We start from the raw sequence: 57,671 nt of genomic DNA, 5'->3' as shown, positions 1-57,671 counted from the left end.
AGTTACACAACTTGGAAATTTTCCTGGAGTTAGAACTAAAAGATTTGCAGAAGAGGAATGTGGAAGTTATTATAAAGCCTTTGATAAAATTAATGAAATGTTAAAAGATTTTGAACCACCTTATCCTATAAAAATGGTTACGGCTTTAGCTTTTTACAATCCAATTAAAAACCAAATTATTACGGTAAATGGTGAAATTAAAGGAACATTCTTTTATCCTCCCAAAGGTGATGAGATAGAGGGATACGGATATTTACCAATTTTCCTTCCAGAAAATAGCGATAAAACATTTGCTGAGCTTGAAGAAGATGGGGAAAATATAAGAGATTTTTATCGCAGTAAGATTTTTAAAGAATTAATAACTAAATTAGAGAATTTTTATATAAATGACTGAAGAAGAGATACAGGATTTAGTAATATATCGTGATGCATTAATTTTAGTGTTAAATAAACCTTACGGCATACCAGTTCATAAAGGTTCGGGAAACATTACAAGTTTAGAACCCTATTTTGAACATCTAAAATTTGGTCTTCCTAAATTGCCATCACTTGCACATAGATTAGACAAAGACACAACAGGTTGCTTAGTGTTAGGAAGGCATGCCCAACCCTTACGTGAACTTGGTAAACTTTTCGATCAAAATAAAATTTCTAAAACTTATCTAGCATTAGTTGTAGGACGTCTTCCGGAACAATCAGGAATAATCACAGCGCCGATCGCTCCGCTTTCAGATAAAAAACACCATTGGTGGGTAAAAATTGATTACGAAAAAGGTAAAGAATCAATTACTGAATACGAAGTAATTGCAAGCAATAATGATTTTACTTTTGTAAAATTAATGCCTAAAACTGGCAGGACTCATCAATTAAGAATTCATATGGCTCACTTAGGGCATCATATTTATGGTGATTGGATTTATGGTAATCCTGACTATAAAATTTCAGTTCCTCTACATTTACATGCTTCTCAAATTTCTATACCTCTTTATAAAAATAAACCCTCATTAAATATCAGCGCTGAACTACCTGAACATTTTAAAAATTCTTTAGACAAATTTTCGCTAAAGAATGATAATTAAAATAAATACAAAACAATTATCTAAATAAATAGTTTAAAAGCACAAAACTTATTAAGCAAAAAAACGATTTTTATTTTTTTATATTAGTTTTGTATTAAAAGGGTTGACTTGAATAAATATTTTATTTAATTATAATGTCATTCAACCCTAGGTGTATGAGGCTTTGTAAATGAAAAGGATTTCTACTGACAATTGGAGTTTAGCTACAAAAAATAATTTTAAATCCACAAAACTTAAGGTTGTGTCGTTATGTTCATTCGGTCATTTATTGGAACTTTACGACTACACTTTATTTGCTGTAATGATAAGCATTATTTCTACAAAATTCTTTCCCGCAGAAAACCCTAACGTATCAATAGTACTAGGATTTTTAAGCTTTGCAGTTTCGTTTATTTTTGCAGCTCTAGGGTCAATTTTTTGGGGATGGTATGGAGATAAATTCGGCAGAAGAAAAATGTTAAATTTTTCAATGTTAATTATGTCTATTCCTTCTTTAATTATTTCAATTCTTCCTACTTATGATCAAATAGGAATATTTGCACCTCTCATCTTAATTATGGCAAGAATTCTTCAAGGTATAAGCGCTAGTGGAGAAATAAAAGGCGCTAAAATTTATGCTATGGAAATCTCTGATAATTCTCAATTAGGTTTTATTTCTGGTCTCCTTACGGCAGCCGGGGGTATTGGTGTACTATTTGCAATGCTTATGGGGTATTTAGTCTCAATTTCAGATTATGAACATGCATGGCGCATACCATTTTTAATTGGTAGTATAATTGGTTATGTAGGTCTTAAAATTAAAAAAACTCATCATGATACCAATCCACCAATTGTCGAAGAGAAGAATATTCAGAAAAAAATACTCATTACTGATTTACCTAAAATTATTAAATCTTATAAAATGGAATCAGCATGCGTTTTTAGCCTTGGAGCTGTATTAGGAATATTGTCTTATACCTTACACGCTTTTATGAATCCCTTTTTAATTTCTCAAGGATTTAATACAACCGATGTTTATGCTCTTGGTATATTAGCTTTATTAAGTACAGCAAGTTCAAGTATTCTAGCGGGTCTTTATCACGATTATTTTAAAAAACCTTTTAATATCATGCAAACCAATCTTATCTCTATGATAATGCTGATAATTCCAAGTTTTATGCTTATTGAAAATAATCTCCCTTATTTAAATTATTTAGCGTTTATTATTTTAGGAGCATTACTTGGAGTAAATGCAACTATATGCAGTATCGTTATGTTTAAATCTTTCCCATATGAAGTACGCTGCCGAGGGGTAATGTTTTTATATGCTTTAAGTGTATCTATCTTTGGCGGATTTACTCCATTAACATTAAATTTTCTAGCTAAATACGATTTCGACTTGCCAGGAATTGCTATTACCTTTATGCTTCTAATCTTCTTGAGCTTATATAGTTTTTCCTCGCAAAAAATGGTAAAAAAGGATGCTACTTTGTCTTGATATAGGTAATAGTCAAATTTATGGCGGCTTTTATGATGACACAAAATTTATTCATGAGTTTCGCTTAAACTCAAAAATGGGATGGAGCGAAGACCATTTAGGTACATTAATTACAGCAATTTGCAAGGATCAAAAAATTGATCCTTCGCAAATTCAGGCTTTCTTATTATGTTCAGTAGTTCCTTCACTTGATGTTGTTATAAGAAGACTTGCAAAAAAATATTTTAATCTCGAACCTTTTGAAATAAAACCTCATATAAAAACTGGTTTAGTTTTAGATAAATTTAGAAACCCTAATGAAATTGGGGCCGACCTTATTGCAGGTGCAATTGGAGCGGTAAATATGTATCCTAATACTAACCTCCTTATAATAGATATGGGCACTGCAACTACCCTTGTAGCAATTAATAAAGCTCATGAATTTATTGGTGGGGTTATAATTCCAGGCCTTCAAACTCAGCTTAACGCACTAATTCAAGGAGCTGAAAAATTATCATCCGTTGAGCTTACAAAACCTACTAATTTTATTGGGCACACTACTACAGCTGCTATTCAATCAGGCATTCTTAACTGCCATTATGGTGGGATTAAATATTTAGTAGAAAATTCTGCAAAAGAAGTGTTTGGTAATGAGACTTATAAAGTTATTGGAACAGGCGGTTTAGTTAAATTAATTGCCGATGATAATTTATTTAATAATGTCGCGAGCGACTTATTACTAAAAGGCCTTATTATAGCGTATCAGATGAATGGCAACTAAATTATATAATCACATACATAATTATTTAAAAGAAAACTTTCAAATCTCTATTTTTGAGGTAATGAAGCTTGCGCTTTATGATAAAGATTTTGGGTACTATTCACGTAAACTACCATTTGGAAAAGAAGGAGATTTTATTACTGCTCCACTCGTTTCACAATTATTTGGTGAAATGATTGCAGCTAATTTTGCTAATTATTGTTTAGAAAATAATATAAATGATATTTGTATTATAGAATTGGGGCCTGGTGATGGAACTTTAATGGCTGATATTTTAAATGTTTTTAATAAAATTGCTAATTTAATTCAAAATTTTCAAATTATTTTAGTTGAAAATAGTGAGCCTTTAATTACTAAACAAAAAGAAAAGTTAAGTAAGTTTCAAGATATTGAAATTTCTTGGTGCAAAACAATTGAAGAAATCAAAACTAATAAACCAGTTTTTCTTATCGCTAATGAATTTTTTGATGCTTTACCAATTCACTCTCTTATAAAAATTAATAATGCATGGCATGAACAAGTTTTAAAACTTGAAAACAATAATCTTACTTTTTCATATAATCAAGAAATCGCTAAATTTAATAATTATTTAAATGATAATTATCCTCAAACTAAAGACGGTCATATAATTGAATATAATGAAATAGGTCTTGAAATAATAAAAAAACTTGATGCTTTAATAAGTGATAATAAAGGCATGGGAATAGTTATTGATTATGGATATATTATAAATCAAAAATATACTTCTACACTTCAGTCACTTAAAAAACATCAATTCGTTGATGTACTTGAAAATCTAGGTGAAGCAGATATTACAATTCATGTTGATTTTAATGAATTGCACCAAAATATAACTAAATGTAAGAAACTTCCTTTATTAACCCAAAGACAATTTTTAATTGGTTCAGGCATTCTTACCCGCGCTGAAATTTTATCAAACCAAAATCCTAATAAAACAGAGAATATTCATTCAGGTTTAGATAGGCTAATTTCTTACGATCAAATGGGAAGTTTATTTAAAGTACTTATGTTTTATTCCTAGCACCAAAAATAATTTATCTATGTTTTCCTGTAACTAATAATTCCATAGATTTTCTTCTTTCTAATTTGCTACCATCATGAATATAACTTGGTATTAGACTTCTATATTGCCCTAGATCAATACTTTTCCTTCTAGTATGATGAGATTCCTTACCTTTTTCTTCCTCTATTTTGCTAATTTTTTCTTGCGCGCGTGCTTCTTTAGCATCATATAAGTAAGGAGAGCTTTGAATATGATAAGCAAAGTAATCTACAGAATGTTTTGCGGCGGTACTTTTTACAGAAACTAAGTTATGCTCTGCATCGTCAATGAATCCCCATCTTTCAAATGGCTTTAAATTATTACTTTTTCTATATGCTAATAATTTTTCATAAAAATGGTCAAAGACTTCACCTTTTTTGTTTAAATCATGGCAAAATAAAATTCCTTCATAAAATAAAACTTCAATTTCATGATTTAAATGTTTCATTTCTTTACATAACACTTCATTGCTATGTAAATTTTTTGAATATTTTTGGCTATATATAAGGTTTTCTAATTTATCAAAATAAATTTTATGCTTAGTTAACTGTTTGTAAGTAACTTCAGCAATAGCAGGTTGTCTTGCAGTTAAACCTATAATTGTTGCTCCTTGTTCACGTGCATATGTAAAGAAAGTATGAATTGCGTCATCCACTAATTTAGTTTTAATAGTACTTTGTGAACGGATCCAATCAGGAGTTATTAGTATTTTAGCTTGTTGAAAAGTGCATCCAGTTTTTTTTACCATTTCATACATTTGTCTTCCAAAATCAACGCATGCACCATAGTGACTTGGGGAACTAAAAACTGTATCATCTATATCAACTAAAATTAATGTATTTTCGTCAATTTTAAAATTACTGTTTAAAATCTCTTCAAATTTTCTAATTCTTAAAATTTTCTTTTCATCGCTTGATAACATTAATGATTCTCCTTAGAAATTTATAATTCAAAATTTTCTATGTAATCCCCACCCTGATGTGTAAACCAAGTGAACTGTCTTTTAACGTAGTTACGAGTAATTTGTTGAGAGATTTTTATAACTTCTTCCTCCAACATTTCACCTTTAAGATATGCAATTATTTGAGGTAAACCATGAGCTTTTAAAATTGCTGTTGGTTTATAGTTTTGTGATAATACATATTTCGCTTCTTCAAGTACCCCGCTATTCCACATTTTTACAAATCTATCATTACATTTTTGATATAATTCTTCACGTGGTTTAATAATTTTAATTTTAAAAAATTTATCAATAGGAAAAAATATTTTTTTAGGTTGCGATTGAAAAAATGAAAGTGGCTTTCCACTTGCAACATATACTTCCATTGCTCTTAACATTCTTTGCGCATCATTTGGAAATATTTTATTTGCAAGTATTGGGTCTATTTTTTGTAATTCTTCATGAAATTTTGCATTCCCTAATTCCTCTAATTGCTTATGAACTTCAAGCTTTATTTCTAATGACACATCCGGAATTTCATTAATTCCATCACTTAACGCTTTTAAATACATGCCTGTTCCACCAACAATGATTGGTGTTTTATTGCGATAGATAATTTCATTAATCACAGGAATAACTTCTTTTAACCAAATTCCTACTGAATGATCATTATTTAAGGTTTTATATCCAAATAAAAAATGTGGAATTCCTTGTTTTTCTTCACTCGTTGGTTGAGCTGTTAAAATAGGGATTTCACTATAAACTTGCTGAGAATCTGCATTAATTATTTCAGCATTTATTTTTTTAGCTAAATTTATTGCGTAATCAGTTTTACCGCTTGTTGTAGGTCCACCTACAATAATTATTTTATCCTTTAATTGCATATAAAATTAACTGCTGAATTTATTACCTTTATTCCATTATTTGTAATCGTAAAGCCTTTATCCGAAGAAACAAGCAAACTTTGTTTTTCTAATATTTTTATTTTATCTTTATTTAGAAATTTATTCAAATCAGACTTTATTTTTGCTTGTATATTTTCAAAATATAATTCTTCTTTAATTCTCACACCCATCATCACCATTTCATAAACAATTTCTTGATCGGTAAGAATATTATTTTGCTGGATACCATTCCCTTTTTCAGTAACTTGCTTTAACCAAGCATTAGGTGAATGTAACATCATTAAAGCATGGATATTATTATTCTCAGTTATTCTACTATGAGCTCCTGGCCCTATACCTAAATAATCATAATATCGCCAATAACTTAAATTATGTATTGATTCCAAGCCTTTTTTAGCATGATTTGAAACTTCGTAAGCTGGTAAATTATGCTTATCCATTATTTCTTGTGTAACTTCGTAAAAATCATCTTGTAAGTCTGATGTAGGCATAACAAATTTTTTATTCATATAATCAGAATAAAATTTTGTACCCTTCTCAATAGTAAGTTGATAAATAGATAAATGATCTCGAACTAACGGCAATGCTTCATTAAGTTCTTTTTGCCAAAATTCAATAGTTTGCTTAGGCCTTGCATATATTAAATCAAAACTATATCTATCAAAAATCTTACTAGCTTCTTTAATTGCATTTATTGCATCATTTGAATTATGTTCACGTCCTAAGAATTTTAAATCTGCTTCGTTTAAAGCTTGCACTCCAATCGATACTCTATTAATTCCTGCAATTTTAAAATCTTTAAATTTGTTTGTTTCAAATGAAGTTGGGTTAGCTTCTAATGTAATTTCAGCATTTTTTGATAGCGTAGATATTTCGGCTAATTTATTTATAATTTTTTCAGGAATAAAAGGTGCCATTAAGGAAGGAGTACCACCTCCGAAAAAAATAGATATTATTTCTTTATTCTCTAAATAGGATTTAAAATATTCAATTTCTTTTAAATAAGCTTCTAACCATTGATTATGGTCATAGCTATGGGCAACATGACTATTAAAGTCACAATAAGGACATTTTGATTTACAAAATGGCCAATGGACATATACGGCTATTTTATTATTCATTTAAATGTTCAATTATTTATTAATTATAGAAGTAAACTTTAGAAATACTATAGCTTTTTTTAACGGAATATATATAATTCCGCAAGGATTATAATATAGAGGCTGAAATGACTAAAACAATTACTATTGCTTATGGGGATGGTATAGGCCCTGAAATTATGGAATCAACCTTAAATATTCTTAAAGAAGCAAGAGTATTTGTAAATTTAGAAACGGTTGAAGTGGGTGAAAACCTGTATAGAAAAGGATATAGTTCTGGTATATCAAATGATACTTGGGATTCTCTTGAAAGGTCAAAAGTCATTTTAAAAGCACCTATTACGACTCCACAAGGTGGGGGTTATAAAAGTTTAAATGTAACAATGCGTAAAACCCTAGGCCTTTATGCAAATGTACGTCCTAATATAGCTTTTGCTCCTTTTGTGGCTACACATCATCCTAATATGAATGTGGTAATTATAAGAGAAAATGAAGAAGATTTATATGCAGGAATTGAGCATAGACAAACACATAATATGTATCAAACATTAAAGTTAATTACACGTACAGGTAGTGAGAGATTAATACGTTATGCTTTTGAATACGCTGTAAAAAACAACCGTAAAAAAGTTACATGTTTTAGTAAAGATAATATTATGAAAATGACTGACGGTATTTTTCATAATGTGTTTGATGAAATAGCTAAAGAATATCCTGAAATTGAAACTAATCATATGATAATTGATATTGGCGCAGCACGACTTGCAACTAAACCAGAAAACTTTGATGTTATAGTTACTTCCAATCTTTATGGGGATATTATTTCTGATATTGCTGCTGAAATTTGTGGCTCAGTTGGTATGGCAGGATCTGCAAATATTGGAAGAGAATATGCTTTATTTGAAGCAATCCATGGTTCAGCTCCTGATATTGCAGGTAAAAATATTGCGAACCCTTCAGGCTTAATTAATGCTGCGGTTATGATGCTTGTACATATTGATGAACTAGAAGCTGCGGAAAAAATTCAAAACGCTTGGCTTAAAACTATTGAAGACGGTTTACATACAGCTGATATCTTCAATGAAAGAACCAGTAAGGCAAAACTTGGAACAAAAGAATTTACTGAAGAAGTTATAAAACGTTTAGGTGAAAAACCTCAAATCTTAGATGTAGTTAATTTTAATAAAAGTAGCAAAAAAGAAATAAGTAAAGAAGCTAAAATTAATATCGAAGAAAAAAAGCAATTAGTGGGCGCTGACATATTTATTGATTGGAACGGTACGGACCCTTCTATACTTGCAGATAAATTAAATGAAGCTGCTAAAGGAAATTTACGCTTACAAATGATTTCAGCAAGAGGCCTTACCGTGTGGCCAAAAACAAAATTAATGAATAGTATTGATAATGATCATTGGAGATGTAGATTTGTTCCTTTTAACTCAGATAAAACTGCAAACTATAATGATATTTTAGAAGTATTAGAAAATATTAAAAAGGCAGATCTCGATTTTATAAAAATCGAGAATCTATACACTTTTGATGATAAACTAGGTTTTTCTTTAGGACAAGGAGAATAATTACTTCGCTTGTTTTAAAAATGAAGTAATTCCATATGCTAAAGATAAATTTTCTAAATCCCTATAGTGTTGTGAACGTTTCCCACCAACAAGCTCTTTTAAATTATCCAATAAATTTCCAATATGTGGTTTTAAATCTGGGTAATTAATTTTAGTAGAAGGCATTATAACCTCTAAGCTTTTAGTAATTACTTGAATTAATTCAGGATCATTTTTTAATGACATTTTATTTTCAAGTACTGCAAATCTTATTGCATCAAGTAAAACTAAAGCATCCTTATTCATATTTTTGTAGTTTGCAGTTGATAAAACTTTTTTAGCAAAATTTTTAATAAAATTCCTATCAATTACTGCATAGTTATTAATCTCGCTATGTCTTGGTAAACTAATACCATGTTTACTTATTAGCTGCTTCATTATTTTAGCAATGCTTTTAGCTACCTTTTCATCTTGGGTAAAATCATCTTTTTTACTTTCACTAACCGTTCTAAAAGAAGGAGCTTTACTTGCAGCATTTTCAACATGTTGAATTAAATTAGCAATAAATTCATCTCTTTCATTAGTTTTCTTAACTGAGGAATAAGCGTATTGGCCGAGAGTTGATGCTATTAAAGAGCCTATTGCAAAACCACCCTTTAATAAATTTGTAGCTTTAAAAATTGGGTTTGCATAATTAACAGTCATACTAAATTGTTGATAAGGTATATTAGAATAAACGCTAAAGCCGTACATTATATAGCTAGTATTAAATAATGAAGGAAAAATGTAGGCAAAAGAGCTTTTTATTGCAATTAACGGTTCAATTAATATCTTTCTTAAACCTAAATTATTATCTTTATAAATGTAGGCCATTAAGCTACCTATGTTCATAGGTGTTAAAGCAAATATACCTATTCCAACGAATGCAGCTATAGCTATACCAAATACTATACGCGCTGCTAATGATTTGTAAAAAAGTTCCCCAACTTTTGTTGTAAGTGGATATTGATTAAACTTCTTAAGCATAGAAATAGTGTTTTCGTCACTAATAATTTGTTCGACCATTTGTTTAATAAGAGCTTCTTTATCTACTTCTCTTAAAGTTGCGGTTGCACTATTATTAACTATTGTTTCTACTAATTCATAAATTTGCTCTTCAGTTTTACTAAGTATATATTTTCCTTTAATAGTAGAACCTATACTCTGTAATTTTTTAGCTGTAGCATTTATTAAAGCTTGCGTATCTTCTGATAAAGTAAGGATTTTAATAACGTTTACTAAATTAGGATAATGCTTTTTTAAATTTGGATAGTGAACTAATTGTTCATTAAATTCTTCTCTAAACTTTTTAACGTGTTTTGCATTAAATCTATGTAATATAGTACTGCCAAATTTAACTTCTTCAGCAAATTCTTCTAAATTACTTGCTAAAAATTTTTCAAACTTTTTTAAAGCTTTTGCTTCACTTACACCTTCAGTTTTTGAATCAGGTATATATAAACTATCAAAAAAATCTTTTACTTTATTTCTGTAATCAACCATTTAAATTTCTCCGACACTAATCATTATTATGTATATGTTAATAATTATACTATTTTGTAACTTTGAGTGTCAAAGCAAATTAATTTTTAGTTAAAAAAGTTAAGCAATATAAATATTTACTTATAATACCTTAAGTAGGAAAAAATATTATTGAATCTCAGTAACTTATCAATTGCAGATGTTATAAACTACTGATTTAAAACAATTCTTTTAAAAATGAATAGATACCAAATCCAAATAATATTGCGGCTGAAAAATATTTAATTTTATTTAGGAAATTTTCTGGTAGGAACTTTTTAGAACGGCAGGTTAAAGTAGTTAAAATTATCCACCAAATCATTGAGCCTACAAATATACCTGTCATAACAGCTAAAATGCTACTTAGATTAAGAACGTCGTTGGTAATAACTGCGTATAAGCTTAAAAAGCTTATGATAGTAATTGGATTTGTTAATGTAAGAATTAAACTACTAAAAAAGGTTTCTAACATAGTTTTATTATTACTAGAATTTACAGGACTATTAATATTAGCTGGTTTTGATTTAAATTCCTTATAAGCTAGATAAATTAAAAAGCTTCCACCTAAAATATGGATATAACTTACATGATTTATAAAAAAGTTTGTAAGAGCTGTAAGACCTGCCCCCGCAATTACTCCATAAATTGAATCAGCAACAGCAGCTCCTAATCCGGTTACTAACCCTAATTTTGCACCTCTATTTAAAGAATTTTTTATACAAAGTACCCCTATAGGTCCAACAGGTGCGGCAATAGCAAACCCTATTAATAAACTTTTCCAGAAAATTACTACTAAATTAAACATAACTTACCTACTTTTTTTAATTAATTTATCAGATACTTTTGTATGAATCTTTGCAAATTCTTTCATAAATAAATATTGTCTTATATATGTATAAACATCACTCCAAATCTTAGCTAAAATATAAGAAGCTATGATATCGCTTAACCAATGTCCTCCAGAAAATAATCTATTTGTGGAAAATAAAATAGCTGCAGGTACAACGGCATACATAAATTTTCTTGGTATAATGCGGTAGCAGATTAAAGCCCAAAACATTAATGTAAATGCATGGCCACTTGGGAATGAATTACTTGAATAAACTTTTATATATGGATTTCCATAAATAGCCTGCAAAGAGATGAATTTATCATAGATAAGAGTTGGTGAGCTACGATAAATGTTTAATACTTTTTGAAAAAGTAGATAATTTACTGCAATTCCAATTTCTAAAATTAAGAGTGCGCCGAAAAATCTTTTTATATAAGCTTTTTTATTTTCAACTTGAAAATAAGCTATGAAATTTATTATCAGCATTACAGCAATATTTAATAACCTTTCGCCTTGATGATTCATGATTGCCCAAAAGCCAGCCCAGGTACTACTTAATGCTAAGCTACCGTTACAAACTTCAAAAACCCATTTATCTAGCGGTGTCAGTTTTACAAACAAAAATATAATTAAAAGAATTTTATACTGACTTAAAAACAGAGTTTTAAAAGAGCGCATCATATAATTATTATCTCTTACGATTAATTATATAAATTGCGACTTGTCTTAATAAATTTGCTGGTTCATCAAAAACTTCAAGATAATTCAATGCTTGATTAACTAACATTTTTGCCTGTTCTTTAGCTGCATCTATTCCTAAATTTGATATGTACGTAGCCTTATTCAAATCTTTATCTTTATTTGTTTTCTTTCCAACATCATTTGCTGTCCCTTCAACATCAAGAAGATCATCGGTGATTTGAAAAGCAAGACCAATTGCATGCGCATAACCTTTTAAAGCCATTCTAAGGTTACGAGAAGTTTTACCAAGTATTGCTCCAGACTCACAAGCACAAGCAAATAATTCACCTGTTTTCATTCTTTGCATTCTTGTAATTTCTGGTATTGATAAATTATGGTTTTGTGCTTCTAAATCCATCATTTGTCCGCCCACCATACCTGAGGCTCCTGAAGCACACGCAAGCCTTGTAATCAGTTCACAACGAACTTGCGGATCAGGATGAGTTAATGGATCAGCTAAAATTTCAAATGCGAGACTTAAAAGAGCATCTCCTGCAAGAATAGCTGTAGCTTCTCCAAATTTTGCATGGCAACTTGGTTGCCCTCTTCTTAAATCATCATTATCTAAAGCAGGAAGGTCATCATGTATTAAAGAATAGGTATGAATAAATTCAATTGCAGCAGCAGTCCTAAGCGCTGAATCTCTTGAAACACCAAACATGGAAGCTGCAACAAAAGATAAAAATGGACGTAATCTTTTACCTTGCGATAAAACAGAATATCGCATTGCTTCAAATAGCTTTGATTCAAGACTATTATCTACAACCGGTAAGAGAGCAGCCATTTTTTCATCTACTAATTCGCAAACCTCAACTAAAGCTTCACTTAACCCCATGGCATTTAAATTCAAGCGCATAATATTCCTAATATTTGAAATTTAAATATATCTTAATTTATTATATTTGAAGTATAATCAATTTTATTAACTAACTCCATACATTTAGTAATTATATGATTCTCATAATATATTATATCTTCTAATTGCTCTATTTTTATAATTTCTGCATTTTCTAAAATATTCTCAATTAATTTTGGAATATCAAGAAACTTTATTTTAGAATCTAAAAATTGAGAAACAGCAAATTCATTTGCAACATTGAAGGCTATCATATGCGATTGCTCTTCTGTATTTAAAACCTCTTTTGATAACTTAAAACCTGGAAATTTTGTTTCATCAATTTCTTTGAATATTAGTTGACCCATTTCTTTTAAATTTAAGTTAGAAAAATCTGTAGTAAGTCTATGTGGATAACCTAAAGCATATGAAATAGGAATTGTCATATGAGGTTTATACATTTGCATCATTGAAGTACCATCTTCAAAATCAATTATAGCATGAACAAATGATTGAGGGTGAATTATTGCATCTAATTGCTTAGAATTAAATTTAAAAAGTTGATAAGCTTCAATTAGCTCTAAACCTTTGTTTATAAGTGTTGCTGTATCAACTGTAACTTTTTTTCCCATTTGCCAATTTGGATGAGTAGTGGCTTCTTTAGGAGTTACATTTTTTAGTTCTTCATAAGTTTTATTTAAAAATGGTCCGCCTGATGCAGTTAAGATTACTTTACTAATATACTCATTTTTATTATGAATAATTTGATATATTGCATTATGCTCAGAATCAATTGGAAAGATTTCTGTATTATATTCGCAAGCTATCTTATTAATTATCTCACCTGCGCATATCATTGATTCTTTATTAGCAAGTGCCAAACGCTTTGTATTTTTTATGGCACAAATTGTAGGCATTAAACCTTGAATTCCAACTGCTGCAGAAACAGTTATATCACTGCGGAGAGAAGCCACTTCTAAGCAGCCTTTATTACCTGCATATATTTTTGTATTTCTATTTTTTAGTAAATCTCTTAAGTCTTGATAATAATTTTCATTTAAAATAGCAACATGTTTTACATCGAAATCAATAGCTATTTTTGCTAATTTTTTTACATTACTATTTGCAATTATTCCGATCACTTCAAAGGATTCACGATGTTTTTCAATAATTTTTAAAGTAGAATCGCCTATTGAACCTGTAGCTCCAATAATTACTACCTTTTTTTTTACCAAGTTACATTCCCCTGAAAAATAATTATAAATAATGCAAATTTAGGGGCAGCTAAAATTAAACTATCTACTCTATCTAATAAACCACCATGACCTGGAATTATTTTTCCACTATCTTTAACATCAAAATATCTTTTTATAGCAGATTCTATTAAATCTCCTATTTGAGCGTAAATTGCAAGCATTGCACTTATCATTATAGCTGAATTATAGTTAAGGGAAGTATATTTGTAATTTGCAACTGCAAAGCCTACTAAACTTGCACAAATTATTCCACCGATTAAGCCTGACCAAGTTTTATTAGGACTAATTTTAGGAGCTAATTTCCACCCACCTATAATTTTACCACAAAGGTAAGCACCTATGTCAGTAGCCCATACTACTGTAAATAGCCAAATTATATAAAATAAACCTCTATTTTGCTCTCTAAGCCATATTAAGGATAAACATGGTAACGTAACATACGCTATTCCTAGTATATACCACACTTTAGTTGAATGTTCTTTTTTACTAATAATATCTTGCCATTCAAAACCCATAATAACTGCAGCAGTTATTATTAATGCTAAATATACATAACCACCAGTGTAAATAATAAATAATATAACCGGAATTAAAATAAACGATGTTAAAAGTCTTGTTATAAAATTGTTCATTGAGCTAACCTCTTCCCAAACCTGCGTTCACGTTGATTATATTCTGCTATAATTTGTTCTAATTCATCAATAGAAAAATCAGGCCATAATGTATTTATAAAAAATAATTCTGCATATGAGGCCTGCCATAACAGAAAATTACTTAATCTTTTTTCTCCACCCGTACGTATATATATATCAACTTCTGGTAAATTTGGTTCATACAAAAACTTTGAAAAAAGATTTTCATCTATTTGGTCAATTTTTAATTCGCTATTATGAACACGTTTAGAAATATCTTTTACAGCAAAAACCATTTCTTCTCGTGAACCATAACTTATTGCTATTGTAAGGGTTAAACCAGTATTACTTGCGGTTTTACTTACTGCATTAGAGATTTGCGCTAAAATATCTTTAGATAATTTACTAAAATTCCCTATTATTTGAAGTTTAACATTTCCCTTAATAAGTATTTCTAATTCAGTAGATAAATAATGCTTAAGCAAATGCATTAAATCATTAACTTCTTGCTCAGGACGAGCCCAATTTTCTGAGGAGAAGGCATAGACTGTTAAATGAGTTATTCCTAAATTAAAAGAATTTTCAACTACTTCTCTTAATTTTTGAGCTCCTCTTCTATGGCCTTCTATAGTTGGTAAGAACCTTTTTTTTGCCCATCTACCGTTGCCATCCATTATTAAAGAAACATGCAGATTAGGTTTTTCAGTGACAGGCATTTAAAAAACTACTAAATTGTGGTTATTTCTTTCTCTTTATTCGCAATAATTTGATCTATCTGTTTAATAAAATCATCTGTTACTTTTTGAACTTGTTCACTTAAATTTTTATGTTGATCTTCACTTATAACTTTATCTTTTTCCATTTTTTTAAGTGAATCCATCGAGTCACGTCTTATATTTCTTATAGCGACCCTTGCTTCTTCACCATATTTATGTCCAACTTTTACTAATTCTTTTCTTCTTTCTTCACTAAGAGGAGGAAGAGAAATTCTTATTAAAGTTCCATCAGCTGATGGATTAAGACCTAATTCAGCAGCAACAATACCTTTTTCAACTGCTTTTACCATTCCTTTATCCCACACTTGCACCGAAAGCGTTCTTGCATCAGGTGTGGATACACTGGCTACTTGGTTAATAGGTAATCTATCGCCATACGCTTCAACCATAACGCTATCAAGTAAATTTACTGATGCTCTACCTGTTCTTAACCCTTTTAAATGATGATGTAATGTATTTAAAGAAGATTCCATTCTTTTTTTCATTTCTGCAATTAGGTTATCAGGACTACTCATAGTTTTCTCCTACTCATCAATGTGAATGTTATTTATATTTTTTCTGCTACTACAGTTTCACTACCTTCATGTGAAATTATTGTAAATGTGCCTTTACCTTGTAAAACTTTAGCAAAACCACCTTTTTCATGTAATGAAAATACTACTACTGGTATTTTGTTTTCTCTTGCAAGTGCAATAGCTGAGGCATCCATAACCCCTAAATCATCTTGTAATACTTGCTTATATGTCAGCGTATCGAAGCGTGTTGCCTTTTTGTTCTTTTTTGGATCATCATTATATACGCCATCAACTTGGGTACCTTTTAATAATGCATCACAATTCATTTCAACAGCTCTTAAAGCTGCTGCAGTGTCAGTGGTAAAAAATGGATTACCAGTTCCACCAGCAAAAATTACTACTCTCCCTTTTTCCATATGTCTTACAGCGCGACGTCTTATATATGGTTCACAAATTGTAGTCATTGGTATTGCTGATTGAACCCTTGTATGAATTCCCATTTTTTCTAAGGAACTTTGTAAAGCAAGAGCATTCATAACTGTTGCAAGCATTCCCATATAATCAGCACTTGCTCGGTCAATTCCTATTTCTTTTGCGGAAACACCTCTAAATATATTGCCACCACCTACTACTACACAAACCTGACCACCAAGTTCATGTACTTCAGCGATATCTTCGCATATTCTTCCAATTGTTAATGGATCATGACCAAATGGCAGATTACCCATTAGAGCCTCACCAGAAACTTTAAGTAAAACTCTTTTAAACTTTATCTTAGTACCTGCCATTTGATCCCTTTTAATTAAATTAGCTTTTTAAGCCTGCAGCTGCTGCAACTTCATCAGCAAAATTCGCTTCTTGTTTTTCAATACCTTCACCTAAAGCGAAACGTACGAATTGCTTAATTTTCACTTCTTTACCTAAGTTTTTACTTAAATCAGCTAAAACTTGGTTAATTTTACTTTTTCCGTCAATAACGAATACTTGCTCAAGAAGAACTACTTCTTCATAGAATTTACGAATTCTTCCTTCGATCATTTTCTCAACAACGCTTTCTGGTTTACCAGAGGCACGTGATTGTTCAGCTGCAATATTTTTTTCTCTTTCAACTAAATTTTGATCTAGCTCTTCTACTGTTAATGATTCTGGTTTAGCTGCAGCAATATGCATTGCTATTTGCTTACCAATTGTTGTTACTTGCTCTGGTTCAGCCTGAGTTTCAAGAGCTACTAAAACGCCAATCTTACCTAAACCATCTTTTACTGCATTGTGAACATAGCTTACAACAATACCATTATCAACTGAAACACTAGCTATTCTTCTTAGGTTCATGTTTTCGCCAATTACAGCAATAGCGTTTTGAATTTCTTCTTGAACTGTGCTACCACTCGCAAGTTGAGCATTTTTTAAAGCTTCAACATCATTAGTTGGCGATGTGAGTAATTGTTTAGTAATATTTTCGGTTAATTGCATAAATTGGTCATTACGTGCAACGAAATCTGTCTCAGCGTTTAATTCAGCTACTACACCTTTTTTACCTGAAACAAGCGCACCTACTAAACCTTCAGCAGCTATTCTTCCTGCTTTTTTAGCAGCGCTTGCGAGTCCTTTTTTTCTAAGCCAATCAACAGCTTGCTCAAAATCACCATTATTTTCTTCTAGCGCTTTTTTGCAATCCATCATTCCAGCGCCAGTTTTTTCTCTTAATTCTTTAATTATTTGTGCGGAAATACCTGACATATTTATTACCTTTCTCTTTAAATTTTTTATATAAAGGTAGGCTTAAAACCTACCCTTATTTTCTATTCTACGTTTTCTTTTCTGCTAACTTTTGGTTTTCCCATTGGTTTTTTAGTTACAGTTTTTTTAGGTTTAGCTTTAGAAAATTTATCATCTTTCTTTTCTTGCGCTTCTCTAGCTAATTGAGTGATATCTTCTATTTCACCAATATCTACACCTGAAGCAGCTAAACTATCTTGAATACCTGCAATTACTGAATCGGCAACTAATTTACTATATAATCTAATTGATCTTGATGCATCATCATTTCCAGGTACTGGATATGTAATATTATCTGGATCAGAATTAGTATCTAAAATAGCAATTACTGGAATACCAAGTTTCGCAGCTTCTTTAACCGCTAAGTTTTCTTTATTTGTATCGATAATAAATAGTAGGTCTGGCTGACCACCCATTTGACGTATACCACCAAAAGATCTTTCTAATTTGTCCCTTTTTCTTGTAAGTTCAAGAATTTCTTTCTTAGTAAGTTTTTCGGTAACATTTTCATCATTAAGGTTTTTTTCAATATCTTCTAATTTCTTAATTGAAGCTGATACTGTAGGCCAGTTAGTTAACATTCCACCTAACCAGCGGCTATTAACATAATATTGTCCACATCTTCTAGCTTCTTCTGAAATAATATCAGAAGCTTGTTTTTTAGTACCGACGAATAATACTCTGCCATTATTTCTAATAACTTCGTGTACTGTAACAAGAGCCCTGTGTAATAATGGAGCAGTTTGACCTAGGTCAACGATATGCACTCCATCTTTTTCTCCATATATATATGGAGCCATTTTTGGGTTCCAACGCATAGTTTTGTGTCCGAAATGAACACCAGCGTCTAATAATTCTTTAATAGTAAATTGAGGTACGTTTGACATATTTTTCCTTTTGTTTTAGTAGTTAAACCACCGCATTTTAAACTGAATCCCAAAAATTAGGACACTACTAAATTTTATCTAGATTAAAATGCGTGAGAAATCAGCTACTTATAGGTTTGTCCTATAAAAGCTTACCAAATTATAAAAAAAAACTTTTTTTTTGCAAGCTTTTATGTTAGACAATTTAGTTAATATTTAGTTAATAAGACAATATAATGATAACAATTATTTAATATTTAATAGTAAGAGACTGTTTATGCAAGGAAAAGAAAATTTAAGGCTCAAGCTTGATAGCAAACAAGATACCTTAAAAAAAGAATTAGTGATAGTTGATTTTGATGAAATTTTAACGCTTGATACATTAGAAGCTACTTCCAACGAATACAGAAAATTTTTATTAGCTAAAAGTACTAATCCAACAGCTCAAAGAAGAGCTTCAATAATAGGCCGCAATAATGGTGAAGTTAATAAAAAAGTTATTACAAGTGGTCCTGAATCCGCAAAGAAAATTATTACTATCTCCAATGAAATGCTTAAAAACATTGTCATTACTATTGATAACCTAGCTTATGGCTTATATAGACAAAAAACTGACGCGAATTTAAATGATCTTGCTACAGAAGTTATTAAATATTATAGAAACGATCCCACCCTTGAAATGGTCAAAAAAGAATTAATTGAAACATTTCCAAAAATGCTTCGAAATTTTTCAGAATTATTACAGTTTAGGCTAGCTGAAGATTATGAAATTGCTTTTATTTCAGAAAAAATCGATTCAAATCAATTAAATAAATTTAAACAATCATTAGAAAAATATTTAGGCCCTACAAAAGAAAAAGTTCATTTTTTAAATAGAGATAGCATACCTAAATCTTTTTTAGGTAAATATAGCAATGTTTATTGCGTTAAGCTAAATAACCACCATTCACTTGGCAATCTTTTAATGATTAATAAACAAGAAGGACAAGAAATTTATTATGTTTCCATTGATCCTAAAGCAGAAAATAACCTTTCTCTTTATTTACAAGTTAATAGTAAAATTACCAATATTAAAAATAAAATATTAGAAGAAAAGTCCTCAAAATTAAGTAAAATTAATAAACAAAATTTTATTGTTCAGTTTGATACATTATTTAATTTATCAACCAACAAAATATATGAACCATTTACTGAATTTTGTAAAAATACACTTAAAGAAATAATAGAAAAAGATGATTCAATTATTTTTGATTTAAAAAAAATTGATGAAGCAGCACATAGAAAAATTATGCTAACAGTTTCAAAACGTTGTAAAGAAAATGAATCAATTGATTATGCAGACGTACCAAAAATAGCAGCAAAAGAAATGAAGCTATATTTAATTGATCATAACATTGGCCAAGAACTTGTTTTAATTTTACCTGAAGCTTTCCGTGATGCGAAATATGAAATTAATAAGTTTGAATATAAAACTGAGCAAGACCTTGAAAACAAATTCTTTGAAATACTAGCAAACTCCATTACCACTCGCTTAATGAGAATTAAAGATATTATGGATAACTGGCAAAAATTTGATCTTGTTCAAAAACTTAACGCTGAAAAACTTAAAGAATTATATTACAAAGGTTTAAAACAAGGAATTATTAAAATTAATGTAGCTAATAGCGATAGTCTTGATGAACCAAAGAAAAAAATAACTCTTTTTACTGATAACTTAAATCAAATTATTTTAGCTAATAAAGAAGGTCATAAAGTTTATTTCGTTACAAAACTCTTACCTTTTGAATTAAATTATATATTACAGGAACTTCAAAAAGATTTTTTTGTTATAAATAAAGAGGGAAACGAACCTACTGTAGCGGGTATTAAAATATACTCATCATTTACTAAAAAAATAAAATTTGTAAATATGATAAGAGTAGTAGTAAAAGAAAACGATCTTGAAAAATGTTTTTTTGTAAATGCAGTGGATAAATTTGATATTCAAGTAACATATAACAAAAAAATGTCAGGTACAGCTAATGGCAATATTACTTTAACAACCTATTTTTCAAAAGATGACCCAGTAATAAATGAAATTGAATGGATAGTAGGATCAATTGAAAATGTAGTTTTGAATTATTTCAATCCACCACTTTCCCCAAGATCACCTATGGCTTCACCGAAAAGCCATAGAGTCAATACGGAACAAAGTAAAAAACCTACTAACAATAATGCCGTTGGCTCCCCTCCGAAAAGTAAATAATAATTTGCTGTAGTTTAAAGATAGGTTAGTATAAAAATAACAGACTAACCTATCTTTAATTTTTTTAGGAGATACTACAATGAGTAAACAACAAAACCTTTTTATTATTTCTTTAGGAGAAATTTTTACTCCTAATTACCAACCTGTAGTAATGGAATTTATAGGTTTAATTAAAAATAAGAAAAATAATCCAAATTTAGATCCTTTAACTCTCATTCCAGCTATTACTCAAGTTATTAAAAAAAGTGACGATGCAATTCAAGCTTTTAAACAAGGAATTCTATCTGAAAATGAATTTAACGTATATATGTTAGATCAAATTCAAAAAACTTTTGACGTTGAATTCACAATAGAGGAATTTAATCAAGCTTGGAATAAAAAAGAGAAAAGTGAGCAAGTAAATAATTTAAATTACGCAAAAGAATTAATTGATCTTGCAAAAAAAGAAGGAAATAAATTCATAATTATAAGTTATACAAATAATAAAGACATTAGAGATGTTATAGAGTTATTAAAAAAAGAAAATATTAAAATTGAATATGATTACAACCCTGAATCTGATACGTATAATTTAAGGAAAATAGGAAATGTGAATGTTAGATTAAGTTATATCGAAAAAATAGACGGTAAAGGATTATTAAAAAAAGTTATCAAAGAAGAAATTGATACTGGAAAATTTTCTGATCAATATTCTTATACTGCCTATATTACAGGAACAAATAAAATTGAAAATGAAGCTTTAAGAGAACAATTAGAACGTGATATGTCTGCAAATAAAAATGTAGCTCACGATGCAAAAATCCATGTAATCGAATGGGATAAAAAAGAAGAAAAAACTAAAACGCTAACTGGTTTAGTTGAAAATATTATTTCTACTCAACGTACAAGATAATTAAATTAAAAGGCGCTTTAAAAAAGCGCCTTTTTTTTTATATTCCTTTTCTTTCTACCATCATTTGTTTAATTTCACCAATTGCCTCTGCCGGATTTAAACCCTTCGGACAGGTTTTAGTGCAATTCATAATGGTATGACATCTATATAATTTAAATGGATCTTCTAAATCATCTAAGCGTTCACCGGTGTGATCATCACGTGAATCATTCAACCATCTTGCAGCTTGAAGAAGAATGGCAGGCCCTAAATATTTATCACCATTCCACCAATAACTTGGACAGCTTGTTGAGCAACATGCACATAGAATACATTCATATAATCCATCAAGTTTTGCTCTATCTTCAGGTGATTGCAATCTTTCCTTGCTTGGCGGTGGTGGAGTGTCTGCTTTTAACCATGGTTCAATAGAAGCGTATTGAGCATAAAAATGCGTTAAATCAGGAACTAAATCTTTTATCACCGGCATATGCGGAAGTGGGAAAATTTTCACATCACCTTTAACCTCATCAATGGCTTTAGTACAAGCAAGCGTATTTGTTCCATCAATATTCATAGCGCAACTGCCACAAATTCCTTCACGACATGAACGACGGAAAGTAAGAGTGCTATCAGTTTCACCTTTTAATTTGATAAGAGCATCTAAAATCATTGGACCACAAGAATCTAAATCCAATTCATAAGTATCTACACTTGGATTATCGCCAGAATCAGGATCATATCTATAAATATGAAACTTTTTAATATTTTTAGATTCCTTCTTTGACTTATATTCTTTACCTTTTTTTATTTTAGAATTTTTTGGTAATGCAAATTCAACCATTTTTAATACACTCTCTTCTTTGGTGGTATTGGTTTAACTTCATCTGTTAACGTATTCATATGAACTGGCCTGTAATCAATCTTAACATGTTTTTGATCATCAATCCAGGTTACTGTATGCTTCATCCAATTTTCATCATCACGTTCAGTATAATCTTCTCTTGCATGCGCCCCTCTACTTTCTTTACGATTATATGCGCTATGCATAGTAATAACTGCCTGATCAAGTAAATTATCTAATTCAAGAGCTTCTACTAAATCACTATTCCAACATAATGATCTATCAGTTACATTAAGCTCTTTAAATTTTCCTCTTACTTGGTCAATTAATTCACAACCTTCTTTAAGCGAGTCTTCTGTTCTAAATACAGCCGCATGTGATTGCATTACTTGCTGCATTTCTTCACGTAAATCAGCAGTAGGAATTGAACCATTTGCGTTTCTAATTTTATCGAATCGTGATAAAGCTTTATCTGCATCATTAGGTGTAGTAGTTTTATGTAAAGAATTTGGCTTCACAACTTCTTTTGCACGAAGTGCGGCAGCTCTTCCAAATACAACGAGATCTAATAATGAATTGGAACCCAAACGATTTGCTCCATGCACAGAAACACAGGCCGCTTCACCAATTGCCATAAGTCCTGGCACTACATTATCAGGATTATCTTTAGTTGGCCTCACAACTTCACAATGATAGTTCGTTGGTATACCACCCATATTATAATGAACAGTTGGTATTACTGGAATAGGTTGCTTTGTTACATCAACTCCCGCAAATATTTTTGCTGTTTCAGAAATACCAGGTAATCTTTCATGTAAAATTTTTGGATCAAGATGATCAAGGTGTAAATATATATGATCTTTTTTAGGGCCAACGCCTCTACCTTCCTTAATTTCAATTGTCATAGCTCTGCTTACAACGTCACGAGATGCTAAATCTTTTGCTGAAGGCGCATATCTTTCCATAAATCTTTCACCATTTGAATTTACAAGATATCCTCCTTCCCCGCGCGAACCTTCGGTTATTAAACAACCTGAACCATAAATTCCAGTTGGGTGAAATTGAACAAATTCCATATCCTGAAGTGGTAAACCTGCACGCACCACCATTGCATTACCATCACCAGTACATGTATGAGCGGAAGTAGCTGAAAAATACGCTCTTCCATATCCGCCTGTAGCTAAAACCACCATATGCGCTTTAAAACGATGAATAGTTCCATCTAATAAATTCCAAGCTATAACACCTTTACATGCTCCTTCATCATCCATAATTAAATCGAGAGCAAAATATTCTATGAAAAATTCTGCTTTAAATTTAAGCGATTGTTGATACAAAGTATGAAGTATAGCATGTCCCGTACGATCGGCTGCTGCACATGTACGCTGAGCAGCTTTACCCTCACCATAATGCGTTGTCATTCCACCGAAAGGACGCTGATATATTTTTCCTTCTTTTGTACGCGAAAATGGAACCCCATAATGTTCTAATTCAATAATTGCCTGCATAGCATTTTTACACATATATTCAATAGCATCTTGATCACCAAGCCAATCAGATCCTTTTATTGTGTCGTACATATGCCAACGCCAGTCATCTTCACCCATATTAGCGAGTGCAGCACTTATTCCACCTTGTGCAGCTACAGTATGACTTCTTGTTGGAAAAACTTTTGTAATACAAGCAGTTCTAAGACCTGCCTCTGCCATTCCAAAAGTAGCTCTAAGTCCTGCACCTCCAGCACCTACAACTACCACGTCGTATTCATGATCTATAATTTCGTAAGCAGACATTTTTGTTCCAAAAATTGATTATTGATTTATAAAATATTTAATATGTATAGCAATTGAAGATATAATACCAAGAGCCATTGTAAAATATGTAAGTCCATATAATAAAAGTAATATACAAGTTTTTACTCCTTCTTTATGAACATAATCTTCTATAATTACCTTCATACCTAACATACCATGGTATAAAGATACTATTATTGTTAATAAAAGCGCTATAGTATTAAATGGATGAGCAATTAACTTAAAGCCTTGATTTAAAGGTACTGCAAGAAAATGTAATGAGGTTACAACAAACCATAAAAGTAATGGTAATAGTAGTACCGCAGAAATTCTTTGATGTATGAAATGCCCTGTACCTGATTGAGATGAACCTAAGCCTTTTGCAAATGCTAAAGGAGATTTAAACTCGCTTTTATTCATTTAATTCCTCCTGAATCTATAATTTATAAAAATATAACCAGCTAATTGCTGTAAGAACTATACTACCTATAATTACACTATAACCTGTAATATAAACCGATTTTATTGTGAAGCCTTTACCTATATCCCAGTAAAGATGCCTTAATCCATTTAGTAGATGATAAAAAGTAGCAAACATTATAAATATTAAAAGGGTATGGAATATATTTATAACACAGCTATTTTGTTTTAAGAAAGCTTGAATTTCAAATTGTAAATGATCGCAATATGTTAAAACAGTTAATCCCCAAACAATTAGAATAAGTGCAAAATATAAAATAAATCCTGTCGCTCTATGTGTTATGGACATTACTGAAGTAATTTGTGGACGATAAATGCTTAAATGCGGTGAAAGAGGTTTGTTTTTATACTTTGAATCCATAAAATATCCTTATATTTCTATCGACTAGTTATCAAAAATAACATTCCAAGTCAATAATTACAATTAATTTATAAATATAAGAATATTTTATTAAGAACTCAATAAGTTAAAGGGTTAAAATTACAATATTAATCTTAACCCTTTAATTTCACTCTGCTTTAATAGCGATTTTTTTACTATTATTAATTTGTTCTTTAGGTTTTTTTATAATTATATTTAAAACACCTTTCTTAAATTTTGCTTCTAGATCTTTGTCAGTTATACTATTATATGGTAATTGAAAAGATCTAAAGAAGTTACCTTTACTTCTTTCAATTATATGATAACTTTCCTCTTTTTCTTCTCTTACAATTTCTTTTTTTCCTTTAATTGTTAAAAGCCCATTGTCTAAAGTTAACTCAATATCTTTTTCATCAATACCAGGTAATTCAGCTGCAATTTTAATTTCTTTATCTGTTTCACTTACATCTACTGAAGGAAAAAAACTTGTAGAAGAAGATAGTGGAGAATAAAATCTCTTTGAAAAATCATCAAACAATTTATCCATTTCTTTTTGAAGAGAACTTAAAGGAAAATGATCTGTAATAGATTTATTCCAATCATGCGGTAAAAGTTTACGTAAATTCATAATGACCTCCATTTTTAAGAGTTACTACCAAATTCACACTGTATATTAATAAATATAAAGATTATCTTTAGTTTTTCAAGAGATAGATTATTAACCATTGAAATATAAAGTTAAATTCAATTCATTGATTTACAAATCTTTTTATTTACAAAATATCTAATTATTTCCTTGCTATTAATTAAAAAATAAATTATTATACCAACAATTTTAATTATCTCTTCAGATTCATAAAGCTCTTTTTTTGAAATAAAATATAGCACTTAAGTTCTTGAAAATACTTACAATAACTTTTTATCTGAAGTTTTAACCTCACAAATATATGTTAATTGTGAGTATTTTTTTTATTTTTTAAAAAGGTTTATAAATGAACAATTTCCAAGAAATGGGTTTACCCAAATTACTTAGCCAATCACTTGAAAGATTAAAATTCGCTACTCCAACCCCAATACAAGCTCAAACTATACCACTAGCTCTACAAGGTCGTGACGTTTTAGGATCAGCACAAACAGGAACAGGAAAAACTTTAGCTTTTTCTATTCCTTTAATTTCTAAATTAATAGAAAATCCTGAAAGTTCAGCTCTTATATTAATGCCAACACGCGAAATTGCACAACAGGTAGAAAAAGCTATAAAACAACTTATAAGCAACCAGCCTAAAACTCGTGTTGCTCTTTTAATTGGTGGCGAATCAATAGTGAAACAACTTCAAATACTTAAAAGCAGACCAAGAATTATTGTTGGTACACCAGGTAGAGTTATTGATCATATTCAACGTAAAACATTTCCATGCTCAAACATTGATTTCTTAGTACTAGATGAAATGGATCGCATGTTTGATATGGGTTTCAGTATTCAAATAGAAGAAATTATTAAAAACCTTCCTAAAAAAAGACAAACATTAATGTTTTCTGCAACCCTTCCTACAAATGTAGCAAGTTTAGCGCAAAAATATCTTAACCAACCTGAAAGAATTTCTATAGGTTCAGTAATTGCACCTGCAGCAAAAATTAAACAAGATGTTATTCAGGTTTCTGAAGAAAAGAAATATGATAAATTCTTACATGAAATTAATGAACGTGAAGGTTCAATAATTGTGTTTGTTGCTACAAAAATTGGCGCAGACCGTTTAGCAGAAAAATTACAAAGTTTAAATCATAAAGCTATGGCTCTTCACGGAGATTTACGTCAAAATAAACGTGAAAGAATTATTAACTCTTTCCGTCACAATCGTTTTAATGTATTAGTTGCAACAGATGTTGCTGCTCGTGGTTTAGATATTTCGCATATTAAACACGTAATTAATTATGATTTACCAAATTCACCAGAAGATTACATTCATAGAATCGGTAGAACAGCACGCGCTGGTGCAGAAGGTTTTGCTTTATGTTTAGTATCTCCAAAAGATAGCAAAAAATGGAGAGTTATTTGTAATTTCATGGATCCTGATTCTAAAACTTCAAATGTTAAACCTGAAGTTAGATCTGGTCATGGTGGCGGTAATTCAAGTAGAAGAAATAATAAGAGAAATGATAGATTCTCTAAAAATCCAAATGCTCCAAAAAGAGATGGATATAAAAAAGGTGGCTTTAAATCAGAAGATGGATTCAAAAAATCTGATGGGTCTAGAAATGATAGCTTTAAAAACGATGGCTTTAAAGGTGATGGATTTAAGAAAACAGATGGTGGATTTAAAAAATCTGACGGTTTCAAAAAAACAGGTGGATTTAAAAAAGCAGACGGAGGATTTAAAAAATCTGATGGTGGTTTCAAGAAATCTGATGGCGGATTTAAAAAATCTGAAGGTTTTAAAAAGCCAGGCGGATTTAAAAAAGGTCCTCAAAGAAAAACTTTAAAGTTAACTAAAAAAGCTAACTAATAATATTTGATTATCTGAGTTATAATATACATTTATAACTCAGATAACTAATTAAAATTATATGGATCTACATCTATTTTTATCCTAACTTGTGGCGGCAATTTATAAATTTCAAACCACTTTTTTACATATTCCTGTAAATTAAATTTTTTAGTTGATCTAAGTAAAAATCTATATCTAAATCTATTTCTAATTTTATATATTGGCGCTTCTACAGGACCTAATATTAAAACCTCATTATTTAGTGGCGCATGAGTATAAAATTCTCTCACAATTTTTTTTAATCTTTCCTCGTTTAAATCAGATAATACAATTGCAATAAGCCTGCTAAACGGTGGCATAAAAGACATTTTTCTTTCCTGAACTTCCTGCTCGCTAAAACTATCTTTATCATAATTTGCAATTGCTTTAATAAGTGGATTATCCGGATTAAAAGTTTGTAAAAATACTTTACCAATATTACTTTCTCTACCTGCCCGCCCTGCAACTTGATTTAGTAATTGAAACGTACGTTCACTCGCTCTTAAATCACCTCCATAAAGGCTCATATCCGCATCTATTATTCCTACAAGCTCAACATTAGGAAAATGTAAGCCTTTTGCAATCATTTGAGTTCCAATAATTACATCTACTTCATTATTAGCAACTTGTGTGATCATTTCACTGTAGGATTCAATATCTTCAATATTATCCCGCGACATAACAAGAACATTGATATTAGGAATAGCTTCTTGAATTTCATGAGCAATACGCTCAACTCCAGGACCACAAGCCACTAACGATTCAGTTTGGCTACATTCAGGACATTCTTTAGGGAGAGGAATTGTATAATCACAATAATGACATTTCATAACACGGCTTTTATGATGCGTTACAAGCCATGTTGAACAATCTGGGCAAGTTATTCTATAGCCACAATGCCTGCAAAGCATGAGTGGAGCAAAACCTCTTCTATTTAAGAAAAACATAGCTTGCTTATTTTGCTCTAATACCTTTTTAAGCTCGGTAAGTAATTCCTGACTAATAAAACCTTCTCTTTTATTTTGTCGCATATCTACAATGTTTACTTTTGGAAGTGTCGCACTGCCATACCTATTATTAAGTTTAACGTATTTATATTTATCATATTTAACGTTTACTAAACTTTCGAGGGATGGAGTTGCAGAACATAAAAGAACAGGGATTTTCTCAATAGCACCTCTTAAAACTGCCATATCTCTTGCATGGTAGCAGACATTATCTTCTTGCTTATACGATTGTTCATGCTCTTCATCGACAACAATTAATTGCAAATTCTTATAAGGAAGAAACAATGCACTTCTTGCTCCTATTACTACTTTTGCAGCACCATTTATTATTTTTGCAAGCGCTTCTCTTCTTTGTTTTTGAGTTAAAGATGAATGCCAAATTATAGGTTCAAATCCAAGGCGATTTTTAAATCTTTCTATCATTTGTGTGGTTAGACATATTTCAGGAAATAATACGAGCGCTTGGTTATCACCTTGTTTAATTACATCCATAATTAAACTTAAATAAACCTCGGTTTTACCGGAACCAGTTACACCTTCAATTAAACATGTTTCTGATTTCTCAATTACTTCAGTTTTTAAATAATTATACACTTCTTGTTGTGATTCTACTAAAGTAGGATAATTAAATTTATATTCTAAATTTCCTAAAGTAATTTTATGTATTTCTTGAATAAGTTTTTCACTAAAACCAGGTAAGACCATTTTAAAAATATCACCTAAACCCGCTAAATTATAATGCGCAGCTTTTTTAATAAAATTTATTAAATTGGGAGATATATTTAAATCTAATTTTTTTAATATAGGTTTTAGTTTTGCAATATCTATTGTTGAGGTAAAGTCACTACATATAAAACCTATAAAGGTCTTTTTACCAAATTCTACTTCAATAATAGAACCTATATTAGCCTTTATATGGTCTGGTAGTTCATAATCTAACAAACCTTCTTTATAGCTTACTGGAATGACAACTTGTCTAATTGTTTTCACAGGATTTTATTAAATCTAATAATTCTTTATGATTATTTATAACTAAATGTGGCTCACGAGGCATTAATTTAGAATTATATTCACCAATTAATACTGCCTTAAAACCAGCATTATGAGCGCATTCAATATCAGCAAAAGTATCTCCTATAAACCAAACATGATCACCAGGATGAATATTACTTCCTTCTAAAGCAAGAAATGCAGGGTCAGGAAAGGGTTTATCTCTTAAAGCATCAAACGAACCTACAACTTTTATAAAATATTCATGTAAACCAATTCGTTCAACTTCAGGCCTTAAAATTTCACCAAGTTTATTACTTACTACCGCTAGATAAATTCCCTGTTCTCTTAAGTAATTTAATAATTCTAAAACACCTTCTAGCGTATCATATTCACTTGTCTCAGAAAATGTACGATAATGTTTTCTATAAATAACTATTGCTTCTTCCGATTTTTCGCCAAATATTTTTGGAAAATTATCTCTCGCTGAATGACTTACTTTTTCTTTTGTCTCTTCAAATGACCAAACTTCTTTACCCATTTCTTTAAAAGTTTCATTCAAAGCTTTATGAATAATAGGCCACGTACTTACAAGAGTATTATCCCAATCAAAAAGTATAGCTTTTGGTTTAACCAATTTCATGCATCCATCCTTCAGAAGCAAGTTTTGTGTTGCCATCATTTAAAGCTAATAATGTTTGATTAAATTCATTTAAAGCATCTTCGAATGAAATTGTAGAGGTATTATTTGAAATAGACTTTTCAAGTTTATTAATTTTTGTTTCTAAATCAGATGAAATTGGAGTTGCAACATCATAAAACTCTCTATAATCATCTTCTGTTCCTCTACACAGCATTATAATATCACAACCTGCATTTAAAGATTCTTCTGCTTTTTCTTTAATTGACCCACCTAACGCTTTCATAGCTAAATCATCGGTTATAATAATATCTTTAAAACCGATATTGTTTCTAATATAATCAATAGTACTTTTAGAAATTGTCGCAGGTTTTTCTTCATCAAGAGCTGTATATTTTACATGAGCTGTCATTGCAAAATTAGTTTTGCTTGATAACAATTTAAATACTTTAAAATCAGTTTGTTCTAATTCAATTAAAGATGTTTCAACGGTTGGTAATTCAAGGTGACTATCTTCCATTGCTCTTCCATGACCTGGAATATGTTTTATACATGGTATCACTCCACTTTGAAGTAAACCTTTATACATTTCATAAGACATTAAAGCTACTTCTTCTGGTGTACTTCCAAAACTTCTATCACCAATAATTTTATGTGCTTTTTCAAATCTCAAATCACAAACTGGTGCGAAGTTACCATCTATATCAAATTCATCTAAAAGTTCTTTACCTAATAAGTAGGAATTTAAATAGATTAATTTAGCACCTAATTCCTTATTTTTATTATAAAGATTTGAATAATATTCCATTGATTTTAATTCACGAGAAAAGACTGGTGGTTTAAGCCTTGTAACCCTTCCACCTTCTTGATCAATAAATATTTTAGTGTCTTCTCCTGCATAATCTTTAATAGAAGAAATTAAAGCTTTTACTTGTTCTTTATCGCTTAAATTTCTAGCAAAAAGAATAACTCCGAAAGGTGGTTTAGAAGTCAATAATTCCTTCTCAAATTCGGCTAGCTCTTTTCCTTCAAGACCAACAACAATATTATATTTTGTCATATTAACTACCTTTTTTAACTAAAATACATTGTTTATTACAAGATATTAATTTTTGACACATAAGCCTTGCTTGTGATTCAGAAGAAACAGGACCTATTTGTAGCCTATAAAATACCCCTTTAGATCCTAAGTCTTTCTTTTCAATATAATAACCATTTGTACCAATTATATTTGAATATTTTTTATTATAATCCTTCCAAGTTTTTATTGCATCAGGCTCACTTTTAAACGATCCAACCTGAATATAATTTCCTTTTTTCTGAGTTGATAACTTTCTTTTTATTTCTTGTTCTTTTTTTATCAAATCAGATTTAGAAGTTTCTTTTGGTACAATTTTTAATTGATTATCAAAACTATCTTTACCACCAGCTTCTCTAATAACTTTCTCATTATTAAAATCATCTTGATTAACTTCGGTTATTTTTTCTTCCACTTCAACATGTTCATGTAGTTCTTGCTTATCTGCATCGACATGTACGCTTTGTTTTTTAGTAACATCTTTTTCATAAGTAATTGGTTCTTCAGGAGCAGGTAAAATCCTTTCAACTTTTTGTTGCTTATCAACTGAAGAACTTAAGTTATCATATATTGACTTATCCATATCATGTACAACCATTCCACCAGGTTCTTCCGGTTGTTTTTTTGTCTCTTTATTTTCTGCTTTAATAACTTCTAGTTCATCAACGGTTTTAATTCTTGTATTTGCTTTATAAACATACCAACCGAGAGCTCCAAATGAGGTAACCGCAAGTAAAACTACAAAAGTTACTAATAAATTCTTATTAAATCTTTTCTCGCCCTTTTCACCAAAATATTCATCTGTAAGATCACCCATATCGTTTCTATTATTAGAAAGAATAGGTTCTTTTTTTAACTCGTCTTTATCCACAATTATTCCTCTTTATTACATTTGTTCTAATGCTTCTACATTACACACTTGGAGCGTAGATGCAACCACATTTGCAAGAGCCTCCATTAAAGCAAGTCTTGCGGTAGTTAAATTTATATTATCTTTAAGTAAGAATTTTAATTCAGGCTTTTCCTTACCCTTAGCCCACAAGCTATGAAACTCACTTGCTACTTCCATTGCATAAAAAATTACTCTATGTGGCTCATGATGAATTGCAGCTTGTTCTAAAATTTTTGGCCAATTTGCAAGAATTTTAATTAATTTCTGCTCCTCTTCACTATTTAAAAGAGCAAGGTCATATTTATTAGATTTATATAATTTAAACGCTGACTCATGTTCTTCTTTAGCTTGCCTAATTACTGATTTAGCTCTAGCATGCGCATATTGAATATAGAATACAGGATTATCCTTAGATTGCTCTTTAACTTTCGCGATATCAAAATTCATTCCAATATCGTTTTTTCTTGTAAGCATCATTATTCTAATTACATCACTTCCTACTAAATCTATAACATCTTTTACAGTAATATAAGTTCCTGCCCTTTTAGACATTTTTAGAGCTTCACCATTTTCCATAAAATTAACTAGCTGACATATTTTTACATCACATGATACTTCTTGATTACTTAAAGCACTCGCAATACTTTTAAGCCTTTTAATATAACCAACATGGTCGGCTCCAAGCACATATATTAGCTGATCAAATTTTCTGTTAATTTTATCTAAAGTATATCCTAAATCACCTGCGAAATATGTATTATTGCCATCAGATTTTTTAACAACCCTATCCATATCATCACCAAATTCAGTTGATTTAAAAATAAGCTGTTCTTTTTCTTCCCAATCATCAGGGGTTTTACCTTTAGGTTTTTCTAAAGTTCCATTATATAGCAAATTACTTTTTTCAAGTAATTTAATAGAATTTTCAATTAAACCTGCTTCAGTTATTTTTAATTCAGAAGTAAAAATATCATGATAAATTCCAAGTTCATTAAGGTCTTTTCTAATAAGCTTCATCATTTCACTAACTGCAAATGGCTTTATTATTGCCATTCTTTCGTTTTCACTTAATTGCTTTAATTTTTCACCATGTTGTTCTTTTAAATTTTGCCCTACTTCAATTAAATAATCTCCAGGGTATAATCCATCTGGGATGGTAATATTTTCTCCCAAGGCTTCTAAATATCTTAAATATGCTGAGCCTGCGAGTATATTAATTTGTTGTCCTGCGTCATTAATATAATATTCTTTTGTAACATCAAAACCTGCTTTTTTAAGAACTACTGCGAGTGAATCTCCATAAGCAGCACATCTTGCATGTCCTATATGCATTGGGCCTGTAGGGTTAACCGAGACATATTCAACGTTAACCTTAACTCCTTTTCCAAGATTTGAGTTACCGTAATCTGTCCCTAAATCAATAATTGATTTTAAAATTTCAATTAAAATATCATTTTTTAAAAAGATATTAATAAAACCTGGTCCATCAATTTTTATATTTTTTACGTAGGGTAATTTCTCAATATGCTGAGCATATAAATTTGCAAGTTCTATAGGTTTTCTTTCATTTTGTTTTGCTGATACAATTGCAACATTAGTTGCTAAATCCCCAAAACTTTCTTCTTTAGGTTTTTCTATAGTAAATTTATCTGAAGTAGTTATGTTATCTAAATTACTTGCGATTTTTAATATATCGCTTTTAAATATCTCAAATATGTTCATGATTATCTTTCTTATTTCTATAAATTTTGTTTTTCTAAATTAAATAGTAAAGCATGTTCCTTAATAGCAAAATTATCTGTCATTCCAGCTAAATAATCGCATATTACTTCAGGCATTGACGATTCACCTTCTTCAATATACCTTTCATACCATGCTTCTGGTAAACAAGCAGGACTATCCATAAAATAATCAAAAAGATTAGCTAAAACCATTTCAGCTTTTTTGGTCATTCTATTCACTTTATAATGCCTATATACATTAACTTTTAAAAACTGTCTAAGCTCATTTACACGCGCTAACATGTCGTTAGAAAAATTAGCTATTAACTGGTTGGCATTCCTGATATCTGAAGAGGAATTTATACCTAAATCTATGACATTTTTCTCTATATTGCCTATAACATCATATATCATATTTCTTAACACACACCTAATAGTCTCCGATATTATAAGATGCTTTTTAGCATTTGGGTATTTATTTTTAATACTTTCAAAGCTTTGTTTAACAAGGGTAAGCTCACATACTTGTTCAAAAGTGATTAATTCTGATCTAATACCATCTTCAATATCATGCGCATTATAAGCAATATCATCTGAAATTGCAGCAATTTGTGCCTCAAGAGAAGAAAATTTATCAAGTTCTAGATCATGCTTATTATTATATTCTACAATGAATTTATGTAATTCCTTTTTAGGGGAAAACTTTCCAAGCAAGGGACCATTATGCTTTGCAATACCTTCCAAAGTTTCCCAACATAAGTTAAGCCCGGGGTAGGCTGCATATTTTTCTTCAAGTTGAGTTAATATTTTTAAAGTTTGAGCGTTATGGTCAAATCCACCAAATTTTTCCATTTTACTATTTAAAGCATTTTCACCTGCATGACCAAAAGGCGGATGACCTAAATCATGTGCAAGCGCTAATGCTTCTGCTAAATCCTGATCAACTCCAATCGCTCTTGCAATGGAACGAGCTACTTGAGTTACTTCAATGGTATGAGTTAGTCTAGTTCTATAATGATCACTTACTCCACTTATAAACACTTGAGTTTTATGCTTTAATCTTCTGAAAGCTTGAGTATGAATAATTCTATCTCTATCTCTTTGAAAAGGTGTTCTAAAATCTGTAGGTGATTGCTCTTGAAAAAAACGTCCCTTTGAGGTAGTATGATCGCAAGATAAGTTAATATTTTTAATTTTTGACATAAATTATACTAATTAAGTTTAAATACTCTATAAATATAAACAGAAAGTTATGACAATACAAGTTTCTATAACAGATAGTGCAGCAAAACAAATAGCAAAACTTATTGCTAAGGAACCTAACCCTGATAGTAAATTAAGAGTTTCTATTGAAGGTGGGGGCTGTTCAGGCTTTAAATATAACTTTGATTTTGTAACTTCCCAAGAACCTGACGATTTAGTGCTTCAAAAAGAAGGCGCTATCGTCTTAATTGATCCAATTTCTTTAGAATTAATGAAAGATTCTATAATTGATTTTACAGAAACTCTCGCTGAAGCCAAATTTGAAATAAAAAATCCTAATAGTTCAGCACGTTGTGGGTGTGGAAACTCCTTTAGCATTTAAAATTACTAATAAATCAATTAGTTATAAAAAATTATTAAAATTTAGTTAATTTTTCTTGAAATTTTAACTAATTTTTATTATTATTGGTTTTAGTTAATTTTTTTATTTTAAGGAGTAAATTATGTTTGATAATTTTAAAAAGATGGTTCAAACCGTTAGTAGCACATTAAGTACCGCAGTAAGTAATGTTTTTGATTACGCTAAAGAAAAAGCAACTACTGCTATTAAATCAACAATTGTAGACGTAATTCAAGGTAATGATTTTCAAGAAACTGCTGCAGAGGCAGTTACAAAAGTGGCTGGTAAAGTTGCAAAAAAAGTTAGAGAAGCGGCTACCGGAGCGGCTGAAGAAGCGTTACCTGAACTTGAAACATTTGCAGAAGAAACTGTAAAAAATGTTAAAACTGCTGCGAAAGAAAAAGGTTTAGGCTTTTTAGATATGATGAAAGGTTTTTTCCAAAATTTCTTGGGTAATAATGAAGAAAATAAATCTACCAGTATTTTCTCTTCTATTTTCTCATTTATTGGAAACTTTTTAGGACAAGCTTTAAGTTTTGTTGCATCAATTATGTTAGGCGCAACTCCAAATATGGGGCCAAATAATAATATTCCTGAGAATGAAGCTGAAAATAATAAAGGTTTCAACTTCTTAGGTTTGGCTCAAGGTCTTGTTACAGGTTTATTTAATAGCCGTGAGAGAGAAGAGCAAAAACGCGAAGCTCAACCTACTGAAGAAAAATCAATGTAATTTAGCTTAATCTAAATTATCTCAATTTAATACCCTTAGGTACAATACTTAAGGGTATTTTTTTTTAGCCTTTTCTTTATAAATGTAGTATAAATAAACTTAGAATTATTAACTTTATTATTAAGCCTTTACATGAGCAAAAAACCTGTTATTGGAATCACCTTAGATTATTTAGAAAATGGTGAATATTCTAATTATCCGCATTATATTTTAAGAACAAATTACTTAGATTCTATTATAAAACATGGTGGCATTCCTCTTTTATTACATTATGACCTTAATAATTTTGATTCTATAATTTCCATGTTAAATGGATTGCTTATTCCAGGTGGTAATTTTGATATAAACCCATCATTTTATGGTGAAGAAATAAGCAGTGAAAAAGTTAGTTTAAATGAAACTCGTACTAAATTTGAAAGTAAAACTTTTGAATTTGCTTTTAAAAATAAATTACCTATTTTAGGAATTTGTGGTGGCGAACAATTAATGAATGTAATGCTTGGTGGAACGCTTATTCAACATATTCCTGATGAAATTCATAACCCGATTAACCATGAACAAAAAGAACCTAAACATATTCCAACACATATAGTAAAAATTGAACCCGATTCTTTACTTTATAAAATTACTAACCAAAAAGAATTCATGGTTAACACTACTCACCATCAGGCAGTAAAAAAATTAGGTAATGGTGTTAAAGCTACAGCCTTTGCTCCAGATAATGTAATTGAAGCAATTGAAGTAGACAATCATCCGTTTTGCTTAGGGGTTCAGTGGCACCCCGAATATTTATCAACTGAAGCTGATAATAAAATTTTTGAATATTTTGTAAATACATGTAAGAAAAAACAATGACAATAAAATGGCGCAATAAAAATTCTGATAAAAAAACAGGATCAAAATCATCTTTTACTAAAAATGACCAACGTAAAACAGATGAAAAAAAAAGTAGTAAAAGTACTAAAAAAGCTACTGAAAAAACAACTAAAGATTTTAATGATAGAAAACCTTCTATCAAAAATTCAGAAAATAAATTTAAAAAAGAAAAAACACCAACTAAAACATACAAGTACAGAAGTTCTGGTCGTAATGAACCTATGCTTGAAACTGTAAACGTTCCAAATAATAAAGCTAATTTGCAACCTGAGAGAATAGCTAAAGTAATTGCAAATTTAGGTTATTGTTCGAGAAGACAGGCGGAAGCCTTAATTGAAGAAGGGTTAGTTTACTGTAACAATGAAAAAGTAACCCATCCAAGCTTAAAAGTTACATTAAGTGATATTATTAAAGTTGAAGGTAAAATTTTAACCAAAAAACATGAAAGTGGCATGTGGATCCTTCATAAACCTAAAGGGTATGTAACTACAACTAGTGATCCGGAAAATAGACCTACGGTTTTTGATCTTTTACCTAAACATTTACCTAGATTATTAAGCGTTGGAAGATTAGATATTAATTCAGAAGGATTATTGCTTTTAACTAATGATTCAAATATTGCAACTTTCCTTGAAAGACCAGAAAATAAAATTAAAAGAACATATAAAGTAAGAGTATTCGGGGAATTTAATAAAGATTATATTTTAAAACTAAAAAAAGGTATCAAAGTTGAAGATATACATTACAAACCGATAAACGCTGAAATAATTTCCCAAACTAAAAATAATGCCTGGCTAAAACTTGAATTATTTGAAGGTAAAAATCGCGAGATAAGAAAGATTATGGAGCACCTCGGACTTAAGGTTGCGAAACTTATAAGAATAGAATATGGTAATTTTGCTTTAGGCGAATTAAAAACTGGTAAAATAGTAAAAGTATCAAACCTTGTAACCCAAAATTTATTAGATCAAATCGATGAGAATAATAGCAGGAAAACACAGAGCGAAGAAACTCCTAGCAAACGAAAAAGGAGTTAGACCTACTACTTCAAGGACTCGAGAAGCTATATTTAATATTTTAGAAAATGTGTATCCTGATAATTTGCATAGTGCAAACATTTTAGATTTATGCGCTGGCAGTGGAGCTTTGGGACTTGAAGCGCTATCTAGGGGAGCGAAATTTGCTACATTTGTTGATAATAATGCTGACAGTATAAAATATTTAAAAATTAATATTGAAAATTGCAAAGAGAAAAATAATACAAAAATTATTTTTAGCGATGTCATTAAATTAAATGATAGTGATATTAAATACGATTTAATATTCCTTGATCCACCTTATGAAACAAATTTTATTAATAAATGTTTAAACCAACTTATTGAGAAAAATTTTATAGCAAAAAACGCTTTAATTATTATAGAAACAGATGCTAAAATTAAATTAGAAATTCCGGATAATTTTTCTCTCCTAAATGAAAGATTATACGGCAATACTAAAATTTCATTACTTAATCTTTTATAAAATTATGGATAAAATCTACATTATTGCCGGCGAAGCTTCAGGAGATAATATTGGCGCTGAACTTATTCAAGAATTAAAAATCCTGAACCCTTCTGTAGAGTTTTTTGGAGTTGGCGGCGTTCAAATGGAAAAAGCAGGACTTAAAAGTCTTTTTCCAATGCACAAACTTTCAGTAATGGGTTTTTTAGAAGTAGTACCGAAAATTCCTGAAATATTAAAATTAATCAATTTAGTAAGTTTAGATATTGCTCAAAAAAAACCTAAGATTGTCATTACTATTGATTCACCAGATTTTAATTTTAGGGTTGCTAAAAATTGCAAACCCCTTTTACCAGATATAAAGTTTGTTCATATAGTAGCTCCATCTGTATGGGCATACAGACAAGGGAGAGCCAAAAAAATAGCTAAAATTTATGATTACTTATTATGTTTTCTACCATTTGAGCCAAATTATTTTATAAAATACGGATTAAAATCTACTTTTATTGGACATCCTTCAATCGATAGATTAAATGAATTTGTTAAAGACGAACCAAGAAACCCCTTATCGATCCTAGCTTTACCAGGAAGCCGCATGAGCGAAATTAAAAGATTGTGGCCCATTTATCTTCAGGTTTTTACTTATTTAAAAAATAATCATAAAGATATTCATTTTATTGTTCCTACTATTTCTCATATTAAGGAATATTTGAAAAAGCATACTCCTTTAGGTATACCAGTAAAATTTATTACAGATGAAAATGAAAAATTTTTAGCCTACAATAAAGCTAAATGTGCTCTTGTTAAATCTGGAACTATTAGTCTTGAACTTGCTATATTCAAAATTCCAATGATTGTAACTTATAAGGTAGGAAAAATTACAGGCTGGCTTGCAAGAAGACTTTTAAAAGTCAAATATGTTAGTCTTATAAATATATTAGCTGATAAAGAAATTATTCCTGAGTTTTTACAAGAAAAAGCCGAAGCTCATATTTTATATGAAAAAATTGAAGAATTAATTAAAGAAAATAACATTCCTGATTATACTTCATCTCTTGAAAAGCTAAAAAATCCAAAACAATTGAAATCTTTGGAATACGGAGCTAGTATTATTAATGAACTATTAAACTGACCATATGAAAGACGTTATTTTAAAGGTTGTTGGCAACCTAATCATATCTCAAATTGCCTTATTTGGATTTTATATATTTTTTCATGGAGAATTTTCTCCTGGTGGAGCATTTCAGGCTGGATGTATTTTTGCAGTGTGCTTTATATTATATAGTTTCCTTAATGGGCTTAATGCCCTACTCAAAATATTTCCTTTAAGATTAATAGAATTAGTCTCAGCATTAGGAGTTTTAATATATTCAGGTATAGGAATTATATGCATATTATTAGGCGGACATTTGTTGGATTATAACAAATTATATCCATCTAACACGCATATAGCACAAAGTATTGGAATTTTAGGAATTGAAATTGGCGTTACGCTCACAGTATGCTCTGTTATAGTTTACATCTTTGTTTTATTGGTAAAAAATAAATGAACCTTTTTATTTTAAAACTGCCCTACATAGTTTCTTTCGCTATATTTTTTATTGGTCTTTATATTGTAATTGTTGATCAAAATAATTTAAAAAAATTATTGGGCTTAAGCATTCTACAATCAAGTATTCTTATACTATATGTATCATTAGGTAAAATTCGTAATGGAATTATACCAGTCTATGCTTGTAATAATAATAACGAATGCGAAATAATATATAGTAATCCATTACCACATGTATTAATGCTAACTGCAATTGTAGTTGGCCTTGCAACACTCGCAGTAGGGCTTGCTCTTTTAATAAAAATAAAAGCCCGCTTTGGTTCAATTAATGATAATGAATTAGATAAGAAATAAATATGATTACACACTTACCCGGCATTATAATTAGCTCCTTACTTTTTACTGGACCTTTAACTTCCATTTTTAATAAGCAATTATCTAAGACTATTAGCTTTTTAGTTTTAGGATTAAATGTTATTTTAACCTATATTTTAATCACTCATTTATTAAAAGATTCTACACCACTAATATATGTTATGGGTGGGTTTAGTGAATTAGTAGGTATAAGTTTTAAATTAGAACTTATTAATTCCATAATATTATTTCTAATATTATTTTTAGGAATAATTTCACTAATATGTACTGACGAAAATTATACTTCTAAAAATATTGCAATATTTATATTGAATATTGCTGGCCTTATTGGTCTTACTATGACTAATGATCTTTTTAATGCCTATGTTTTCTTAGAAATTATTTCTCTAACATCTTACGGAATGATTATTAATAAAGCGAAACCATTATCATATATTGCATCATTTAGATATCTTGTAGTAGGAACAATAGCAGCCTGTATTTATTTGATTGGAATTGGCTTAATTTATGCAAATACTGGACACTTAAATATTACATATGCAAGTCAAGTTATTGCTAAACTTGATTTAGACACCAATTACTCTTTAAAAGTAGCAGAATTTTTAATTTACTTTTCTTTTATATGCAAGGCTTTAGTTTTCCCAATTAATGATAAAATTATTGAGGCTTATTTAAATTCCTCTTTATCAGCTGTAATATTTATTTCTGGAATAATTTCTAAGGTAATGATTTATTTTACAATTAAACTGACTTTTCAATTGTTTAATTATACTTCTCTAATAAATGAATCTTTTTCATATTTGATTTTAATTTTAAGTTTAGGCTTAATTATTATTGCAGCTTTCAAAGCATTAAAATCTAATTCCTTAAAAACTAATTTAGCGCTTTCAAGTGTAAATAATGTAGCTTACTTATTTTCACTTCTTTCAGCTCCTAAAATTCTGCTTACACCCGTTTTATTACAGATGTTATTTGATGCTTTAACTAAACCTATTCTTTTTATTATTGCTGAAAATGCTGAAAGAAATTTTGGTTCAGATACAATTTCTGCAATTAAAAAACTTTGTAATAATCCTTTAATAAAAATTTCCTCGTTACTTTTACTTCTTGCTTTAATTGGCTTTCCGCTTTCTTTAGGTTTTATTAGTAAAGCCACAATGATTAATGAGCTATTTGACAATTACTTTTTTTTCCATGCTATGCCAATAATTTTAGGATCTGCTTTAAGTTTTATTTTTTTAAGCAGATTTTTTATTTCAATAAATGATGTTGAAGTTATCACTACTAAGGTGATAACGTTTAAAAGAGAAATATTAATTCTACTTTTTTTCACAATTATAAATTTAGCTTTAGGTACAATTTACAGCAAAGATTTAATTAATTTTATTGAATTAGTTGCAAATAAATATAGGTAATTTAATGATCGCTTTAGATAAAACATTATTAAATACTTTAGTAATCATTTTACTACCGTTAATAAGTAGCTTTATAAGCTTAAGTATAAAAGATAAAATAAACTTAAAAGGTATCATTAACTTAATAATATCTGGAATAAATAGTTTGTTATCAATAATAGTATATTCTCAAATATATAATTCCAGAACTATTTTCCATAATTTTTTAAACGTAACGGGTAAATTTTCTATTAGCCTTTATATAGAACCTATAGGCATTATTTTTATTATTTTTGTTAACATACTATGGTTCATAAACAACCTGTATACTTTAGGCTACATTAAACAAGAAAAAATGAAAAATACTGGTAAGTTTATTGCTCTAATAAATATATCTATATTTTGCGCTATACTTACCGCTTTATCAGGAAATTTATTTACTACTTTACTAGGATATGAATTACTAACTTTATTTACATTTCCACTAGTAAAAATTATTCCTTCACATGAAAATAAACAAGCAGCTAATTACTATTTAAAATTTTTAATGTTTTGTTCAATAGCCTTCCTTATACCAGGGATTTTACTTGCTTCGGAAGTTCTAAATGCTGATTTAATAAATCATAATTCAAATACCGGCTTTCTAGCAGGAATTTCTTTAATTTTATTTACGCTAGGAACAGCTAAAAGCGCTTTTATTCCTTTCCATTCGTGGCTGCCTAGAGCAATGGTTGCTCCTATACCTGTAAGTGCACTTTTGCATGCAGTTGCAGTAGTAAAAACAGGTGTAATTATTATATTAAAATTTATAATTTATACTGTTGGAGTAGAAGAAACATTTATAATTTTTAAACAATACCCAGAAATATATTATATTTTAGCTACAATAATTTGTGGAACTATTTTCTTTTCATCAATTATAGCTATAAAACAAGATACTATAAAAGGCTTACTTGCTTATTCAACTATAAGCCAATTATCATATATTTTATTACCTATTCTTAGCTTTGATAAATATTTTATTAAGGCCTCAATTTTACAAATGATAACTCATGGAGCTGCGAAAATAACTTTATTTTTTGCAGCCGGAAATATTTATTCAGCAACAAAGGTTTTTAAAATCAGCGAAATGAACGGTATGGGTTATATAGAGAAATACTCTTCTGCATTATTTATAATAGCCTGTTTCTTTCTTACTTCATTCGTACCGTTAATAGGCTTCTGGAGTAAGTCCACCTTAATTAATTCTATAGGACATAATTTTTATATAAATATATTTTTATTCTTAACTTCAGTGCTCACAATTTTATATTTATTTAAACCTATAAATAAGTTTTATTTTAGTGAAAAAAACCCTTCTATTTCTTCAAAAAGAATTCACTTTTTAATGAAGTTAGCTCCAAGCTTAAGTTTAATAACTTTAAGCGTTTTTACCTTTTTATTTTTAAAATTCTATAATCTTCATGTCATTAGTTTTAAAAATATATCTTTAGAAAATAGTTATATTTTATTCTATTCTTATGCAATATTAAGTATATGTCTTCCTATCTTACTTTATCAAATATTCAAAAATAAAAATTTTAAATCTGATCTAATAGTTACCCTTTTAATTGTTTCAGTTTCAGCGCTTGCTTTATTAAATGATAATTTATTATTACATGTATTTTTACTAAGTATTTTAAGTATTTTACTTATATGGTTTATAGGTAAACAGAGTTCAGTAAAGGTTATTTTCTTTGTAATAATGATTTCATTCACAAATAATTTTCTTGTCGACGCTTTTAGTCAATACAAGACATTAGGAAATTTAGACAGTATTTCCACTAATTTCGCCCAATATATTTGCCTAAGCTTAGTTGGTTATTTAGTTATTATTAATTTTGTATGCTTGTTATGTGATTTAAGATATTTACCACTAAAAGTTTTATCTTTAATCGCTTTACCTACATTAATCTTTAACCTTATTAACAAACTTAATTTAATCACTTTACCTCAACAACAAGTGCTAATCCTTCTTTACATATTATGTATCTTAATTTGTTTGTTTATAAGATATATTTATATGAAATTGAATATAAGTATACATATGCCTTTAGTTTATTTTAAAGGTTTTAAAGCAAGAATTAATTATGATTCAATTAAGACAGATATAGTGAATTCAATATTCGCTTTAGATATACCAAAATCTAGTATTAGTGGCCTTATAATTTCGACTGGTATAATAATGATTATTGCACTTATGGTTATCTAATAAAATGATTTTAACCAATCATTTTATTAGTGCTTCCATTAGACTTTTTTTCATCGTCGTTTATGCTCACTCCATAAACTGATTTATCAATATCTTCCCAAGATTCTTTCATCATTTTTAATTCTTTTATAATTTGGTCGCACATTTCAATACTATTAGTATTATGGATTGACATAATGCGCATATAAATTGAATAATAATAATTATCTAAAAGCTTACTTACCTCACCGCCTTTATCAAAATCTAAGGATGTTTGTAAGCCTAAAATAATTGCAGCAGCTTTATCAAGGAAATTATATCTAGACTGAATATCATTTTCTGCAATAGCTTCTTTAACTTTCGTTATATGTTTAATAATCCCATTATATAACATAATAACTTGCTGTACTTTATTGACAGTCGTTTGTGCATTTAGATATGCATTAAATTTCCGAGATATGTCCTCATCCATATTAAATCCTAAAAAATTATTTTCTATTCATTACGCCTATTTGTGCATCTAAATACATAATTGTAGAGTTAAATTCAGCTAATGCTTGTTCTACTGCACTAAATTTTTCTATAAGTTTATCTGTATATTTAGTTAATTCATCATTCTTTCTTGTTATTTCTTCTTGATAACGAGTATTACTTTCTTTAAGGTTTTTAATAGCAGTATCAATTACACCGTTAGTTTTTATTATCCCATCAAGATAGTTAGAAATTCTATCTGCTACACCTTGGGAAAGCTTTACACTTATATTATCAGTACCGTCACCTGCGTAAACGAATTTTAAACCGTCAAAAACAGAACCTGAAGGTGCCGTTAACGTGCCAGCAGTTGCAGTACCAGTATAAGTAAAGTTTACATTAACTGTACCGCTACCAGGATTGTAGGATGCTATTGCTTTATTAGGATTTGCAAGAGCTGTATTAATTGTTAAATTAAAATTATAAACTGTTATGTTATTACTTCTGCTTGCAACTAACACTGTTTTAGAATCTGCCTCAAAAGCAAATTCAAAAATCTTTCTTACACCATCAAACTTTGTAGCCAATGCATTATCAAGAGTAGCGTCATCAATATCTAATAAATTTCTTGTTTTCGGATAATCTTTATCACCTTCAAAATCGGTAAATTTTATACCTATTTCTCCTAAAGTTTGTGGGCTTGAATTTAACCCTCTAACAACACTTGCAAGCTCTAAGGAAACATTATCAATTACTCCTCTTAAGCTACTATCCCCACCTAATACTGCTGTTTCTTTATATTTTGAATTTGCGTCCCTTTCTTGTTGTTTTGAAGCAAAGAGCATAAAATCATTATATGCACCTACAAAAGTTTTTATAGATTCTTTTACTTTTGTATTATCATTATTGATTTGCGAGTTTACAGTTACTCCAACAGGAGTTTTTTGATAAAGGGTAAATGTAACATTAGAGATAGCGTCATCTATAACATTGTCACTTCTTGTAATTAATGTATTGTTTAAATAAAACTTTGCATCTTCTGCTGCTTGTGTAGTTGAAAATGTTACGTTTGAAGTTTCAGTATCAACATCAATGATATTAATATCGTTTGCCGTTCCTGTTTTTGTTGATTGTAAAACTAATCTATAATCATTAGCCGCAACTTGAAGAATACTTGCTCTAACATTTGTATCATTAGTTATAGAATTTATTGAGGCTGCAATTTCTACTAAACTATCACCTTGATTAATTTCTATATTTTTGCCATTTATTTGGAAAGTACCAGCTGAAAATAATCCTGCAGTAGTTCCACCTGCAGCTTCAGTAACACTTGTAGTTTGGCTTGAAAAACTTTGACTCATAATAGTTTTAGATTTAGCTATATTATCTACTGTAAGGTTAAAACTATTAATATCAGCGCCATTTTTTGCTGTTACGCCGATATATGAGCTAGGAGATTGACTTCCATTCGTTGTTAAAACTACATTTCTGCTATCGAATGCATTTGTATTTTCTATAACTGTTGTAACTCTTTTTAATCCATCAACAGCGGTTTTAAAGGTATTTAATATACTTTTTAATTCATTAAAAGCAGCAACTTTACTATCGTTTACTTTTACTTGATCTTCAATTTTTGTAATTGGAATTTTTTTTGCAGCAATTGAAGCTTCGATTAACGCTTTAGTATCAAGGCCTGAAAGTAATCCTGAAGAAACAGTTCTACCCCCTATATTACTAAAACCACCGAGATTAATTGTTGCCATATAAAAAGACCTCCCTTCCTACGCCTTTAAACTTCTTTTTTTATAATCGTACCTTTTATTGCTTCTACAGGCCTTTGATAAGAACTGCTTTCTATTGTTGGATAATAACTTACTTGATTACTATTTAAATCTCTTTCTCTACAATATATTTTTCCGTCAGGCATTTTAAAAATTGTAAAGATAGAATAATCTACTTGAAAACTTTGTTTTGATTGAGGCTCAACATTTGCATAAAATTGTTCTAATTCTACTGGAGTATATTTAGGTTCACTTACTTGTTGAGCAGTCTTTGCTATTACTTGAGTAGCCGCATTAGTAGAATGAGCGGTTGAAGAAACTCTATCAGAGCTACTAATGATATTTGGGGCTATATTTGTTACTATGTTTATAGTCATAATTTTCATCCGTAACTTAAGTTCAACAACCCTTATCGACCTTACTTAAAACGTATATACTATAAGGGGAGACCCCTTATAGTATATTTTAACCTCAATTACCCAATAAGTTTGAGTAAGTTTTGCGGTAATTGGTTAGCTTGAGCAAGTACTGAAATACTAGCTTGTAACCTTACTTGAGCGCTTGCAAATTTGGTTGATTCTTCTGATACATCGGTATCTAAGAACACCCCACGTGCAGCATCTTGGTTCTGAATACTACTTTGTACGTTAGCAGCAGCAAAGTTAAACCTTGATTGTAAAGAACCGATATTCGCTCTAAGTGATGTTACAGTACTAATCGCATTATCTAATACAGTGTTAGCTGTGTTAGCACCAGCAAGTGTAGCAATAGAAACATTTGCAACAACGTTACCATCACTGTCACGGAATAATTCATTGGTTTTAGAACCCTGAATTTGTACTGAAACGTTATCTGCAGCTTTAGTACCTACTTGGAATGAAAGGCTTGTTCCACCTTGACCAACACCAAAAGCAACTTCTAAAGCTTTTTGTAAACCTTCAGCTTCAGCTTTGTTTGTAATACTAATAGCTGTACCACCGTTTTCATAAACAATAACTTTTCTTGGGTCAGTTGTGCTTACAAAACCAAAGTTTGTACTAGCAGCCATAGAAGTACCTAACGCAGATGTGATACCAAATTCATCGTAACCACTTCTAAATACTTCGCCATTAACTGTAATTTCAATTAATGCTTCAGAACCCCCAGAAACTGGAGCTTCAACTTTAATTTTTTCGATTTTTAAATCGCTAAAATCACTGTTGAACATTTTAAATTTAGAACCAGTTAAGTTACCACTTTGGGTAGTACCACCTGTTGGGAATACAGAACCTGCACCTACATAGCTTGAAATTTCTCTTTTTTGATAGAACTCAAGACCTTCAAAAGCTTTGTTAAGTCTGTTTGAGAAAGCATCTGAATCAGTTTGATTTGTTACAGCGCTTTGACCACTTGCAGTAGAATCTGCCATGTAAATATCAAAGTAACCGCCACCATCTTGCATAGAAGTAAGTCTTACTACTGTATCTGCAGCAGGAGAAGTTTCTACGTTTTTAGCAATGTATGTATAGTCACCAACTGTTATTGATAAGTTTACTCTATCTGGAGATGCATAAGTTGCATTAAAACCAGTAAGTTGACCAACGAAAGCTGGGTTATTAGAAATACCATTTGTTACAACACCACTTTTAAAACCGCCGCCAGAAGCAGCACCGTTTGAGTCAATGGCATTTAAAATAGAATCTGAAATTGTACCTCTAGCGATTGTTGTCGCAGTACCTTTATAGAAACTTGTTGCGTTTGCAACAAAAGAACCTGCCATTAAGTCACCATTTGTACCTGCAACACCACCTGCAGAGAGGTTAACAGTAGCAGCACCAGCGTTTGTACCATTAACTGTAACGTCAGCAGCAGTAATACCAGCACCAGTAATTGCAATTACGTTTGCACCAGCAGCATTATAAGCAGTACCTGAAGCTTTTGATGTAACTGTAATAGTATCAGTACTTAATTCAAATTCTAAACCTGATAATCTTAATTTATCATCTGCACGAGCAGGATCAAGTGAGTTAATAATGTTTTGGATTGCAGAATAAACTAAGCCAGCAGTTGTAGTCGCATCGTTTGTATCAGTGTTAAGAATTGTTCTTGGGTCAGCAGAAGCAGCAGCAGCGAATGTAATTGTTACACCATTAATTGAAAGTGTACCCGCAGCTGTAATATCCGCAGCGTTCGCAAACTTAATCACACCTTGAACTGCAGTAGAGTTTGTTCTTGCATAAGTAGTTAATTCAGATGGAGAGAATAAGCTACCATCAAGGAGTTTAATGCCGTTGAAGTTTGTTGTATCAGCAATACGGTCAATTTCTGAAGAAAGATTTTGGAACTCAAGGTCTAAGTAACCACGAGTAACTGCATCTAATGTACCAGAAGTAGCCTGTGTTGCAAGAGCTTTTTGACGTTGTAAAATTTCAGTAATGTTTTTTAAAGCACCATCAGCCACACCTAATAAGCTGTTCGCTTGTTGAGTGTTCATCCATGCTGCATTAAGGGTAATTACGTTACCTTTAAGAGATGTACCGATAGCTAAGTCAGACGCACCGTCTGAAGCTTTAATAATTTTTTCACCTGTTGAAAGTTTCATAGCGGAAGATGAAGTTTCAAGGTTAGCTTTTCTAAGGCTCGCCTGTACACCTATCGCTGTTGTGTTTGTAATAATACCAACCATATTTTTCTCCTACTTGGAATTATGTTGACTATATGTCATTTTCTTAAACAAAATTAGGGAACTATATATTGAGCCATTAAGACAACGATATATACTTCACCATATTAATATAATGTTAACATATATTTTCTTTAATGAATAGTAAAAATTTTCATAAATTTATCAAATACTTATGTTTTTTTGAAATTTTAAATAGGTAAATTATTGATTTTATTAGCGTAATATTTATTAATAATTACTACTTCTTAGGTAAGTTACTCAATATTAATGTTTTAATTTTTAAAGGTAAATAATTAATAAACGCAGCAATTGCATACATAATAAATGGAAAATTAATTTGTAATGGTTTAGAGGACAATTTCTTTTTTATAATTTTAGCAGCTTGTTCTGCAGATAACAAAAACGGCATATGAAAATTATTTACCTCAGTCATAGGGGTAATGATAAAACCAGGGTTTACTACTGTAACATTAATATTATATTTTTTTAGCTCCATTCCTAAAGCAATGCCATAATACCTTATTGCTGCTTTACTACTAGAATAAGCTGGGCAACTTGGTAAAGGATTAATTCCTGCAATAGATGAAATTATAACTACATGCCCCTTAGTACCTTTATTTAACATTAATTCATATGCAGGAGTTATAGTGTTAATTACACCATAGAGGTTTATATCAAAGATCTCTTTAATTTGCTTATATGATTCTCTTCCCTTTGAAGTACCTGCTGAAATACCTGCATTCGCAAAAACTATATCGATTTGAGGAAGAGATTTAATAAAATCATTTAATAACGTAAAGTCTATGACGTTAATTACTTTATAATTTACGTTAGCGCCCTTTTTTGCACATTCTTCACTTACTTCTTTTAAGCGCTCTTCATTTCTACCAATTAAATACAGGTGATTACTAGGATCTGCATACGCATAAGCCAAAGCTTTACCTATACCACTAGAAGCACCTGTAATTAAAATATGAGACATTTAAGAGTTTTCTTTAGGACTTTCTTCTTCTTTTAAAGAATTAATTAGATAATCTAATTCAACTTGTCTACATAACCCCAATAATACAGGATCTCTTGGACGTATATTAGTTGAGTTCCAGTGACTTCTATCTCTTACTGACTGAATAGTTGATTTAGTAGTTCCAATTAATTTTACTATTTGAGAGTCTTTAATATTTGGGCAATTTTTTATTAACCAAGCAATTGCATCTGGCTTATCTTGTCTTCTTGCAACAGGAGTATATTTAGCGTTTTTCTTACGCTTAGTCTCAATATGCCTTCTAGCTTTATCTGAAAGTTCAAGATGGGCTTTTGGGTTTGCTTCACATCTTTTAATTTCTTCAGGAGTTAACTGCCCACTAACTGCTGGATCAAGCCCGATTATTCCTTGCGCAACTTCACCGTCTGCAATACCTTGAACTTCAAGAGGATGCATACAACAAAATTCGGCAATTTGTTCAAAAGTTAAAGTTGTATTTTCTATTAACCAAACCGCTGTTGCCTTAGGCATGAGTGGAGGAATTTTATTCATTTCTTAACCCTTTAATATTACCAATTATTAAAAATTTCTTACAAACTAACCTACTTCACATTAACTTGTCAATTTGATATAAATATCTTGCAATACTAATTTAAGGTACTTTTATGCAATTACTCGCCAATAGAGCCATCATAACTCTTTCAGGTAACGATAAAGAACACTTTTTGCAAGGAATTATAACGAAAGATATAAATAAGATTAAATCCGAAAAGATAATATATACTTTAATCTTAAATCCGCAAGGAAAATTCCTTTTTGATCTTTTCATATTTGAAAAAGATCATATGCTTTATATTGATTGCTTAAAAGATAAAAAAGAAGATTTAATTAAAAAATTAACTGTTTACAAATTAAGATCTGATGTTGTTATTAAAGAAGAGCAAAATATAAAAATTTATTTTTCAAATAGTAACTTAAATGAGGAAAATTGTTTTATAGATCCACGAAATAAAAATTTTGGCTTTAGAGTTTATTCAGAAAATGAATCATCTGATTCCAAAGGATTTTATGAAGAGTTTAGAGTGGATAATGCTATTCCTGAAGCAGAATTTGAATTAAAATACGAAAAAAGCTTCCCTCTTGAATGCGGATTAGATAAACTAGCTGCCATAGATTTTAATAAAGGTTGTTACGTAGGGCAAGAAGTAACAGCTAGAACTAAAACTAGAGGAGTGATTAGAAAGGCTCTATATAATATATATACAAATCACCCTATTGAAATAGGAAATGAAATAATAAATAATAATTCTTCAATAGGTTTAGTTACTTCTTTTTACAATAATAAAGGAATAGGACTTATTCGTGACGATGAATTAACATCAGAAGAAGTATTTATAAATAATAAACCAGTAAAGGTAAAGAAAGCATCATGGTACACGGATTAATATACGACATTGCAGGAATGATGGGAGCAACCATGGTATTACTCTCTTATCTTCTATTACAAATAAGAAAACTTTCTTCTCTTTCTTTTTCATATTCGTTTATAAATTTCACTGGCTCGTTACTTTTAATTTTTTCTTTAAGTCACAGCTTTAATTTAGCATCGATGTTTATTGAAATATTTTGGCTATTAATTAGTACCTATGGTCTAATTCAATACACGTATAAAAAATGCAAAATCAAACATTTTTTTTGAAAAATTTACTATTAATAAACATTTATCATATAATATCCTTGCAATTAAAAGAGTTTACTGCAATATTATTAATATATTTACCTATAACGGTTGCATTCAATGGCAGAAGAAGAAGATACACAGGATAATACACAAGCTGATGAATTAGAAAAAATTGCTTCAGGTGAAAGTGACACTAAGCAAGACGACAAAACAGCTTCAAGTTTAAGAAAAAAAAGAATTATAATAGTTGTTGCTATTAGTCTTTTAATTATTATAGCAGGCGCAGGGGGATTTTTTTACTTAAGTAAAACAAAATCAAATCACAAAGAAAAGTTAGATAATGCTTCGCAAGCGGTCAAAACTACTTTATATATTGATCTTGAAGATTTTATAGTAAATTTAAATTCTTCTACTTCTCAACCACGTTTTTTAAAACTTTCTGCTTCTATAGAAGTTGGTAGTGAAATAGATAAAAATCAAGTTATCGCAAATATGCCGAAGATTAGAGATAGTTTTCAGGTTTACTTACGAGAATTAAGACCAGATGACTTAAGAGGATCACAATCTTTATTTAGACTCAGAGAAGAATTACTTTATAGAATTAACAAAACTATTTACCCTACGGTTGTTAAAGATATACTATTTAATGAAATAATAGTTCAATAAGCAAATTATGGCAGAAGAAGAAGGTCAGATAGATAAACAAAAAAAAGCCGAAGACACCGTTGCTGCTTGGGAAGAAATGGTCTCTAAAGAAGGAGACAAAAAAACTCCTCCTAATGGTGAAGGCCAACTTGCTGAGGAATGGCAAAATTTAACTTCTGATAATGGTGAAAACAAGGGTTTAAAAAAAGACGAAATTGCTAATATACTTAATGGTAAATCTTCTAAAGACACTGAAAATTCTGGAATCCAAGCTTTAATTGATAAAGCTATGCAATCATATCAAAGATTGCCTATGCTTGAAATTGTATTTGATCGATATACAAGAATTCTTTCAACAAGTTTTAGAAATCTTACTTCAGAAAACGTTGATGTAGATATAAGAGGAGTTCATTCCTTAAGATTTGGAGATTATATTAATTCAGTACCTATGCCTGCTTTATTGATCATGTTTAGAGTGGTTGAGTGGGATAACTTTGGATTAATAAGCTTAAGTGGAGAACTAGTTTATTCAATGGTTGATGTACTTTTTGGCGGAAGAAAAGTTTATAGACCAATCAGATTTGATGGCAAACCATTTACAAATATTGAACAAATGGTAGTTAGGCAAATTTGTGAAACAATGTTAAATGATATCGGAACAGCTTTTGAACCATTAAGCCCTTCAACATTTGTATTTGAAAGAATAGAAACAAATCCACGTTTCGCAAGTATTGCACGGCCTGGTGATGCTGCTATTAAAATTGATATGAATATTTCTCTCGACGCTAGAGGCGGAACTGCCGAAATTTTATTACCATATGCTACTTTAGAACCTGTTAGAGATTTATTATTACAAGTATTCTTAGGGGAAAAATTTGGTAAAGATCCAGCTTGGGAATTACATATTGCAAATGAACTTTATAATACCACTATTGAACTAGAAGCTGTTTTAGCTGAAAAAGAAGCTAAATTAGTAGATATAATGAAATTAGAAATAGGACATACAATAATTCTTGATTCTAACCCCGGAGATGATGTAACAATTAATTGCGCTGGAATAAAAATGTTTGCTGGTAAATTAGGCAGCTCCGGTGATAAAATAGCAGTAAGCGTTGAAAAACCTTTACATAAAAAATTAATTGAGATGATGGGATGATATTTGTTGATATAATTATTGCAATCTTACTGGTAATTACGATTGCATTTTGTCTAAAATTAAATAGAAAAATTATTGAACTGCAAAAAAGTAAAAAGGATTTAGCAGTCTTATTTAAATATTTTGACAACGCTACAAAACGCGCTGAAGAAGGAATTGAGAGCTTAAAATATACTACTCACAAAGCTACCGCCTCTATTGACAATAAAATAAATGAAGCAAAAATGATTTTAGATGATCTTTTACAAATGAGAGAGCAATTCGAAAGAATTATTGAAGATGTTAAGCAAGCTTCTTCTGAAACACGTCAGGCTAATATTAACAATAATATTGGTAGAACCGTGCATTCTAATTTTTTCCAAAACCCTTCACGTATTTCTACTCATCCGGCAACTATAAATAACCCTGTTATTAATAATCCAATTATAAGAACTCCTAGTAATGATGAATTTGCAACTTCTAATTCATCTATGTCAGATAGTAAAAAAAATGCTATCACTGAATTATTAAATAAAATTTCTGAAATACAAAAAAAGACTAATAATTAATATTATGTTAGATTTAAATGCCGTGTTGATAGTAGCAGGCGGAATAGGTACTAGGTTTAATAATCCGCTACCTAAGCAATATTTTAAATATAATAATAAAACTATTTTAGAAAACACTTTAGAAAAATTTATCAAACATTCATTAATTGATAAAATATATGTTGTTGTAAATCCCAATGATAATTTTATCGATCAATTAAATTTATCTCCCAAAGTTGCTATTTTAAAATGCGGTGGCGAAACCCGACAAATCTCTACTTTTAATGGATTGAAAGCTATTAAGAATGATAATATAAAAAAAATCTTAATCCATGATGCTTGTAGACCTTTTATAACTCATAATTTAATTACAAATATAATAAAGGAACTTGATTTTAATGAAGGCATTTTGCCAGTACTAGATATTAACGATGCACTAAAGCAAGTTGATAAAAATTTATTGTTAGAAAATTTAAATAGGGATAATTATAAATTAGCTCAAACACCGCAAGGTTTTATATTTAATAAAATTTATTCAGCTCATCAAAATATTTTAGATCAAAATAATCATGATGATGCTGGAATTGCATTATTAAATAATATAAAAATTAAAACAATACAGGGCGAAACTAGTAATATTAAAATTACCATTAAAGAAGATATTAAAATGCATGATATAGAATATAGAACTGGTAATGGATTTGACGTTCACGAATTTCAAACAGGTGATCATATTTTTTTAGGCGGTTTAAAAATTCCACATGATAAAGGTATTAAAGCTCATTCTGATGGTGACGTTGTTTTACATGCAATAATTGATGCATTATTAGGAGCATTAGGAGAAAATGATATAGGATATTTTTTTCCTCCCAGTGATCCTAAGTGGAAAAATGCTGACTCAAAAACGCTATTAATAAAAACTTTGGAAATTTTAGGAGACAAAAATTTCACTATTAGCAATATTGATGTCACTATAATTGGTGAAGAACCAAAAATAAGCCCATATCGTAATGAAATTAGAAAGTGCATAGCTAACATTTTAAATATAGAATTTGAACGAATAAACGTTAAAGCTAAAACTACAGAAAAATTGGGTTTTTTAGGAAGAAAAGAAGGCATAGCTTGTTTAGCAACTTGCAATATTAAAATATTTGGTAAAAATTATGGATAAAAAAAGTAAATTTAATATACATTCTTTTGTATCAACTTTCTTTTATATAGGGCTTATTCCTAAAGCTCCAGGCACTTACGGTTCAATAGCTGCCTTTCCATTTGTTTGGATAATAAACAAATTAATTCATTTATTTTTTTTGGATAACCCGACTCAACTAGACAAAGGCGAAGCTTTAAGTTTAATGCTTTATCATCTACTTTTTATAATTGCATTATTTATAATAGGAGTAATAACTTCTGATAAATATTCAAGAATAACTAATAAAAAAGACCCTAAAGAGGTAGTAATTGATGAAGTAGTAGGACAATGGTTGTTATTTTGGCTATGCGCTCCTGGCATTCAATTAATTATCGATAAAGTTAATGATCTAATAATTTGCTTAATTATGCTTATATTATTTAGAATATTTGATATTATTAAACCATGGCCAATTTCAGTAATTGACCAAAAAATTAGAGGCGGTTTAGGTATAATGTTAGATGACATTTTTGCTGCAATTATGGGTAGCATTATGTTTTATGCAATCGTTGCAATATTAACATGAAAAGTTTAACCCTACTTTCTTGGAATATTAATTCAATTAGAATTAGGCTAGATTTACTTAAAGAAATATGTAAAGAGATAAAGCCTGATGTAATATGCCTACAAGAAACAAAAGTTATTGATGAACTATTCCCTATTGATTATATAAAAAATGAATTAGGTTTATATCATATTTGTTTTAGAGGTAATAAAGGATATAATGGTGTAGCCATTTTAAGTAAGTTACCATTCATAGAACTAACTGATAAAGAACTTAATAAAAAAGAAGCAAGAGACATCGCTGTAAAAATTGAAGATATTGAAATACATAATTTATATGTACCTGCAGGTGGACCTATTCCGGATGTAGAAAACAACCCTAAATTTGCTCAAAAACTTAAATTTTTTGAAGATCTAAATAAATGGACCTACGATAATATTGATTCTAATAAGGGTAAAGCTTTATTCGTAGGAGATTTGAATATTGCCCCACTTGAAACAGATGTTTGGTCCCATAAACAATTATTAAAGGAAGTTAGCCATACCCCTATTGAGATCGAACTAATGACGAAATGGTTTATAACTAATAATTTAATTGATTTACCTAGAATTTTTATCCCTAACGATCAAAAACTTTATAGTTGGTGGAGTTATAGAAATAAAGATTATAAAAAATCGAACAGAGGAAGAAGATTAGATCATGCTTTTTCAACTATTTTATTAAAAAATCAAGTAAAATCAGCATATTACCTTCATAAAACGCGCGAAATCCAGCAAACTTCTGACCATGTACCTTTAATTATAACCTTAAACTACTGAGAAATCCTTGTCATAGCGTAAAAATGTGTTATTTATACAACACAGCTTATTAAATGAATATTAAAATTCTTTATTATAAAAGCTTTAATTTCAAAACTGTAAAAAACTGGCTTATAAACTAATTTAGATATAGTTGAAACTATATTTATAAATGTTTAACCATTAGGATTAAGGACTAAACTATGACAAACATGAAAAAATTACTCCTTACCTCTGCTTTAATTTCAGGATTCTCAGCTGCTGCTTTAGCTGATGCTCCAACAATTACTGCTGGTGGTAAAATTGATTGGAAAACAGCTTTCACACATCAAAAGCAATCTTTCCAAACAGCTATTGACAGACATTCACGTAAACAACACATGGAAACACAAAACAACGTAAACATTAAAGCTGAAGGTCAAACAGACTTCGGTATGAAATACGGTGCGGTTGTTGAATTAGGTCATGATACAAGATCTACTGCTAATTCTGGTAAAGATGTATTCTTCAAAGATACTTTCTTATTCATGGAAAGCAACATGGGTCGTTTAGAGTTAGGTAGCCATGCTGGTGCTTCTGACACAATGAAAGTTGACGCTTCAAATATCGCTCGCGCTACTGGTGGTGTTGACGGTGCATTCGAAGATCACGTTAACAGTACAGTTGGTTATTTAGATACAGGTTTAGGAAAACGTATTGCTGCTCAATACATTACAGCTCCAAACTTACCACTTACACAATCTTCACAATACGCTCGTTACAACAAAGTATCTTACTATACTCCTGAATTTTCAGGTTTACAACTTGGTGTTAGCTATGCTATCGACACAGGTGACAATGGTAACTACAGAGGTTTAACAAGCAAATTCTTAGAATTAAACGATGATAAC

Annotated in this window: 58 protein-coding genes (2 of these 58 running past the window's edge); 27 read left to right on the top strand and 31 right to left on the bottom strand. The window is 29.9% G+C overall.

Annotated elements, in window-relative coordinates:
* From J0H68_07915 to J0H68_07895, 5 genes are all read left to right on the top strand, one after another.
* A protein-coding gene (locus J0H68_07915) for a non-canonical purine NTP pyrophosphatase (GenBank protein MBN8828617.1) crosses the window boundary here: on the top strand, positions 1-394 show its 3' portion. 224 nt of this gene lie to the left of the window's left edge; 394 of the gene's 618 nt are visible here — the last part of the coding sequence; the start codon falls outside the window, past its left edge; its stop codon occupies positions 392-394.
* On the top strand, positions 387-1,079 hold the full coding sequence (locus J0H68_07910; GenBank protein ID MBN8828616.1) for an RNA pseudouridine synthase: 693 nt from the start codon (positions 387-389) through the stop codon (positions 1,077-1,079). The genes J0H68_07915 and J0H68_07910 overlap by 8 nt, the downstream gene beginning before the upstream one ends.
* A 169-nt stretch (positions 1,080-1,248) precedes the next feature.
* Entirely contained in the window at positions 1,249-2,556 is a 1,308-nt protein-coding gene (locus J0H68_07905) for an MFS transporter (protein MBN8828615.1), read from the top strand.
* Positions 2,540-3,316 (top strand): type III pantothenate kinase, encoded by a 777-nt coding sequence (locus J0H68_07900; protein MBN8828614.1) that lies wholly within the window; start codon positions 2,540-2,542, stop codon positions 3,314-3,316. Before J0H68_07905 ends, J0H68_07900 begins: the two co-directional genes overlap by 17 nt.
* Positions 3,306-4,358 (top strand): SAM-dependent methyltransferase, encoded by a 1,053-nt coding sequence (locus tag J0H68_07895; GenBank protein MBN8828613.1) that lies wholly within the window; start codon positions 3,306-3,308, stop codon positions 4,356-4,358. Before J0H68_07900 ends, J0H68_07895 begins: the two co-directional genes overlap by 11 nt.
* 13 nt (positions 4,359-4,371) lie before the next feature.
* Here the strand turns inward: J0H68_07895 and J0H68_07890 are convergent, their stop codons facing one another.
* The 3 genes from J0H68_07890 to J0H68_07880 are packed head-to-tail and all read right to left on the bottom strand — an operon-like array spanning position 4,372 to position 7,345.
* Positions 4,372-5,301, bottom strand: coding sequence for a DUF2608 domain-containing protein (locus tag J0H68_07890; GenBank protein MBN8828612.1), 930 nt, complete (start codon positions 5,299-5,301; stop codon positions 4,372-4,374).
* Between the two features lie 20 nt (positions 5,302-5,321).
* Positions 5,322-6,203 carry a tRNA (adenosine(37)-N6)-dimethylallyltransferase MiaA gene (gene miaA / locus J0H68_07885; protein ID MBN8828611.1) on the bottom strand — a complete coding sequence of 294 codons (882 nt, stop codon included), beginning with the start codon at positions 6,201-6,203 and terminating at the stop codon, positions 5,322-5,324.
* Positions 6,194-7,345, bottom strand: a complete 1,152-nt coding sequence (locus J0H68_07880) for a coproporphyrinogen III oxidase (protein MBN8828610.1) — start codon at positions 7,343-7,345, stop codon at positions 6,194-6,196. Before J0H68_07880 ends, miaA begins: the two co-directional genes overlap by 10 nt.
* 107 nt (positions 7,346-7,452) lie before the next feature.
* Between J0H68_07880 and J0H68_07875 the strand changes: the two genes are divergently transcribed.
* The gene (locus J0H68_07875) at positions 7,453-8,901 is read left to right on the top strand and encodes an NADP-dependent isocitrate dehydrogenase (GenBank protein MBN8828609.1); all 1,449 of its coding nucleotides are present in this window, start codon (positions 7,453-7,455) and stop codon (positions 8,899-8,901) included.
* Here the strand turns inward: J0H68_07875 and J0H68_07870 are convergent, their stop codons facing one another.
* The 11 genes from J0H68_07870 to rpsB all read right to left on the bottom strand — a co-directional run bounded on the left by J0H68_07870 (position 8,902) and on the right by rpsB (position 18,693).
* Positions 8,902-10,422 carry a hypothetical protein gene (locus J0H68_07870; protein ID MBN8828608.1) on the bottom strand — a complete coding sequence of 507 codons (1,521 nt, stop codon included), beginning with the start codon at positions 10,420-10,422 and terminating at the stop codon, positions 8,902-8,904.
* Between the two features lie 196 nt (positions 10,423-10,618).
* The gene (locus J0H68_07865; protein MBN8828607.1) at positions 10,619-11,245 is read right to left on the bottom strand and encodes a LysE family translocator; all 627 of its coding nucleotides are present in this window, start codon (positions 11,243-11,245) and stop codon (positions 10,619-10,621) included.
* A gap of 3 nt (positions 11,246-11,248) precedes the next feature.
* Entirely contained in the window at positions 11,249-11,953 is a 705-nt protein-coding gene (locus tag J0H68_07860) for a phosphatase PAP2 family protein (GenBank protein ID MBN8828606.1), read from the bottom strand.
* A gap of 7 nt (positions 11,954-11,960) precedes the next feature.
* A complete protein-coding gene (locus J0H68_07855; GenBank protein ID MBN8828605.1) occupies positions 11,961-12,848 on the bottom strand; it encodes a polyprenyl synthetase family protein in 888 nt (295 codons plus the stop codon).
* 53 nt (positions 12,849-12,901) lie between these two features.
* On the bottom strand, positions 12,902-14,083 hold the full coding sequence (locus J0H68_07850) for a 1-deoxy-D-xylulose-5-phosphate reductoisomerase (protein MBN8828604.1): 1,182 nt from the start codon (positions 14,081-14,083) through the stop codon (positions 12,902-12,904).
* Complete coding sequence (locus J0H68_07845; protein MBN8828603.1) at positions 14,077-14,736, bottom strand: phosphatidate cytidylyltransferase; 660 nt, start codon at positions 14,734-14,736, stop codon at positions 14,077-14,079. Before J0H68_07845 ends, J0H68_07850 begins: the two co-directional genes overlap by 7 nt.
* Positions 14,733-15,452 carry an isoprenyl transferase gene (locus tag J0H68_07840; protein MBN8828602.1) on the bottom strand — a complete coding sequence of 240 codons (720 nt, stop codon included), beginning with the start codon at positions 15,450-15,452 and terminating at the stop codon, positions 14,733-14,735. The genes J0H68_07845 and J0H68_07840 overlap by 4 nt, the downstream gene beginning before the upstream one ends.
* 11 nt (positions 15,453-15,463) lie before the next feature.
* Complete coding sequence (gene frr, locus J0H68_07835; GenBank protein MBN8828601.1) at positions 15,464-16,027, bottom strand: ribosome recycling factor; 564 nt, start codon at positions 16,025-16,027, stop codon at positions 15,464-15,466.
* 32 nt (positions 16,028-16,059) lie between these two features.
* The gene (locus J0H68_07830) at positions 16,060-16,815 is read right to left on the bottom strand and encodes a UMP kinase (GenBank protein ID MBN8828600.1); all 756 of its coding nucleotides are present in this window, start codon (positions 16,813-16,815) and stop codon (positions 16,060-16,062) included.
* Positions 16,816-16,834: 19 nt separating this feature from the next.
* The gene (locus J0H68_07825; GenBank protein ID MBN8828599.1) at positions 16,835-17,767 is read right to left on the bottom strand and encodes an elongation factor Ts; all 933 of its coding nucleotides are present in this window, start codon (positions 17,765-17,767) and stop codon (positions 16,835-16,837) included.
* A 62-nt stretch (positions 17,768-17,829) separates the two neighbouring features.
* The gene (rpsB, locus tag J0H68_07820; protein ID MBN8828598.1) at positions 17,830-18,693 is read right to left on the bottom strand and encodes a 30S ribosomal protein S2; all 864 of its coding nucleotides are present in this window, start codon (positions 18,691-18,693) and stop codon (positions 17,830-17,832) included.
* Between the two features lie 256 nt (positions 18,694-18,949).
* Between rpsB and J0H68_07815 the strand changes: the two genes are divergently transcribed.
* A complete protein-coding gene (locus J0H68_07815; protein MBN8828597.1) occupies positions 18,950-20,917 on the top strand; it encodes a hypothetical protein in 1,968 nt (655 codons plus the stop codon).
* 79 nt (positions 20,918-20,996) lie between these two features.
* Positions 20,997-21,809 (top strand): hypothetical protein, encoded by an 813-nt coding sequence (locus J0H68_07810; protein MBN8828596.1) that lies wholly within the window; start codon positions 20,997-20,999, stop codon positions 21,807-21,809.
* A gap of 37 nt (positions 21,810-21,846) precedes the next feature.
* On the opposite strand, the gene J0H68_07805 is transcribed toward J0H68_07810, so the two are convergent.
* The 5 genes from J0H68_07805 to J0H68_07785 form a co-directional block, all read right to left on the bottom strand.
* The gene (locus J0H68_07805) at positions 21,847-22,632 is read right to left on the bottom strand and encodes a succinate dehydrogenase iron-sulfur subunit (protein MBN8828595.1); all 786 of its coding nucleotides are present in this window, start codon (positions 22,630-22,632) and stop codon (positions 21,847-21,849) included.
* Between the two features lie 2 nt (positions 22,633-22,634).
* Positions 22,635-24,425, bottom strand: coding sequence for a succinate dehydrogenase flavoprotein subunit (locus J0H68_07800; protein ID MBN8828594.1), 1,791 nt, complete (start codon positions 24,423-24,425; stop codon positions 22,635-22,637).
* An 18-nt stretch (positions 24,426-24,443) separates the two neighbouring features.
* On the bottom strand, positions 24,444-24,845 hold the full coding sequence (gene sdhD, locus J0H68_07795; GenBank protein ID MBN8828593.1) for a succinate dehydrogenase, hydrophobic membrane anchor protein: 402 nt from the start codon (positions 24,843-24,845) through the stop codon (positions 24,444-24,446).
* Between the two features lie 16 nt (positions 24,846-24,861).
* The gene (gene sdhC, locus J0H68_07790) at positions 24,862-25,266 is read right to left on the bottom strand and encodes a succinate dehydrogenase, cytochrome b556 subunit (protein MBN8828592.1); all 405 of its coding nucleotides are present in this window, start codon (positions 25,264-25,266) and stop codon (positions 24,862-24,864) included.
* A 148-nt stretch (positions 25,267-25,414) separates the two neighbouring features.
* Entirely contained in the window at positions 25,415-25,894 is a 480-nt protein-coding gene (locus J0H68_07785) for an Hsp20/alpha crystallin family protein (GenBank protein MBN8828591.1), read from the bottom strand.
* Positions 25,895-26,258: 364 nt separating this feature from the next.
* Between J0H68_07785 and J0H68_07780 the strand changes: the two genes are divergently transcribed.
* The gene (locus J0H68_07780; protein ID MBN8828590.1) at positions 26,259-27,770 is read left to right on the top strand and encodes a DEAD/DEAH box helicase; all 1,512 of its coding nucleotides are present in this window, start codon (positions 26,259-26,261) and stop codon (positions 27,768-27,770) included.
* Between the two features lie 47 nt (positions 27,771-27,817).
* Here the strand turns inward: J0H68_07780 and priA are convergent, their stop codons facing one another.
* From priA to J0H68_07750, 6 genes are read right to left on the bottom strand one after another with little or no spacing between them, the layout of a single operon-like run.
* The gene (gene priA / locus J0H68_07775; protein MBN8828589.1) at positions 27,818-29,788 is read right to left on the bottom strand and encodes a primosomal protein N'; all 1,971 of its coding nucleotides are present in this window, start codon (positions 29,786-29,788) and stop codon (positions 27,818-27,820) included.
* The gene (locus tag J0H68_07770) at positions 29,775-30,431 is read right to left on the bottom strand and encodes an HAD family hydrolase (GenBank protein MBN8828588.1); all 657 of its coding nucleotides are present in this window, start codon (positions 30,429-30,431) and stop codon (positions 29,775-29,777) included. The genes priA and J0H68_07770 overlap by 14 nt, the downstream gene beginning before the upstream one ends.
* Positions 30,418-31,488 carry a beta-N-acetylhexosaminidase gene (nagZ, locus tag J0H68_07765; protein MBN8828587.1) on the bottom strand — a complete coding sequence of 357 codons (1,071 nt, stop codon included), beginning with the start codon at positions 31,486-31,488 and terminating at the stop codon, positions 30,418-30,420. Before nagZ ends, J0H68_07770 begins: the two co-directional genes overlap by 14 nt.
* Before the next feature lies 1 nt (position 31,489).
* Positions 31,490-32,377 (bottom strand): SPOR domain-containing protein, encoded by an 888-nt coding sequence (locus tag J0H68_07760; GenBank protein MBN8828586.1) that lies wholly within the window; start codon positions 32,375-32,377, stop codon positions 31,490-31,492.
* Between the two features lie 15 nt (positions 32,378-32,392).
* Complete coding sequence (locus tag J0H68_07755; GenBank protein ID MBN8828585.1) at positions 32,393-34,120, bottom strand: arginine--tRNA ligase; 1,728 nt, start codon at positions 34,118-34,120, stop codon at positions 32,393-32,395.
* Between the two features lie 17 nt (positions 34,121-34,137).
* On the bottom strand, positions 34,138-35,322 hold the full coding sequence (locus J0H68_07750) for a deoxyguanosinetriphosphate triphosphohydrolase (protein MBN8828584.1): 1,185 nt from the start codon (positions 35,320-35,322) through the stop codon (positions 34,138-34,140).
* A gap of 49 nt (positions 35,323-35,371) precedes the next feature.
* On the opposite strand from J0H68_07750, the gene erpA reads away from it, so the two are divergent.
* From erpA to J0H68_07700, 10 genes are all read left to right on the top strand, one after another.
* Complete coding sequence (gene erpA / locus J0H68_07745) at positions 35,372-35,704, top strand: iron-sulfur cluster insertion protein ErpA (protein ID MBN8828583.1); 333 nt, start codon at positions 35,372-35,374, stop codon at positions 35,702-35,704.
* 121 nt (positions 35,705-35,825) lie between these two features.
* On the top strand, positions 35,826-36,452 hold the full coding sequence (locus J0H68_07740) for a hypothetical protein (protein MBN8828582.1): 627 nt from the start codon (positions 35,826-35,828) through the stop codon (positions 36,450-36,452).
* Positions 36,453-36,584: 132 nt separating this feature from the next.
* Positions 36,585-37,307 (top strand): gamma-glutamyl-gamma-aminobutyrate hydrolase family protein, encoded by a 723-nt coding sequence (locus J0H68_07735; GenBank protein MBN8828581.1) that lies wholly within the window; start codon positions 36,585-36,587, stop codon positions 37,305-37,307.
* A complete protein-coding gene (locus J0H68_07730) occupies positions 37,304-38,365 on the top strand; it encodes an rRNA pseudouridine synthase (GenBank protein ID MBN8828580.1) in 1,062 nt (353 codons plus the stop codon). Before J0H68_07735 ends, J0H68_07730 begins: the two co-directional genes overlap by 4 nt.
* Positions 38,304-38,849, top strand: a complete 546-nt coding sequence (gene rsmD, locus J0H68_07725; protein MBN8828579.1) for a 16S rRNA (guanine(966)-N(2))-methyltransferase RsmD — start codon at positions 38,304-38,306, stop codon at positions 38,847-38,849. Before J0H68_07730 ends, rsmD begins: the two co-directional genes overlap by 62 nt.
* A gap of 4 nt (positions 38,850-38,853) precedes the next feature.
* Positions 38,854-39,960, top strand: a complete 1,107-nt coding sequence (gene lpxB, locus J0H68_07720; GenBank protein MBN8828578.1) for a lipid-A-disaccharide synthase — start codon at positions 38,854-38,856, stop codon at positions 39,958-39,960.
* 4 nt (positions 39,961-39,964) lie between these two features.
* Entirely contained in the window at positions 39,965-40,378 is a 414-nt protein-coding gene (locus J0H68_07715; GenBank protein MBN8828577.1) for a Na(+)/H(+) antiporter subunit B, read from the top strand.
* Positions 40,375-40,734: a cation:proton antiporter subunit C gene (locus J0H68_07710; protein MBN8828576.1), complete on the top strand. Its 360-nt coding sequence runs from the start codon at positions 40,375-40,377 to the stop codon at positions 40,732-40,734. The genes J0H68_07715 and J0H68_07710 overlap by 4 nt, the downstream gene beginning before the upstream one ends.
* 2 nt (positions 40,735-40,736) lie before the next feature.
* On the top strand, positions 40,737-42,170 hold the full coding sequence (locus J0H68_07705) for a hypothetical protein (GenBank protein MBN8828575.1): 1,434 nt from the start codon (positions 40,737-40,739) through the stop codon (positions 42,168-42,170).
* A gap of 4 nt (positions 42,171-42,174) precedes the next feature.
* Positions 42,175-44,400, top strand: a complete 2,226-nt coding sequence (locus tag J0H68_07700) for a hypothetical protein (GenBank protein ID MBN8828574.1) — start codon at positions 42,175-42,177, stop codon at positions 44,398-44,400.
* Between the two features lie 10 nt (positions 44,401-44,410).
* On the opposite strand, the gene fliS is transcribed toward J0H68_07700, so the two are convergent.
* From fliS to J0H68_07670, 6 genes are all read right to left on the bottom strand, one after another.
* Complete coding sequence (gene fliS, locus J0H68_07695) at positions 44,411-44,851, bottom strand: flagellar export chaperone FliS (protein ID MBN8828573.1); 441 nt, start codon at positions 44,849-44,851, stop codon at positions 44,411-44,413.
* A 16-nt stretch (positions 44,852-44,867) separates the two neighbouring features.
* Positions 44,868-46,613, bottom strand: a complete 1,746-nt coding sequence (gene fliD / locus J0H68_07690) for a flagellar filament capping protein FliD (GenBank protein MBN8828572.1) — start codon at positions 46,611-46,613, stop codon at positions 44,868-44,870.
* 26 nt (positions 46,614-46,639) lie between these two features.
* Entirely contained in the window at positions 46,640-47,008 is a 369-nt protein-coding gene (locus J0H68_07685; GenBank protein ID MBN8828571.1) for a hypothetical protein, read from the bottom strand.
* Between the two features lie 98 nt (positions 47,009-47,106).
* Positions 47,107-49,296, bottom strand: a complete 2,190-nt coding sequence (locus J0H68_07680) for a hypothetical protein (GenBank protein ID MBN8828570.1) — start codon at positions 49,294-49,296, stop codon at positions 47,107-47,109.
* A gap of 238 nt (positions 49,297-49,534) precedes the next feature.
* Complete coding sequence (locus tag J0H68_07675; GenBank protein ID MBN8828569.1) at positions 49,535-50,278, bottom strand: SDR family NAD(P)-dependent oxidoreductase; 744 nt, start codon at positions 50,276-50,278, stop codon at positions 49,535-49,537.
* Positions 50,279-50,830, bottom strand: a complete 552-nt coding sequence (locus J0H68_07670) for a DUF1013 domain-containing protein (GenBank protein MBN8828568.1) — start codon at positions 50,828-50,830, stop codon at positions 50,279-50,281.
* A 113-nt stretch (positions 50,831-50,943) separates the two neighbouring features.
* Between J0H68_07670 and J0H68_07665 the strand changes: the two genes are divergently transcribed.
* From J0H68_07665 to J0H68_07630, 8 genes are all read left to right on the top strand, one after another.
* Complete coding sequence (locus J0H68_07665) at positions 50,944-51,723, top strand: folate-binding protein YgfZ (protein MBN8828567.1); 780 nt, start codon at positions 50,944-50,946, stop codon at positions 51,721-51,723.
* A gap of 353 nt (positions 51,724-52,076) precedes the next feature.
* Positions 52,077-52,625 carry a flagellar basal body-associated FliL family protein gene (locus tag J0H68_07660; GenBank protein MBN8828566.1) on the top strand — a complete coding sequence of 183 codons (549 nt, stop codon included), beginning with the start codon at positions 52,077-52,079 and terminating at the stop codon, positions 52,623-52,625.
* A gap of 7 nt (positions 52,626-52,632) precedes the next feature.
* Positions 52,633-53,760: a flagellar motor switch protein FliM gene (gene fliM, locus J0H68_07655; GenBank protein ID MBN8828565.1), complete on the top strand. Its 1,128-nt coding sequence runs from the start codon at positions 52,633-52,635 to the stop codon at positions 53,758-53,760.
* Complete coding sequence (locus tag J0H68_07650; GenBank protein MBN8828564.1) at positions 53,757-54,308, top strand: hypothetical protein; 552 nt, start codon at positions 53,757-53,759, stop codon at positions 54,306-54,308. The genes fliM and J0H68_07650 overlap by 4 nt, the downstream gene beginning before the upstream one ends.
* Positions 54,309-54,312: 4 nt before the next feature.
* Positions 54,313-55,458, top strand: coding sequence for a 2-C-methyl-D-erythritol 2,4-cyclodiphosphate synthase (ispF, locus tag J0H68_07645; GenBank protein MBN8828563.1), 1,146 nt, complete (start codon positions 54,313-54,315; stop codon positions 55,456-55,458).
* Positions 55,451-56,005 (top strand): phosphatidylglycerophosphatase A, encoded by a 555-nt coding sequence (locus tag J0H68_07640; GenBank protein MBN8828562.1) that lies wholly within the window; start codon positions 55,451-55,453, stop codon positions 56,003-56,005. The genes ispF and J0H68_07640 overlap by 8 nt, the downstream gene beginning before the upstream one ends.
* Positions 56,002-56,802, top strand: a complete 801-nt coding sequence (xth, locus tag J0H68_07635; GenBank protein ID MBN8828561.1) for an exodeoxyribonuclease III — start codon at positions 56,002-56,004, stop codon at positions 56,800-56,802. The genes J0H68_07640 and xth overlap by 4 nt, the downstream gene beginning before the upstream one ends.
* Positions 56,803-56,984: 182 nt before the next feature.
* Positions 56,985-57,671 carry the 5' portion of a porin gene (locus tag J0H68_07630; GenBank protein ID MBN8828560.1) on the top strand. 570 nt of this gene lie beyond the right edge of the window, so only the first 687 of its 1,257 coding nucleotides appear in the window; the start codon lies at positions 56,985-56,987; the stop codon falls past the right edge of the window.

This window comes from Sphingobacteriia bacterium, assembly GCA_017304685.1.
Lineage (GTDB): Bacteria > Pseudomonadota > Alphaproteobacteria > Rickettsiales > 33-17 > JAFKLR01.
This window is presented reverse-complemented; position numbering and strand designations above follow the sequence as displayed.

Coding starts and splice junctions, on each gene's coding strand:
- J0H68_07910 (MBN8828616.1), top strand. CDS start 387: ATGACTGAAGAAGAGATACAGGATTTAGTAATATATCGTGATGCATTA.
- J0H68_07905 (MBN8828615.1), top strand. CDS start 1,249: ATGAAAAGGATTTCTACTGACAATTGGAGTTTAGCTACAAAAAATAAT.
- J0H68_07900 (MBN8828614.1), top strand. CDS start 2,540: ATGCTACTTTGTCTTGATATAGGTAATAGTCAAATTTATGGCGGCTTT.
- J0H68_07895 (MBN8828613.1), top strand. CDS start 3,306: ATGGCAACTAAATTATATAATCACATACATAATTATTTAAAAGAAAAC.
- J0H68_07890 (MBN8828612.1), bottom strand. CDS start 5,301: ATGTTATCAAGCGATGAAAAGAAAATTTTAAGAATTAGAAAATTTGAA.
- miaA (MBN8828611.1), bottom strand. CDS start 6,203: ATGCAATTAAAGGATAAAATAATTATTGTAGGTGGACCTACAACAAGC.
- J0H68_07880 (MBN8828610.1), bottom strand. CDS start 7,345: ATGAATAATAAAATAGCCGTATATGTCCATTGGCCATTTTGTAAATCA.
- J0H68_07875 (MBN8828609.1), top strand. CDS start 7,453: ATGACTAAAACAATTACTATTGCTTATGGGGATGGTATAGGCCCTGAA.
- J0H68_07870 (MBN8828608.1), bottom strand. CDS start 10,422: ATGGTTGATTACAGAAATAAAGTAAAAGATTTTTTTGATAGTTTATAT.
- J0H68_07865 (MBN8828607.1), bottom strand. CDS start 11,245: ATGTTTAATTTAGTAGTAATTTTCTGGAAAAGTTTATTAATAGGGTTT.
- J0H68_07860 (MBN8828606.1), bottom strand. CDS start 11,953: ATGATGCGCTCTTTTAAAACTCTGTTTTTAAGTCAGTATAAAATTCTT.
- J0H68_07855 (MBN8828605.1), bottom strand. CDS start 12,848: ATGGGGTTAAGTGAAGCTTTAGTTGAGGTTTGCGAATTAGTAGATGAA.
- J0H68_07845 (MBN8828603.1), bottom strand. CDS start 14,736: ATGAACAATTTTATAACAAGACTTTTAACATCGTTTATTTTAATTCCG.
- J0H68_07840 (MBN8828602.1), bottom strand. CDS start 15,452: ATGCCTGTCACTGAAAAACCTAATCTGCATGTTTCTTTAATAATGGAT.
- frr (MBN8828601.1), bottom strand. CDS start 16,027: ATGAGTAGTCCTGATAACCTAATTGCAGAAATGAAAAAAAGAATGGAA.
- J0H68_07830 (MBN8828600.1), bottom strand. CDS start 16,815: ATGGCAGGTACTAAGATAAAGTTTAAAAGAGTTTTACTTAAAGTTTCT.
- J0H68_07825 (MBN8828599.1), bottom strand. CDS start 17,767: ATGTCAGGTATTTCCGCACAAATAATTAAAGAATTAAGAGAAAAAACT.
- rpsB (MBN8828598.1), bottom strand. CDS start 18,693: ATGTCAAACGTACCTCAATTTACTATTAAAGAATTATTAGACGCTGGT.
- J0H68_07815 (MBN8828597.1), top strand. CDS start 18,950: ATGCAAGGAAAAGAAAATTTAAGGCTCAAGCTTGATAGCAAACAAGAT.
- J0H68_07810 (MBN8828596.1), top strand. CDS start 20,997: ATGAGTAAACAACAAAACCTTTTTATTATTTCTTTAGGAGAAATTTTT.
- J0H68_07805 (MBN8828595.1), bottom strand. CDS start 22,632: ATGGTTGAATTTGCATTACCAAAAAATTCTAAAATAAAAAAAGGTAAA.
- J0H68_07800 (MBN8828594.1), bottom strand. CDS start 24,425: ATGTCTGCTTACGAAATTATAGATCATGAATACGACGTGGTAGTTGTA.
- sdhD (MBN8828593.1), bottom strand. CDS start 24,845: ATGAATAAAAGCGAGTTTAAATCTCCTTTAGCATTTGCAAAAGGCTTA.
- sdhC (MBN8828592.1), bottom strand. CDS start 25,266: ATGGATTCAAAGTATAAAAACAAACCTCTTTCACCGCATTTAAGCATT.
- J0H68_07785 (MBN8828591.1), bottom strand. CDS start 25,894: ATGAATTTACGTAAACTTTTACCGCATGATTGGAATAAATCTATTACA.
- J0H68_07780 (MBN8828590.1), top strand. CDS start 26,259: ATGAACAATTTCCAAGAAATGGGTTTACCCAAATTACTTAGCCAATCA.
- J0H68_07770 (MBN8828588.1), bottom strand. CDS start 30,431: ATGAAATTGGTTAAACCAAAAGCTATACTTTTTGATTGGGATAATACT.
- nagZ (MBN8828587.1), bottom strand. CDS start 31,488: ATGACAAAATATAATATTGTTGTTGGTCTTGAAGGAAAAGAGCTAGCC.
- J0H68_07755 (MBN8828585.1), bottom strand. CDS start 34,120: ATGAACATATTTGAGATATTTAAAAGCGATATATTAAAAATCGCAAGT.
- J0H68_07750 (MBN8828584.1), bottom strand. CDS start 35,322: ATGTCAAAAATTAAAAATATTAACTTATCTTGCGATCATACTACCTCA.
- erpA (MBN8828583.1), top strand. CDS start 35,372: ATGACAATACAAGTTTCTATAACAGATAGTGCAGCAAAACAAATAGCA.
- J0H68_07740 (MBN8828582.1), top strand. CDS start 35,826: ATGTTTGATAATTTTAAAAAGATGGTTCAAACCGTTAGTAGCACATTA.
- J0H68_07735 (MBN8828581.1), top strand. CDS start 36,585: ATGAGCAAAAAACCTGTTATTGGAATCACCTTAGATTATTTAGAAAAT.
- J0H68_07730 (MBN8828580.1), top strand. CDS start 37,304: ATGACAATAAAATGGCGCAATAAAAATTCTGATAAAAAAACAGGATCA.
- rsmD (MBN8828579.1), top strand. CDS start 38,304: ATGAGAATAATAGCAGGAAAACACAGAGCGAAGAAACTCCTAGCAAAC.
- lpxB (MBN8828578.1), top strand. CDS start 38,854: ATGGATAAAATCTACATTATTGCCGGCGAAGCTTCAGGAGATAATATT.
- J0H68_07715 (MBN8828577.1), top strand. CDS start 39,965: ATGAAAGACGTTATTTTAAAGGTTGTTGGCAACCTAATCATATCTCAA.
- J0H68_07710 (MBN8828576.1), top strand. CDS start 40,375: ATGAACCTTTTTATTTTAAAACTGCCCTACATAGTTTCTTTCGCTATA.
- J0H68_07705 (MBN8828575.1), top strand. CDS start 40,737: ATGATTACACACTTACCCGGCATTATAATTAGCTCCTTACTTTTTACT.
- J0H68_07700 (MBN8828574.1), top strand. CDS start 42,175: ATGATCGCTTTAGATAAAACATTATTAAATACTTTAGTAATCATTTTA.
- fliS (MBN8828573.1), bottom strand. CDS start 44,851: ATGGATGAGGACATATCTCGGAAATTTAATGCATATCTAAATGCACAA.
- fliD (MBN8828572.1), bottom strand. CDS start 46,613: ATGGCAACAATTAATCTCGGTGGTTTTAGTAATATAGGGGGTAGAACT.
- J0H68_07685 (MBN8828571.1), bottom strand. CDS start 47,008: ATGACTATAAACATAGTAACAAATATAGCCCCAAATATCATTAGTAGC.
- J0H68_07680 (MBN8828570.1), bottom strand. CDS start 49,296: ATGGTTGGTATTATTACAAACACAACAGCGATAGGTGTACAGGCGAGC.
- J0H68_07675 (MBN8828569.1), bottom strand. CDS start 50,278: ATGTCTCATATTTTAATTACAGGTGCTTCTAGTGGTATAGGTAAAGCT.
- J0H68_07670 (MBN8828568.1), bottom strand. CDS start 50,830: ATGAATAAAATTCCTCCACTCATGCCTAAGGCAACAGCGGTTTGGTTA.
- J0H68_07665 (MBN8828567.1), top strand. CDS start 50,944: ATGCAATTACTCGCCAATAGAGCCATCATAACTCTTTCAGGTAACGAT.
- J0H68_07660 (MBN8828566.1), top strand. CDS start 52,077: ATGGCAGAAGAAGAAGATACACAGGATAATACACAAGCTGATGAATTA.
- fliM (MBN8828565.1), top strand. CDS start 52,633: ATGGCAGAAGAAGAAGGTCAGATAGATAAACAAAAAAAAGCCGAAGAC.
- J0H68_07650 (MBN8828564.1), top strand. CDS start 53,757: ATGATATTTGTTGATATAATTATTGCAATCTTACTGGTAATTACGATT.
- ispF (MBN8828563.1), top strand. CDS start 54,313: ATGTTAGATTTAAATGCCGTGTTGATAGTAGCAGGCGGAATAGGTACT.
- J0H68_07640 (MBN8828562.1), top strand. CDS start 55,451: ATGGATAAAAAAAGTAAATTTAATATACATTCTTTTGTATCAACTTTC.
- xth (MBN8828561.1), top strand. CDS start 56,002: ATGAAAAGTTTAACCCTACTTTCTTGGAATATTAATTCAATTAGAATT.